The organism is Oceanobacillus jeddahensis, from assembly GCF_000750635.1.
Lineage (GTDB): Bacteria > Bacillota > Bacilli > Bacillales > Amphibacillaceae > Oceanobacillus > Oceanobacillus jeddahense.
Map to the genome: position 1 here is coordinate 1,326,447 of NZ_CCDM010000001.1, position 57,671 is coordinate 1,384,117.

Genomic DNA, 57,671 nt, shown 5'->3' on the forward strand with positions numbered 1-57,671 from the left:
CTTCAACAAATTTAGCTAACCATGTCAAAGAAGATTTTGTGAACAATGTAAATGATATTTTGGATTCCCTACTTCAAGAATCACAGGAATTAATAGGAAAACCAGTTGCTTTTATGGAAAAAGAAGATAAGATCAAAGCGATACATTATCTAGATAAAAAAGGTGCTTTCTTAATTAAAAAAGCTGGGGAAAAGATTGCTAAATTCTTTGATATATCTAAATATTCACTTTACAACATGTTGGAGCAGACAAAAAATAAAAAAAATGACAGCTGAGGAGGTGTAATGATGGATGATAATCTACTGAGTATTCAAAACCTTAGGGTATATTTTAAAGGAAAGGAAAACCTTATTAAAGCTGTAGATGGTATTGATTTAGAAATCAAGAAGCAAGAGATATTATGTATTGTTGGTGAATCGGGAAGTGGTAAAAGTGTTACTTCCCTATCTGTAATGGGTTTAGTGCCTACCCAAGGCTATATTGAAAGCGGTAACATAAAATTGATGGATCAAGATCTAACAACAATAGCAGAAAAAGAGTTATCAAATATAAGAGGAAATGAGATATCAATGATATTTCAAGAACCTATGACATCTTTGAATCCAGTGCTATCAATAGGAGATCAAATGTCTGAGGTTCTGTTACGACACAGGAAAATAACAAAAAAAGGTGCTTTAAAAAAGACTGTTGAAATGTTGGAATATATAGGGTTTTCAAGAACTGAAGAAATCTTAAAGTCATACCCCCATGAATTATCAGGAGGGATGAGACAAAGAATTATGATTGGAATGGCATTATTGTGTGAACCCAAGTTGATAATTGCCGATGAGCCGACAACAGCTTTAGATGTAACAATTCAAGCACAAGTGTTAGATTTAATGAAAAAAATGCGAAATGAATTTTCTACCTCTATCATGATGATTACGCATGATTTGGGAGTAGTTGCTGAAATGGCGGACCAGGTTGCTGTGATGTACGGTGGACAAATAGTTGAGAGAGTATGTGCTGACAAACTATTTGAAGATCCTAAACATCCTTATTCTAAAGCTCTCATAAAATCTGTACCTGTGATTGAATCGGAAAATCAAACTTTATATTCTATTCCTGGAACAGTTCCAAGTGCAGATAACTTTCCAAAAGGTTGTAGATTTGCTGATAGATGTGAACTTGCTCAAGCATCTTGTTTTGAAAAAATGCCAGATTTAAGAGAATTTGAAGAAGGACATTATATACGTTGTGATGTTGTTAATAACGTAAGGAGGGATATAGATGAAGGATCATTTGCTCGAAGTAAAGGAGGTTAAAAAATATTTTCCTATAAAAGGAAACTTTCTTAAAAAATCTAATAAATTTGTACACGCGGTAGAGAATGTTTCATTATATGTTGATGAAAATGAAACACTTGGAATAGTTGGGGAATCAGGATGCGGTAAATCCACTCTTGGTCGTATGATAATGAACATTTTAGAACCAACTGATGGAGAAATCATTTTTGAGGGTGTTCTCTTAAATTCGTTATCGCAAAAGCAACTTAGAAATATTAGAAAAAATTTTCAAATGATATTTCAAGATCCTTATGCATCTTTAAATCCTAAAATGAGAGTTATTGATATATTAAAGGAGCCATTAATTGTAAATAACATTTGTAATAATGAACAGGCTTATAAAGTATCTAAAGAACTTTTATTGAAAGTGGGACTAAGGGAAACAGATATGCACAAATATCCACATCAATTTTCTGGAGGACAAAGACAAAGAATTGGTATTGCTCGGGCTATAGCATTAAGTCCTAAATTAATTATAGCAGATGAAGCTGTATCTGCTTTAGATGTATCTATTCAATCGCAAATTATTAATCTACTCCTGGAATTAAAAGAAGAGTATAAGCTTTCTTATATTTTTATATCTCATGACCTATCAGTAGTAAAACATGTCAGTGATCGGGTTGCTGTTTTATATTTGGGAAATTTAGTTGAAATTGGAGATAAATCAATTATTTTTAATGAACCACTCCATCCTTATACGAAAGCTCTTCTTTCAGCTACTCCGACATTAGATAGAAAAAATAAAAAAGAAAGAATTATTTTGAAAGGTGAAGTGCCTAGTCCTTCAGATCCTCCCTCAGGTTGCCCGTTTCATACACGTTGTCCTTTAGCTATGGAAGTATGTAAAAAGGATAAACCTAAATTAAAGGAGCAAAGTGGAGGGCAATTGGTAGCTTGCCATCTATACACATAAAATGAAGAGGTGTTATTGTGACTGACAATTATCAGAACATAAATGTAATAGATCCATTGAGTAATTCAATATTTAACACAAGTTTGACTTGTACTAATAATAACTACCAAATTTCAAAAGTTCAGGAAAGCATAGATGAAAACACGAATTTATATGCGAGCCCAGGGTGGATTGATATTCATACGCATATATATGATGGCTTCACACAGCTAAGTGTCCCGCCTGATGAAATAGGATTAAAAAAAGGAGTTCATATATTGGCAGATGCAGGAAGTGCTGGCGAGGCAACAATAGATGGATTAAGAAAATACCTCCTACCTACTGCAAGGACAAATATAAAATCATGGCTAAATATTAGTTCCATAGGCTTGGTACATTTAAAAGAAGGATCTCATATTAATTATCTTAATCCAGAGTTGACGATAAAAGCGGTTGAAGCAAATAGAGATTTTATTTGCGGTATTAAGGTTAGAGCAAGTGGACATATTGTTGGTTCAATGGATTTACAGTCATTAAAACTTGCAAAATTAGTGGCGAGAGAAACTAATTTACCTTTAATGGTTCATATCGGGGAAACTCCCCCTTTAATAGAAGAAGTTCTTGATTTATTGAGTGAAGGAGACGTTATTACTCATTGTTATCATGGAAAACTTGGCAAACCATGGTTGAGTGATGGTAAACCAATAAACGCTTTAAAAAAAGCTTTAGAAAGAGGGGTGAAATTAGATATAGGACATGGCGCAGCAAGTTTTGATTTTGACGTTTGTAAGAAAGCAATTACTAGAGGTTATCTACCAAATACTATAAGTACAGATCTCCATATAAGAAATCTAAATGGCCCTGTTTTCGATTTAGCTACTACCATGAATAAATTACTTGCCTGCGGTATGAATTTAACAGAAGTTATACGATCTGTAACTTTACATGCTGCCAACATACTCAGGGAAGAAGATTGGTGCAATTTTAGTAAAAAAGCTGCAAACAATTTAACATTGTTTACTGTTGAAAGAATGGAGGAAGAAGAAATTTCTAAAGATGTAAACGGTAACAATATAAGTATTCATAAAAAGATTATTCCGAAAGCTGTCATTAATAAAGGAAAGTTAATTAACTTACATTAAGGGGTGTTCGTTATGAAGGTCAAAATATTTTTATTTACATCACTATGTTCAATGTTTTTAATATTATATGCGTGTGGATTAGAAGACCCAGATAATGAAAGTTCTGCTGATGAAGAAGCAGCATTAGTTGTTGCACAACAAGCAGATACAAGTACACTAGACCCTCAGAAACAAGGGAAAATGCCTGATATGAATATTTTAATTAATATGTTCGATACACTTGTTGGTATTGATAATAACAACAACCTAACACCTTCATTAGCTCTGGAATGGGAATCTATTAATGATACGACTTGGGAATTTCAACTTAGAGAAGATGTAGTATTTCATAACGGGGAAGAATTTAATGCTGAAACAGTAAAATATAGCATTGATAGATTGCTTGATCCTGAAACACAATCTCCAATAGTAGAATTAAACAATGTAGATTCAGTCGAAATTGTTGATGATTATACGGTTCAAATTCATACAGATGGACCAGATCCAATCTTACCAAATAAATTAACATTGTTTGGCGGTGTAATAGTACCCAAACAGTATATTGAAGAAAACGGTGAGGAACATTTTGCTGAAAATCCTATAGGAACAGGTCCGTTTAAATTTGTATCTTGGCAAAAAGATAGTGCAGTTAATATGGAGGCAAATGATGATTATTGGGATGGCGAACCTGATATCAAAGAATTAATATTTAGAACTATCCCAGATGAGTCTAATCTCGCATCAGCTCTTCAAACTGGTGAGATTGATATTGCTACAAACCTTAGTCCTGATTTGGTGACTCAAATAGAAGGTGAATCAGAAATAGAAATTATGGCTGAAGAAGGGATTAGAACCTTTTTCATAAGCCTTGATACAACAGATCCAGATAGTCCATTAGCAAAAAAAGAAGTTAGACAGGCTCTAAATTATGCAGTAGATGTGGATCTGTTAATTGATTCTGTATTGGGTGGACATGCAAATAGGGTAGCTACTATTCTTCCTGAGCAAAATTTTGGACATGATCCATCTATACAGCCCTATGAGTCTGATAAAGATAAAGCAAAAGAGCTATTAGCTGAAGCTGGTTATGAGGATGGAATTTCCATTGAACTTGAAGCAAGTAATTTAGATAGTGATATTGTTCAAGTACTTGCATCACAACTTAGTGAAGTAGGAGTAGATGTAACTATTAATCTAATGGATGCGCAAACGTTTATATCAAATATTCAAGCAGAAAAAGCGGCCCCAATGTATTTTCAAGGTAATACAGGCTGGACGCTAGATGGAATGAGCAATTTCCAGTCTTACGTAAAAAGTGATCGTCGTTACAACCGTTGGGAAAATGAAAAAGCAGATGAATTAGTAGATATTATAGAACAAACAATAGAACCTGAAGAACGCCAAGAAGCTTTCTCAGAGGCTCAGGAATTATTAAAAGAAGAAGCTCCATTTCTTTATTTATATCAAATAGAAAATCTATATGGAATTCGTGAAGGGGTTAATTGGGAGCCGAACTCAATCGGCGTATTAAAAATGTACAACGCAAGTAAATAACAGATTTAAGGAGGAGTGGGGCATGTTTTTGTATATAAGCCGTCGATTACTATATGCTATTTTCGTACTGTTCGGGGTAGCAACCGTTGTTTTCTTTATAGCACGGATCACTGGGGACCCCGTCTCAATAATGCTCCCCCCTGATGCAACACTTGAACAAGAAAATCAATTAAGAAGTTCGTTGGGATTGGATAAACCACTCATTCAACAGTATGTAATTTTTATGGGGAATTTACTACAATTAGACCTTGGTACTTCTTTAAGATATGGAGAATCAACATTAAGTCTAATAAGCGAAAGAATGCCTGCAACGATTCAATTAGGCGTGGCGGCTATGGTCTTTTCTTTGAGCATAGCTGTACCAGCAGGTATTATCACTGCCATAAAAAGAGGGAAATGGTTAGAAAAATTGGTTATGTCTACAGTTATATTTCTACAATCTGTACCAGTTTTTTGGGTAGGTATACTTCTTGTTTTAATTTTTTCAGTAACTCTTGGATGGCTGCCTACTGGGGGAGTGGGAACTGCATGGCACCTTATATTGCCAGCTATTGCACTTGGGACGCATTTATTAGCATTGGTAGCTAGATTGTTAAGAGCTTCTTTAGTTGAATCCTTAGAATCTGATTATATCAGAACTGCAAAGGCTAAGGGGCTTCTGCCGAAAAAAGTTGTTGGAAAGCACGCCATGCGTAATAGCTTATTACCAGTAGTTACTATTGTTGGTTTAGAAGTTGGTGCTCTGTTAGGAGGATCTGTCGTTACTGAAACAGTATTTGCATGGCCGGGTGTAGGGCAATTATTGATACTGGCAATTTATAATAGAGATTTTCCATTAGTTCAAGCAATCATCATTATATTAGCAGGGATATTTGTAGTTGTAAATTTACTGGTTGATATTTTATATGCTGTCATTGATCCCCGTATAAAATATAGCTAAAGGGAGGAAATCAAAATTGACTAAAAAAGAAAAACATCGTAGATACAAACTGTTATTCTTGAATCTCCCATTTATCACCTTAATAATATTCATAATTTTGGCTGTTTTCGGTGATTTGATCGCTCCTTTTGACCCTAACCAGCAGAATTTATTAGAAAGGTTTTCTCCCCCTGCCTGGATGGAGGGATCGTCTCAAAGTCATATTTTAGGGACAGATCACTTGGGAAGAGATTTATTAAGCAGAATAATTATTGGTAGCCAAGTGTCTATTGTAGTTGGTTTATGTGCCATGTTTATTTCAGGATTATTAGGCACTCTAATAGGGCTATTGTCAGGTTATTATAAAACGATTGATCAATTATTTATGAGAATTGCAGATATACAACTGGCATTTCCTACGATATTATTAGCTCTTGCTATTATTGCTGTGGTTGGAGGAAGTTTATCTAACTTAATTATTATTTTAGGAGTAACCGGTTGGGTGCCATATGCAAGAGTAGTACGGTCAGAGGTATATAGCTTAAGAACAAATGATTTTGTAACCGCAGCTAAAACAATAGGCGTCCGCGATAAAAGGATACTGTATAAACACATTTTGCCTAATATTCTTGCTCCAGTCACCACAATTGCTACATTTCAAGTGGCATCAGCAATTATAGCTGAATCTTCATTAAGTTTTTTAGGTTTAGGTGTACCTGTTAATACACCTAGCTGGGGAAACATACTAAGTGAAGGCCAAATTTATATGGAATCTTCTTGGTGGATTTCAGTATTTCCAGGTCTTTGTATCGTATTAGTAGTTTTATCAATTAATATATTGGGAGATAGATGGAGAGATATATTTAATCCTAAATCATCCACTAACTAAGGAGGAATAAAGTGACCTGGTCTTATGCAACTCATTATAAATGTGATGATTGTAAAAATATTTTTCCATTAAACAATACAAAAATGAATTTATGCCCGAATTGTAATGGATTAATGGAAGTGATATATGACTTAAATAAATTAAAGAAACAACGAGAACAAAAAGATTTTAAAACTAGAAAACGAAGTATATGGAGATGGCACGAATTTCTACCCTTAAAAAACGAAAGTAACATTGTTTCTCTAGGCGAAGGAGATACACCTTTAATTAAATCTAATTTTATAGCAAAGAAGTTAGGCCTTAAGAATTTATATTTAAAAAATGAGACGCTAATGCCTACAGGTAGTTTTAAAGATAGAGGCTTTAGCCTGGCAATTAGTTTTGCAAAAGAATTGGGAATATCTAAAGGGGTAACTTATAGTTCAGGAAATGCTGGTATGTCTTTTTCCACGTATGCTAATCGTACTAATATGAAATCACTAACTTTAATAGAATACCTAGCCAATCCGTTAAAAAAATCGTTAATAAAATTGTATGGTGGAAATGGAATCACATTAAATTACAATAGTATGAATGAAATAACATCTTTATTAGAGGAAATAAACACCAAACTTAATTTGTATCAATTTGTTAACTTTATCAACCCTATACGTCATGACGCTATGAAAACCTATGCTTATGAAATTAGTGAAGAATTAGATTGGAAAAATCCTGATTACATGATTCATCCAGTAGGTACTGGAGGAGGTCTATGGGGAGCTTGGAAAGGTTTTAATGAATTATATGAATTGGGTTGGATCCCTTCTCTACCTAAAATGGTAGCAGTTCAGCCGAGTGTTACAGGACCTTATGTTAAAGCTTTTAAAAGAGGCCACAATATTGTAACAAAAGTTGGGGATTCTACGAAAACCATTGCACAAAGCATATCTGCTGATGCTCCTATTAAAGACGGAAAAAGAATACTAAGCGCTTTATATAATTCTAATGGGATTGCCGAAGAAGTATCTGAAAATGAAATAAAGGTGGCAATTAAAGATTTAGGTAAAGAAGGAATGATTGCTGATCCTGCTTCTGCTGCTACAATTGCTGGATTAAAAAAACTTGTTGAGCATAATCAAATTTCATCAGAAGCATCCATTGTTTGTATTATAACAGGAACTGGATTAAAACAGCCGAAACTTATGGAAGAGCTAAATAGTAATTCCTTAAAAACAATTAACGCAGATATTAATGATTTTATTAAACTGTTAAAGGACGATCTATCATGAAACACAATATTGAAGAAGCGTTAAAAGAATGTATTTTACTTCCAAGTCAAAATCCACCAGGGCATGTAAATGAAGTAATTAGCTGGCTGAAAAGCTGGGCACAAGACTTTGATGCAAATATAGAAGTCCAAAAAGTAGAACCTTTTAAAAGTAATTTACTTATTTCTTTGGAATTCGGATCTGGACCTACTCTACTGTTTAATACACATATGGATGTGAATAATCCAGAGGGGCAGAGTTGGGATAGTGATCCATTTATTGCTAAAGTGAAAAATAATAAAATATATGGTCTGGGTTCTTGTGATGCAAAGGGGAGTTTAGTGTGTATGATGTTTGCAATGCAAAAGCTTGCCTTGAACCCGAATGCCTTGACGGGAAAAGTTATATTAACTGCTGTAATGGATGAGGAGGCTGGAGGGCATGGCTCATTCCATTTAGTGAAACAAAATATAAAAGCAGATGGTGCAGTAGTTGGAGAACCTACAAATTTAAATATTGCAGTCGCGCATAAAGGAACTTATATGAAGAAAATTCGGTTAAAAGGTGTACCTGCCCATTCTGCTAGTCCTGAAAATGGAGTTAATGCCATAATAAATACAGCTTATTTCATACTTAAAATTCAAGAGTTGAATAAAAAATTATCAGAATATAAACATCCTTTTCTTGGATCAGCGAATGCGAATGTAACTGTTATCAATGGAGGAACACGTCAAAATACAATCCCGGGATTTTGCGAAATTATATTTGACCGCAGATTAATACCAGGTGAAACACATGAAAAAGCAGATTTAGAATTACAGAAAATGATGGAAGAGTTGAAAGCTGAAGTAGTTAATTTTGAAATCGAATCTATTGAAACAATTGTTTCTACTATCCCATCAGAAACAGATATAAAAGAAAAAATTGTAGAGACGGCTTGTTATTCAAAAAAAAGCTTATCATCGTCCAATTATGAACCTACCGGATTTAGAGCTGGTTGTGATATGAGCAAACTCGTTAACTATGCAAACATACCAACAGTTATTATTGGTCCTGGTAGTTTAGAACAAGCTCACTCACCAAATGAATTTGTCGAAATAGATCAACTATATGGAGCTGTTTCTCTATATGAAAATATAGCAAGGGGTTTTCTCTCATGATAAAGAATATAGACGAACTCTTAAATGATTCGATAGCGAATAAATATTTTTCCGGAGTTTCGTATGCTATTGGAACATCAAATAAAATAATTGATAGCAATATTTTAGGAAATTTATATTGGGGTGGCCCTGAATTAGATCATTCTTCGTTATTTGATATTGCGTCTGTTACAAAACCTATTGCTATATTACCGCTTATGTTTACTTTGGAAGAGGGGATGATATCTTTAGACGATACAGTTGATTTCTTTTTAGAGAGTTATAAAGATACGAATAAAGCAAAAATTACACTTCGACAATTACTTACTCATACGAGTGGTATACCAGGGCAACAACCACTGTATAAAGATTGCAATACTGTTGGAGAATTTCATTTAAAATTAAAAAAATTAGCTTTAACTTGTAAGCCTGGATCAAAAGTACAATATTCATCGCAGGGGTTTATGATTTTAGGAGAAATTATTGAAAGTATAGAACAAAAAACATTAGATGTAGTATTAAAAGAACGTGTTTTTCTTCCTTTAAAAATGGAAAATACATTATTTAACCCTAACCATTCTTTTGCTAGCAATTGTGTTGCAACAGAAGATTGTAAATGGAGAGGAGAAATAGTACAGGGACAAGTGCATGATGAAAATGCAATTATTTTAGGTGGTGTTGCAGCACATGCAGGACTATTTAGTAACTCTAAGGATCTAATTAAGCTATTACAAACAATTTTACTTTCTCACAGGCAAGATCTGTCTTATTTTCTAAAGAAAAGCACAGTAAACTTAATGGGGAGGAACCATACACCACACTTGCAGTCGGGGCGAAGTCTGGGATGGCAATCCAAAGATCTGGTGAATTCACCAGCTGGTGATTACTTCAGTTTAAGTTCATATGGTCATACAGGGTTTACCGGTACAAGTATATGGATTGATCCGGAAAATGATATATTCGCAATTTTATTAACAAATCGTGTTCATCCTTCAAGAGAAAACACATCGATTATTCGAATTAGACAAATATTTCATAATTTAGCTTACCAAAAAATTAAAGAAAAGGATGTAATGTCATGAATGTAATATCAAAAAAGATAGAAAGTATCGGAATCTCTTTACCTGAAGCCCCACCTACAGCTGCAAAATATCTTCCTGCTGTAACTGTAAATAATTTAGTATATACTTCGGGCAATGACTGTCGAGTGGATGGTCAGCTAATGTTTAAGGGAAAGGTCGGTAAAGATTTAACAAAAGAAGAAGGAAAATTAGCCGCTAGGCAAACGATGTTAAATTTATTAAGTACATTGGAAAAGCATTTAGGTAGTCTTGATAAGATTGATAGAGTTGTGAAAATTTTGGGTTTTGTAAATAGTGCTGAAGATTTCAAAGAACAACCTTATGTGTTAGATGGAGCTTCAGAAATTCTAGAGGATATTTTCGATGAAAAAGGTTGGAGTGCTAGATCGGCGATTGGAACATCAGAGTTACCGTTTGGTACTCCTGTAGAGATTGAAATGATTGTAAAAATAAAGTAGACAAATATGGAGGAATTAATATGATTACGATTAGGGATGTGAAAGTTTATGCTACAGCCCCTGATAATGTTAATTTAACAGTTGTAAAAATTTTAACCTCTGAGCCTGAATTATATGGCTATGGATGTGCCACATTTACTCAAAGACATGTAGCAGTTATTTCAATTATTAAAAATTACTTGAAACAATTTTTGGTCGGAAAAGATGTATCTCAAATTGAAGACATTTGGAATTCAACGATGACAAGTGGCTACTGGAGAAATGGTCCAGAATTTAATAATGCTTTATCAGGAATTGATATGGCGTTATGGGATATAAAAGGGAAAATGGCGAAACTTCCTTTATTTCAACTACTGGGCGGCAAATGTAGGTTTGCCGTTCCATTATATTGTCACGCTGAAGGAGAAGATAATGAAAATTTAAGAGACAATATCAATAAGATGCTTGAAAAAGGCTTTAAACATATACGATGTAAAGTAACTAAAGGCTCAGACACCAATAAATCCATTGATTCACGCACATCACAAAGTAATTTTCATCCTAAATCTTATATGAAATCGACAATAAACATGTTTGAATATCTCAGATCTTATTTTGGAGAGGATATTGAATTAATACATGATGTACATGAAAGATTGGATCCAACAGATGCTGTAGGTTTTGCAAAGAAATTAGAGAGGTTTGACTTGTTCTATTTAGAAGATATTTTACCTCCGGAGCAAAAAGATTGGCTGTATAGAATTAGACAGACTACAACTACACCACTGGCAATGGGAGAATTATTTAATAATCCAAGTGAGTGGGTACCGTTAATTTCCAAAAGGCTGATAGATTTTATTAGAATACATATTACCCAAATCGGTGGTATAACTCCTGCCAAAAAAATAGTTTCTTTATGTGAAACTTTTGGTGTGAAGACAGCTTGGCATGGTCCCATAGATTTATCACCTATAGGACATGCTGCTAATATTCATCTAGATATTAGTAGTATTAATTTTGGTATACAAGAATGGCAAAAAATAAGTGAAAAAACACGAGAAATTTTTCCTGGTACACCAGAGGTGAAAAATGGTTTGGCCTATCCTAACAATAAGCCTGGATTAGGAATCGAATTCAATGAAAAATTGGCTGAGACATATCCAACTTCTGTATCAATAGCTAACTGGACATCAACTAGACTACAAGATGGTACTTCTATAAAGCCGTAATTATCCAGTGGAAATTTTGATTAATAATTCTTGAATTATTTATACTTCAAAGTGAAAATTAATATCGTTATTGCAGTGTATACCATCTGCCGCAATATCTGCGGCAGATGGTGATATGAGAGTATTGGAAGTTTATTGATAATACTGTAATAATAATACTACTACTCCCGTCTTTTCAACCTGCTTCCTTTGTTCCTATCCAATAAAGCTTTGCGAAGATTATTAGATTTCTGTCTGTTCTCCTGATCTGCTTCAGGATCAAGCGTGATTTTTGGATGCTTTCTTTCTTCCTGCTCCTCTATATTTACAGTTGATTTGACAGTGCAATCTTCTGGGAGCTCACTGGCTGGAACAAGAATTTCTCGGTTTTCAGTTTCAATTAAAATAACAGCTGATTCTCCCTCGAAACGATCAATAATTCCCCTCATTGTTATCCAACTCCTTTAAAAGTCGCAAAGTAAGCTTTCCGATTCTATATCCGCTATTCTACTTGGACCTAAACCATTCATTTCTTCAAGCTCATCAAAATTATCAAATGGACGTTCATCTATTATTTGATTTGCTCGTTCATCGCCAATATGAATAATTTTTGTTAGTTCTTCTTTGGAAGCATGATTAATGTCGATGCAGCTGGCTTCACTTGGTTCTTCATTATCTTCTTGAGAACTGTCTGAAGTATCTTGGTTTGTTTCTTCATCATCATCTGGTTTTGACACAGTAATATCTTCACTCATGTCTGTTTCAATCGAATAAGATTCTCCATCTGTTGCTATCACAATTGTGCCATCGACATCTGTTCCATACCATTCTATATTTTCGTCATCTAATAATTTAATGACCTCTGAACTTGGATGATCATAGGAATTGTCTTCACCTGCACTGTAGATAGCAATCTGTGGTTGAACAGCATCTAAAAAAGCAGGATCAGTCGAAGTATTGGAACCATGATGTCCTAAATGTAAAAAGGTGCTCTCGAGAGAAGAAGTTTCTATCATTTCTTGTTCTTCCTTCACTCCTGCATCTCCAGTCAAAACAAAAGAAACCTGATCATAAGCTAAACGGATACTAACTGATTCTTCATTTGCTTTCCCGGAAATTTCCTCAGGATACAATACTTCTAATTCAACTGGGCCTAATTCATATTCTTCCCCGGTCCGTGGTTCATGATAACCAATATCCTGTGATAAGATCTTTTTCATAGCTGTTTGGTATGTATTCGATGTACTTTCATTACCAGACATCCAAACTTCATCTACGGTAAAATGATCCAACACTTTGGAAAGCTGCCCAATATGATCGGCATCTGGATGACTGATAATAACCAAATCAATCGCTGTGATACCTTCAGCTTCTAAATAAGGAATTACTTCATTCCCTTGCCAGTCTCCTGTATCAAAGAGGATAACTGTTTCTTCACCTTCCTCTTCTACCGTAAATAAAGTGGAATCCCCTTGTCCAACATCGATAAAATGTGCTTTAAAATCACCGTCTACTGCATCAGATTGAGCAGTAGCATTAGGATCTGCGTTACAGCCTGTCAGTATAAATAACATGATTAAACTAAAATAAATCATTCGTTTCAAAACTTCATTCTCCTTGTTTCTATTATTATTTATTCACCATAATATAAAGCGCCTATCGCACCAGCGTGACTGCCTTTTTCTAAGAAAGTCAGGTTATAGTCCAACATACTTTCAAAAGAAGCGATAACCTGCTTTAAAAGTGGATTGCCAGTTAATGCGCCGCCGATCATAACAATTTCTTTTGTACCTAAAGATTTTGCTGCCGCACTTGCTAGTAATACGATGGTTTCACCAATCAGCTGTGTTAATGCTGCCAGCTGGTCTTCAGTAGATACAGACGGATGGAGTTGATCTTTTCCAAAATTCGCTGCTGTCAAAGAAGCTTCAATAGGGGAGTGATTATACTGGTAAATATCTGAAACCATCAAATCACTTTTTGCCCGGTCTCCTTTAGAAGCTAGATCAACTAACGTATGATAATTCGATGTATTGGCAATGATTGCCCCAAGACCAGTAAATAAGCCGCCTCCGACTCCTGTTCCAGATAAACGTTCTTTTTTATGAAAGAAAGAAGTACCAGTCCCGATATTTACTAAAAGATAATCTGTTTCAGGAAGTTTATTTTCTGTCATTAACAGGTATTTTGTTCCTTCTATGACGCATTCAAATTCCTTAAAGATAGAAATGGCCGCATTATTGTCTTTTAGTGCTTCTGCTCTCCCACCTGTCACTTGAAGAGATGCCTCCGGAGCAAGTGACTTTAACCATTGAATCACCTCATCTATTTGGTTAGAAGGATATGTTTTTAAACGAAGTCTTTTATTTTCCTCATACGCAATTTTTGTTAAAGAACCGCCCGCATCAATTCCAATTCGATTCATAAAAAAATGACCTCCTTTGATAAGTGGAATGGTAAAAGCTTTGTTATATTGTACCATTTCAAATACTAGAACGCTCGTTCTTATGCCGTGAGTTTTTTATTAAATATAGGAAATATGTATGAAAAAATGTTTCCATATCTTCAATAAAAAGAAATTGAAACTTTTAAAACACTCATTCGTAATAGTATAATAAGAGTAGGGAAATAAAAAATAGAATGCTTTTTGTTTTATTAAGTATTATTTTATCATGATAAATCACATAGAGGTGAGAGTATGAGAGCAATATTGCAATTTTTAATGCAAAGCTTTATTGGTGCTGTCAGTTTGACAGCTATATGGCTCATAAGCTTTTTTATATACGGACAGACTGTACTGTTAACAAGTCTTTTTGCTGCGATTGGCGGTGTATTGACTTATGTGGCTGCAAAACAAATCATGGATTATCGCTTTGTTAAAAGACAAGGACTATCCAAAAAAGAATATAAATTTATTGATACCAATTTAAAAGAAGCAAGAGGCAAAATAACACGCATGCAAAAGGCCTTATTCAAAGTCCGCTCTTTCCAGCATGCGCGAGAGAATTTAACGATTATAAGAACGGCACAAAAAATATATAACAACGCTAGAAAAGAACCAGCGCGATTTTATCAAGCAGAGAGTTTTTTCTATAATCACTTAGACTCGCTTGTTGAATTATCCGAACGCTATGCTTATCTTTCTAGTCAGCCTTCTCCGTCGATCGAAATGCAAAAATCGTTAAAAGAGACAAGGCAAACATTGAATGCCTTTAGCCGAACAATAAAAAAAGATTTGCAAGTAATGCTAAGGGATGATTTAGAAACGTTAGACTTTGAATTGGATGTAGCAAAGCAGACGCTACGAAGATCTAAAAAATAAGGAGGATGTTTACATGACTGCAAAAGACCATTCTAATGATTCGATAAATGATTTATTAAATGATCCATTTGGTGAACGAACAGAAGTTTCTACGGATACTTCAGACCAAAATATTGAAAGTGCGGAGACACCAAGGCTCGTTGATAAGCTTTCGAGCGACCATCGAAAAAAAGCGGAGCAATTAGCGGTACAAATCGATACAACCAATCAACAGTCTCTCGTGAAATATGGGGTAGAAGCACAAGCGAAATTGCATCAGTTTTCCCATGAAATGCTAGAGCATGTCCAAAAACAAGACGTGAGTCAAATCGGTTCTATTTTGAATGAATTGATGAAAAAGCTGGAGGATATTGATCCTTCTGAATTGCAGGAAGAGAAAACAGGCTTTTTATCACGCCTGTTTGGAAAGCTCTCTAAATCTGTGAATGAGGTTCTTTCGCGCTATCAAAAGACCAGTTCGCAGATTGACCGCATTAGTGTACGTTTAGATCGAAATAAAGATTTACTTTTATCAGACAATGAAATGCTCGATAAATTATTTTCAACCAACCGTGATTACTATGATGCCTTAAATATTTACATTGCGGCTGGGGAATTAAAGGCAGAGGAAATTAATAATGAGATTATCCCGCAGCTTCGCCAAAAAGCAGAAACAAGTGGAAGCCAGATGGATGTTCAGGAAGTAAATGATATGCTTCAATTTGTAGACCGTCTTGAGAAACGGACGCACGATCTCCGATTAAGCCGGCAAATTACGATGCAAAGTGCGCCGCAAATTCGCCTTATCCAAAATACGAATCAGGCACTAGTTGAAAAAATTCAATCCTCTGTTTTAACAGCTATTCCATTATGGAAAAATCAAGTAGCTATTGCGTTAACTCTACTAAGACAGCGGCATGCGATGGAAGCACAAAAGCAGGTATCACAAACGACGAATGATTTATTGCTTAAAAATGCAGATATGCTGAAAGAAAATACGGTGGAAACAGCAAAAGAAAATGAACGCGGTCTTGTGGATATTGATACGTTGAAACAGACACAGGAAAAATTAATGTCTACGATTGAAGAAACACTGCAAATTCAATCAGATGGGCGTAAGAAGCGTAATGATGCAGAAAAAGAGCTAATTAGTATGGAAGAAGAATTAAAAAATAAAATGCTCGAGTTTAAAGAATAAATAAGAAAAAACCAGGTGTATAGGATGCGCCTGGTTTTTTCTTATAGCACGGTACGATAGGAAGGAACTTCTTTGCTTCGCATCAAGCGCGGACAGCCGCTATCATGAAAATATTGCTTCCTATTATGAACATTCTCCATCGTACTGTTTATTTTAATTTAAAGAAAATCCTGACAAGAAACTAAGAGATCAATCTTTTTCCACTGGATTTCCTCATCAAATGACAGTTTGATTTCCGATTGACACCTTACAGTCAATCACTTACTATTATTACTATGTAGACCGATTGGTTTAATTTTGCTGTAAGCTATAAATTCTACATGGTAGCACAAGCTAGATGAAAGCTTTCTGAAAAGGTGGATGTTTCTGTTCAATGAGGAAGAATACGAAAGAGGAAATCATTCAAGCAACAGCTCTGTTAATACAGGAAAAAGGCTATGTTGGAACTGGACTGAAAGAAATTATAGAACAAAGCGGTGCGCCCCGTGGTTCCATTTATTATCATTTTCCAGATGGGAAAGAGCAAATAGCGCTGGAAGCAGTTAAGTGGACAAAAGAGGCAGTCATATTGTTTATTCAGGAAGAGCTTACCAAGCACGATGATGCTCTGACAGCAATTCAAGCATTTGTGTTAGACAGTGCGGATCGTTTTGAAGAAAACCGTTATTTTGTCGGGGTCCCTATTTCTGCACTTATTTTAGAAACCTCTTCAACGAGTGAAAAGTTGCGGAAATCTTGTGAAGAAGCTTTTGAAGCATGGTCTCAGGAATTTATGAAAAAACTTCAAGCAAACGGTTACGAGACAGAGACAGCACAAAAACTGGGTACTTTAATAAATACAATGATTCAAGGAGCACTAGTCACAGCTTTGGCAAGTAAACATGCCGCATCATTGCGAACCATTGCAGAGGTTCTGCCACTCATTTTCATTCAGCCAGAGCAGCAATAAAGTAACTGCGAGGTTGTTAACTATTACATCCATTTTAAGGAGGAATTTTTAATGCATCAAACACATGAAATTAAAGAAGCAAGTGAATTTATTCAAGGGAAAACAGATACGGTTCCAGAAATTGGTTTGATTCTCGGTTCCGGATTAGGCGGCTTGGCAGATGAGTTAGAAGACGCAGTTGTCATTCCGTATGAAGAAATTCCTTATTTCTCAAAATCAGCTGCTGTTGGACATGCTAACCAGCTTGTTATCGGGACGTTAAAAGGAAAACGTATTGTAGCTATGAAGGGACGTTATCATTATTATGAGGGATATTCACTGGATGAAGTAACTTTCCCGGTATGTGTGATTCAAGCTTTGGGCGCAGATAAACTAATTATTACCAATGCCTGCGGTGCAATAAATACAGGTTTTAACCCAGGAGATTTAATGCTGATTACCGATCATATTAACCTGACTGGAACCAATCCATTAATTGGACCAAATAATGATGATTTGGGAACACGTTTCCCAGATGCTTCGGAAGTGTATAATCGTGAGCTTCGTGATTTGGCAAAAGACATTGCGAAGGAGAACGATATTACTTTACGGGAAGGTGTATATAGCTGGTGGACTGGCCCCGTTTATGAAACACCAGCAGAAATTCGTATGATCCGGACTCTTGGAGGAGATGCAGTCGGCATGTCAACCGTCCCTGAAGCACTCGTTGCGGTACATGGCGGGTTAAAAGTACTTGGTGTTTCCTGTTTAACTAATATGGCATGCGGCATTTTGGATCAGCCGCTCAGTCATGATGAAGTAATTGAAGTTGCAGCACAATCACGCAGCAAGTTTGTGAATCTTATTGAAGAAGTAATTCATCAAATGTAAGTAAGTTATGACAAGGAGAATGTATGTAAAATCAAAATATAGAACTGGCAATAACAGATTAACTCTCATTTTAAGTAAAGTGGGGGTTAATCTCTATTATATAAAAGAAATAAATTCAATCATCTAACTAGACAAACAATAAAGAGGTGTATCGGTGAATATTTTATGGGGATTGGCAGGCTGTACTGTTATTATTCTAATCTCGTTCTTATTATCTGAAAAGAAAAAAAGAATTAATATTTATACTGTTTCCATAGGTTTTATTCTTCAGGTTATCTTTGGGTATCTTGTTTTACAATGGGATTTTGGGAAAAGGGCTCTTGTGAATATTTCTAATGCTGTTAATAATATTATCAATTACGGTCAGGAAGGTCTCAGCTTTGTTTTCGGTCCGCTTGCAGGAGACGGAGATATTGCTATTTTTGCAGTAAATGTGCTTGGTATGATTATTTTCTTAACCGTGTTAATCGCACTTTTATATCACTTTGGAATTATGCAGTATTTCGTCCGGTTTATCGGTGGATTTATTTCAAAAATTATGAAGACATCCTATTCCGAATCAGCAGTAGCGGCGGCAAATATTTTTGTAGGGAATACGCAATCGCCTCTGGTAATTAAACCATACATAGCAACCATGACGAGGTCTCAGTTATTTTCATTAATGGTTAGCGGGCTTGCTTCCGTGTCTGGAGCGGTAATGATTAGTTTAGCGGCGATGGGGATTCCTATGGAATATTTATTGTCAGCGGCGATTATGTCAGCCCCGGCAGGGATTATGATTGCAAAATTTATGATTCCTGAAACAAAAGAGCTGGATCCAAATGAGTGGAAAATCGCTCAGGAAACCAAGAAAGCCGATAATGAAAAGACAAATGTGATCGACGTTATTTTTACCAGCTCGCGTGAAGGGCTGCAATTTGCGATCAATGTAGGCCTGATGTTAATGGCTTTCATTGGTTTATTAGCTTTAATTAATGGGATTTTAGGATGGGGCGGATCACTCGCAGGGATTGAAAATTTATCATTGGAATTAATTTTTGGTTATTTATTAGCCCCAATTGCCTTTATTATCGGTATTCCATGGGATGAAGCGGTACTAGCCGGGAATCTCTTGGCACAAAAGTTTTTATTAAATGAATTTGTAGCATTTTCCCAGTTTTCTTCGATGATAGAATCATTTTCAGATAGATCCATTGCTATTTTAACATTTGCCCTAAGCGGTTTTGCCAATTTTGGTGCAGCTGGCAGTATTGTTGGAATGCTATCCAATGTAGCACCGCAGCGAAAGCATGAGATCCAGAAGCTCATGATGAAGGCGTTAATTGGAGCGACATTGGCCAATTTATTAAATGGCGCGATTGTAACCATGTTTTTATAATCAAAATATGCTATAGATTTTCTCAGATGAAAGGTGCATAATAGTACAATGTATGTTTATTGATTAGAAAGAAGGCTTAGCATGGAAGGAATGGAAAAAAGAAAAAAAGATTCGAATCAGATGCAATTTATTATCCTGTTAGTTGGAATTATATTTGTAGCTTTTAATCTGCGGCCGGCGATTACTTCTGTTGGGCCAATTATTGGTTTCATACGGGATGATATTGCGATTTCCAATGGTACAGCAGGGTTAATTACAAGTCTGCCGTTAATTGCATTTGCTGTTATTTCTCCACTTGTTCCAAACCTTGCCCGTACGTTTACAAAGGAGAAAGCATTAATTATTGGATTAAGTCTAATTATTATAGGTATACTTGTCCGTTCGATCGCTGTATTTATTTTGCTAATGTTAGGTACATTTATTGTAGGGGCAGGAATTGCTATTTGTAATGTTCTCTTACCAAGTATTCTGAAGGATCGTTTTCCTTTAAAGGTTGCATTCCTGACAAGTGTCTATACAACAGCGATGAATATTTTTGCCGCATCTGCCTCTGGATTGAGTCATCCTTTAGCTGTAAATCTCGGTTTAGGCTGGCAGTTGTCTTTACTTGTTTGGACAACACCGGCGATTCTCGGTATTATTGTCTGGGTTATTATTCAAAAGAAATATACAGAACGCCAAGAAAAGATTCAGTTGGCGTCAGGGGGCGTATTATCTGGCAATCGGATGTGGAAATCTTCCTTAGCATGGTTTGTGGCAATGAATATGGGGTTACAATCGATTATGTTCTATGTAACGATTTCCTGGTTACCAGAAATTTTGCATGACTATGGAATAAGTATGGAAACAGCAGGCTGGTTATTGTCCTTAACACAACTTGTCGGTTTACCTGCCAGCTTTTTCTTACCGATATTAGCAGGAAGAGTGAAGCAGCAGTCTATGATTGCATGTTCTGTTGGCTTATGTGCATTATTAGGCTATGGAGGGCTATTACTCGGCAGCTCCTGGCCTGTCTTATTGGTCAGCCTCATTTTTATTGGCACTGCATTAGGCGGGGGATTTTCCCTTGCATTAACGTTTATCGGGCTGCGTTCTAAAGATGCAGACCAGGCGACAGATCTTTCGGGCATGGCACAATCTCTCGGTTATTTATTAGCAGCTTTTGGTCCTTTTGCTATCGGTTCTATTTATGATTTAACATCCACATGGACAGTCCCTTTAATCGTATTGATGACCGTTGCTATGTGTATTATGTTTGTTGGTTATCAGGTAGGGAAAGATCGCTTTGTCTTTGATAATAATAAATAATTGGAAACCCTATTAAGATTTTAATGGCTTAATAGGGTTTTTGAATATAGAACCGCCCGTAAAACTCCCGCCTCAAAATAAAGGGCGAAAATAAATTAATTTAGGCGGGAGATAACGGGCGCTACCTCCCTGAATCACTAAGGCTAATTCAGTGGGAGAATGAAGGAAGCAGACTAAGTTCGCGTCGTCCTGGGGTTGGGGCTGCGATTACTCGCCCCACCGAAGAGCTTTTGCGATTACTCACCCCATCGAAAACCGTTGTCACAACGTCTGCACTAGCACATCCTGGGACTGCGGTTACTCGTCCCATCGTAAAGAGTTGTACGGGTGGTTCTCCATGATAAAGCTATTCTTCGAGTCTGATCCATGATTTCTTCAACTCAAATCATTCGTTTCTGTCCAAAAATAAGTGTACAATAGAAATACTGAAAGTTCAGAATTAAAAAGGCAGGTAATGAATGATGTATTCCATTCAATTATACGGTGATCGTGGTGTGCGAATTCAATTTGGTAATACCATTGACAGACAAGTAAATGAAAATGTTCATCGCTTCGGAAGCTTGTTAGAAACATATCCAATAAACGGAGTGGAAGAGTGGATTCCAGCGTATACTGCTATCACGATTTATTATAATCCAAGTGAGATCACATATAGAGAGCTTGAAAAACAGCTTACCCATTTACAAAAAATAATGGAAGAAGCGGAACCTCCCATTGCTAGAAAGATTATCATTCCAGTATGCTATGAAAAAGAATTTGCTTTAGACTTAGAGGATGTTGCGGCACATTCACATCTCTCCATCCAGGAAGTCATTCGATTGCATACAGAACCGCTTTATCATGTCTATATGATGGGCTTTATGCCTGGTTTTCCTTATTTAGGGGGCTTACCTGAAAAGCTCGCTACGCCTAGATTGGAGAACCCAAGAAAATTAGTGGAGCAGGGGGCAGTAGGTATTGCAGATAAGCAGACTGGTATTTATCCGCTGGCTTCACCGGGGGGATGGAGAATTATCGGGAAGACCCCTGTACATCTTTATGATGCTAAAAAAGAAAAGAAAATTCTTATAAAAGCTGGAGACACGCTCCAATTTGAACCGATTGATGTGAGCACCTATTTTGAAATAGAAGAAGCGATCCAAAATGGAGATTATCAGCCGGAAATAAGGGAAGAGAAGGGAGATAATCCATAATGAGTTTACAAGTAGATTTAAATTGCGATTTAGGAGAGAGTTTTGGCTCGTACCACATGGGACAGGACGATGCAGTCATGGATTGGATTACCTCTGCGAATATTGCTTGCGGCTACCATGCCGGCGATCATAATGTCATGAGAGAAACGGTCGGAAAAGCAGTGAAAAATAATGTTGCTGTTGGTGCGCACCCGGGATTTTTAGATTTGCAAGGTTTTGGCCGCCGCAGTATGCAGTTAACACCGGAAGAGGTTTTTAATTTAATTGTTTATCAGATTGGTGCAATGAATGGATTTGCCGCACTTTATGGAACACGAATCAGGCACGTGAAACCGCATGGTGCACTGTATACGATGGCGGCAACGGATAACGCTTTAGCGGCAGCGATTGCAGATGCTGTCTATCAAATAGATAAACGTATTATTTTATTTGGATTAGCCCATTCAGAGCTTGTAAAGGAAGGGCGCAGAAAAGGGCTTCAAGTTGCAGAAGAAGTGTTTGCAGATCGAACGTATCAGCCGGATGGAACATTGACACCAAGGACAGCGCCAGATGCATTGATTCATGATGTGGATACGAGTATTCACCGTGTTATCCAGATGGTGAAAGAACAAAAAGTAGAGGCAACAGATGGAACGGATATACCGATTCAGGCGGATACCATTTGTGTTCATGGAGACGGTGCTCAGGCAGCTGCTTTTGTGGAAAATCTGGCAAAAGCATTAGTAAGGGAAGGTATTCAGATACAGCCGGCAGGTGATCCGCGTTGAAAGAAATCTTTGAAGTTATCAAACCGGGATTATCGACGAGCATTCAGGATTTAGGACGCGCCGGCTATCAAAAATACGGGATTCCGACATCGGGCGCAATGGATGCCTTTGCCCATCGTATTGCTAATTTACTAGCAGGGAATCAGGAGGAAGAAGCAACACTGGAAATAATGCTGATGGGTCCCCAGCTGAAAATTTTACAGGATGCAGTCATTGCAATTGGCGGTGCAGATTTATCAGCAACAATAGATGAGACACCTCTCCAACCATGGAAGTCCTATCGTGTTTATTCAGGACAGATATTATCATTTGGCAAGCCAATCTATGGAACATATGCTTATCTGGCTGTTAAAGGAGCTTTTTTAATAGAAGAAGTCATGGAAAGCAAATCAACCTATGTACCAGCGGGGATTGGAGGATTTGAAGGGAGAATTTTGCAGAAAGGAGACCGGTTAATTGCCGGAGATACAGATTTGACATCTGTCCGGGCAGGAAGGTATTTAAAGGCAGTTGATACGCCAAATTATGAACAGCACCGTCCGATTCGAGTTATTGCTGGTCCAGATTTAGCTGCTTTTTCTAATGAAACCTATCAGCAATTTTATCAGGAAAGCTATCGGATTACGGAGCAATCCAACCGGATGGGCTATCGTTTAGAAGGAAAAGCATTACCTCATGCAGAGGAGGCTGATATTATATCAGATGCTGTGCTTCCGGGGACAATTCAAGTTCCTGCAAATGGACAGCCGATTGTACTCTTATCCGACCGGCAGACAACGGGGGGCTATGCACGGATTGCTACTGTTATTACTGCAGACATTCCTTTTCTTGTACAAAAAAGAATCGGTTCAGAAGTGCAATTTTTATCTATTTCTTTAGAAAGAGCACAGGCAGATTATTTGCAGCAGCAGCGATATTTACAGTTGCTGCGGACAGGATTAAATCATTAATTTTTTTGTTAACTCAACTTTAGCACCTGATAATAAGCATATATATCTTGCCATTCCAGGATTATCGTGTTCTTCATTATTGTGCTTGCTTTTGGTTACATATCCAGCCATTTTGGAATAGGTGATTGTGCATAGCCCCGCTCCGGCCCATCACTCCGCTTTCCATGGGGACGGCTTCAGCTAACTTGAAAAGAAGACCGCTTTTCAAGTGGATCTTCAGCTCGCCTGCGATGCACAAATGATTTCGATGGGACGAGTAATCGCAGTCCCAGGAGTCACGGGTTTAGCCTACAAACCACTTGTCGACGTGGTTGGGCTCCGCTTAATTAGGATTCTACAGCGAATGAAAGAGATAACATCCTGTTGGGTTGGACGAAATAGTATCTCTATCGCTTGATGTAACAATTATTCCGTTATTTCAAATGGTTGGTTTAGCAGTTCGAATCATGATGGCATGGATAGTTAACATTAGGAATAGTTTTAGCTTTCATGGATAGAAAGTAATCTTAGCGGAGGCGGACCGTTTTGACTCCTGAGGGATCAGCACCATCTGAAGATCCACTTTTGCCAAGCGATCTTCTTGGCAAAAGTTAGCTGAAGAGCGTGCCCCTAGGCAGACTAAAGTCGCAACGTCCTGTTGCAACGTCTGCACTAGTACGTCCTGTACGTCGGAAAGCAAAACGGTCCGTCGCAGCGGTATTTTACACTACACCTGTTATTCTTTTTATTGAAGGAACAATCAACCCCTGATTCTATAGAAATGAAGTTACTTAATAAGGTGCGAAAGTTGAGTTTGTTAAGCTGTAACCATAAAACTTTAGTGAATTTTCACGACGAGAGGTTTTCATGATAAAGTAAAAGGAACTAAATAACATAGGAGATAGTCAATAATGAGTAAACAATACATCAGTCCAGCGTTAGTCATCTGTATCATCGGTTTTACAATCATTCATTTTATCACATATTTTTTCCATGTTGAGCTGCTGTTAACGCTGCTGATATTTTTTGGATTTGGAATTATTTTATTTGGGGCCATTTATTACGGTCCGCTGCATTTAAAGATGCCGCTAGGTTTGTTTTTAACAGGTGTCATTATTTTTCTCTCTGTAGATACTTCTTTTTTAGCAGGAATGCGGGAAGGTCTTTTACAAATGCGGAATATGGTGGGATTATTAGTTGTGATACCTATGGTCAGCTGGGTACTCCGGGAAGAAGCTTTTTTAGAATCTGCTATCAGCTATGCACATGATTTTGTAGATACGAGCAAGAAATTTTATTTTGGGATGGTTTCTTTTACACAAATTATTGCGTATTTCCTCTTATTTGGTGCGATTCCTATGATATACCAATTTGTATCGATGATTTTAAAGGATGAAAAAGGAGAGGCATGGGAGAGGTATAAAGGAACAGCAATATTGCGCGGCTTTGCATTATCTGTTCTTTGGGTAGTCAGTATTCCGAGTTTTGCCTATGTTGTAGAAGCAATGGATGCTTCCTTATGGAAATCCATTGTGCAAGGGCTGGGCGTTGCTGTTTTAGGAACAATTGTAGCTATTTTATTCTTTCCGCTGGAAAACAGGAAATATCAAGTTAATTTTACAAGAGGCCTCCAGCATGAGATTGATGAGATTATGCGGCATACGAAAAATAAACAAGAAACGAAGCGGATTGTTCGGGAGTTTATTCTATTATTTGTCTCGCTTTTCGGTTCTATCTTTATTTTGAGTGCATGGATTAATATGGAATTGCTCGTTTTGATACCTCTGGTTATCTTAATGTGGATTCTCTGTTATTATATTGTGAAAAGACGTCTGTATAAATTGACACAGATTGCCTCACTTTATATCAAAGAGGAGATGGCAAGTAAGTCTTATCAGCTTTGTGTCATGATCGGTGCAGGTATGCTGATTGCTGGATTGACCAAAACAGGCTTTGCCGGCTGGGTAGTAAATAGTCTCTACGCGTTAGAAGCAGTCGCTCCCTTTATCAATTTATTATATCTTCTGCCATTTATGGTGATTATATTAGGGTTTGCCGGTCTTGGACCGCTGACCGTAATGGTCCTCGTAGCTGGTATTCTCCAGAGTATTCAACTGCCGTATGCCCCAGAGCTGATTGTTCTGGCAGTAACTTTGGGAAGCTCGTTATCGATTTTGTTATCACCTGTAATTATGCCGCTAATCGTTTTAAGTGATTCCAATGGTTTAAGCAGCTTTAAAAATGGTTTTCAGTTTAATGGAGTGTTTGCTGTAGTGCTATATGTTCTGGTGATGACCTATATTCAAGTAATGGCGTATGTTACGGGATAAATATATGGGGTGGCAGAAATGGTTTGAAAAAGATATAAAAGGTCCTTTTATAGTGGAGAACGCTCTCCCACTGAATTAGTCTAAGTAATACAAGGAGTCAGCGTCCGTTATCTCCCGCCTGGATAAATTTATTTTCTTTATTCAGAGGCAGGAGTTTTACGGGCGTTTCTTCATGATAAAAGGGCTTTTCTGTCTAATAAAGCAAATAATTCCTGCTTGACATTCATTTTGGTAGAACATAAAATAAATCATGAAAGCGTTTACCTAATTAAGTTTGATCATAGCCTTGAAAGATCCAATAGAAATAGGTGTACTTTAAGGGAAGATTACTAGAATACTTTAGCTTTTAACAACATTTTTATATCCTTTCAAAATAAAAAGGAGGGAAATTGATGCGGGATGCTGTGATTGTTGAAGCAGTACGTACACCAATTGGAAAGCGAAACGGGTTTCTAAGTGAGATAAGAGCAGAGGAGTTAGCTGCGGCACCTTTACAGGAATTAGTACATCGGACCAATTTGGATGCAGCTCTCATTGATGATGTTATTATGGGATGTGTTACACAAACTGGAGAGCAGGCAGTTGATATTGCAAGGCAGGCAGCACTTATTGCGGGTTATCCGGCAAGTGTTCCTGGAACGGCCATTGACCGTCAATGTGGATCAAGCCAGCAGGCCATTCATTTTGCTGCACAAGCAATCATGAGCGGAGATATGGATATTGTTGTTGCAGCTGGTGTGGAAAGTATGTCGCGTGTACCAATGGGGAGCAATCATCAAGGGGTAAAATGAAATCGTGTTTTACAAGACAAATATGATATGGTTCATCAAGGAATCGCCGCAGCTCACATTGCGGAAAAATGGGATATTTCTCGCCAAAAAATGAATGATTATTCATTCAAAAGTCATAAACGTGCCTTGAAAGCACAGGAAAATGGCTTTTTTCGTCAACAAATGATGCCGATTTTCGTCAAAAGGGCAGATGGGACTACGGCTCAATTTTATCAAGATGAAGGACCAAGAAACGATACTTCAATGGAGAAACTGGATGCATTACCTGATCTATTTACAAAAGAGAGCGGAATTACAGCAGGGAATGCCAGTCAAATGAGTGATGGAGCAGCAGCGTTACTTATTATGTCTGCGGATAAAGCAAAGGAACTTGGACTTGTTCCACGTTTTCGGATTTTGGCACGCAGTGTGATTGGCTCTGACCCGACAGAGATGTTAACCGGTCCGATAGAAGCTACCCGGCGTGTTTTGAACAAGGCTGGTCTCTCCATGGAAGACATCGATGTTTTTGAGGTGAATGAAGCCTTTGCGTCGATTCCTTTAATGTGGATGAAGGAGCTCGGAGCAGATGAAGAAAAAGTTAATATCGACGGGGGAGCTATCGCGTTGGGGCATCCTTTGGGTGCAAGCGGAGCCAGATTAATGGTAACGATGATGCATACCATGGAACGCCTCGAAGCCCGTTTCGGTCTGCAGACAATGTGTGAAGGGTTAGGGATGGCTAACAGCACGATTATTGAACGATGGACAGGGGAATAGAGAGGAGCATGAACATGATGCAAACACAATTAAATTTAACAACCATGGTGAAACATGCAGAAAAATATTTTGCGGATAAAACCGTCATTTCACGTACACTGGGCGGAGTTCAAACGATTTCGTACAGAAAAATAACCGAACGAATCCGCAGGCTGGCAGGTGTTTTAAAAGGTTTAGGTGTAGAAAAAGGAGATAAAGTCGGCACGATAGCCTGGAATCATCACCGTCACCTGGAGGCTTATTTTGCTATCCCGACAATAGGGGCAGTATTGCATACGATTAATATCCGTGTTTCACCGGATGATTTAGCTTATATTATCAATCATGCAGAAGATAAAGTATTACTGGTAGATGAAGATTTATTTCCATTAATTGAGCGTGTAAAAGATCAGATTGCTGATGTCGAAAAAATAATTGTGATGACGGATAAAGAAACGTTGCCTGAAACCAGCTTATTCAATATTGCTTCCTATGAATCATTGCTTGAAGAAGCAGATCCACATACAGAGCTCGATGAAGCAATCGATGAAAATACAATGGCCGGCTTATGCTATACCTCTGGAACAACCGGAAGACCAAAGGGAGTTGCTTATTCACACCGCGGGATTTATTTACATAGTTTAGCCCTTGGGTTAAAGGACACAGTTGGATTATCAGAGGAAGATATTGCGATGCCTATCGTTCCTATGTTTCATGTGAATGCCTGGGGAATGCCATTTGCTGCTTTATGGTTTGGAACAACACAGGTATTGCCGGGACCAATGCCGACACCGCAGATTTTAGCTGAATTAATTGAAACGCATCAGGTTACGATGGCAGCAGGAGTACCGACGATTTGGCTTGGTTTTCTGCAGGCTTTGGAGCAAGGAAATTATGATACAAGTAGCCTGCGCTATATTCTTTGCGGTGGGTCAGCCGCTCCAAAAGAGATGATTCGCACCTTCGAATCAACATATCATATTCCTTTTATTCATGCATATGGTATGACAGAAACGTCCCCGATCGTGACGTTAGCCCGTTTAAAAAGCTATCAGCAGGAGCTGGATGAGGAAGAACGGTTAGAATTACGTTCCCGTCAAGGTATGGTCGTACCTGGAATTGAGATTAAAGGAATCAATGAGAACGGGGATATTGCCCATGATGAGGAAACAATTGGTGAACTCCTTGTTAAAGGCCCATGGATTGCAGATGCGTATTATAAAAATGATCGTAGTGATGAATCTTTTCGGGATGGCTGGCTACACACAGGAGATGTAGTCAATATTGATGAAGAAGGGTCCGTTAAAATCGTTGACCGTACCAAGGATATGATTAAAAGCGGTGGGGAGTGGATTTCCTCTGTCGATATAGAAAATGCATTAATGGCGCATGAGGCCATTTTTGAAGCATCTGTTATCGCTGTTCCTGATCCAAAGTGGCAGGAGCGGCCTGTAGCATGTGTCGTATTAAAAGAGAAGGAAACATTAACAGAAGAAGAAGTGAAACAATTTTTAGCACCGCAATTTGCAAAGTACTGGATTCCGGATCGCATCTTGTTTATGGATGAAATTCCAAAAACATCAGTCGGGAAATTTTTAAAACGTGCGCTGCGGGATCAGGTGAAGGAAATGCTTTCTATACCTGATCCATCGTGACAATATAACAATTCTTCTTGATAGTAAGCGTCCATGTATTCCACGCTTTGAAAAGGAAGCGAGAGGTGTGGACGCTGCTGTGTTTTCTTATTTAAAAGGAGCTGGTCAAATGCAACTGACAGAAATAAAGAAAAGGATGGAGCTGCCTGTTATCATGGCTCCGATGTTTTTAATTTCCAATCCCAATATGGTTGTCGGAGCATGTGAAGCCGGGATTATTGGAACATTTCCGGCTTTGAATGCACGCAGCACAGATATTTTAGACAGCTGGATGGCAGAAATTAATGCGCGATTAACAGAAAAGAAAGAAGCAGATCCTCATGCTAACATCGCTCCGTGGGGAGTGAATTTTATTAGCCATTCCTCCAATAAGCGGTTTTACGAAGATTTGGAGTTAATTGAGAAACATCAGCCGCCGCTGGTGATTACATCATTAGGAGATCCGTCTCCTGTGGTAAAAATAGTCCATAACTATGGCGGACTTGTTTTATCCGATGTGGTGGATGTGAAATTTGCTAAAAAAGCACTGGAAAAGGGCAGTGACGGTTTAATTTTAGTAGCAAGCGGGGCTGGAGGACATGCGGGAATGTTAAATCCATTTGCTTTTATGGATGAAGTACGCAGCTTTTTTGATGGACCAATTGCGTTGGCAGGGACGATTACAAAGGGAGAACAGATATTGGCAGCCGAAATGTTAGGAGCTGATTTTGCCTATATCGGCACCCATTTTATTGCAACAGCGGAAAGTGGAGCAAGTACGGCCTATCAGGAATCGATTATTCAATCTGCAGCTGCTGATATTATCTATACACCTGCTTTTAGCGGCATACCTGCTAATTACCTGATTCCGAGTATTGTCAAAGCTGGTCTTGACCCAACGAATTTGCCGGAAAAAGCAGGGCTTGATTTTGAAAAGTTGTCAAGTTCATCTGCCAAAGCATGGAAAGACATTTGGGGTGCCGGCCAAGGTGTCGGCGGAACAACGAGAATACAGACAGTGCAGGAAGCTGTTGATGAATTAAAAGCAGCATATAATCAAGCGAAAAATGTACATCAGCTAACCTGATATAATACAATAAATGGGGAGAGAGAATCATGTCGATTCCGATAAAATATGAAAAGAGGGATTCCATTGCTTTTATAGCGATGAATCGTCCGGGAAAACGCAATGCTCTGTCGATTGACATGGCGAATGATTTTGTAGATGCGTTGAAGGATGCAGAAAAAGACCCGGAAGTGAAGGCTGTTATTATTAGCGGAGAGGGGAAGATATTTTCTGCAGGCGGCGATTTGGAAGTACTTCATACCTTGGATAATAGTGCGAAAATAATGGAATATATGAAACAGGCATTAGCGGTTATTCAAACGATACGGGAGCTTGATAAATATGTGATCAGCGCAGTACATGGATTTGCCGCAGGAGCAGGATTCAGTATTGCTGTGGCAGCAGACTTTGTGGTAGCCAAAAAAGATGCTGCTTTCGTCTGCAGTTTTACCAATGTTGGGATTATCCCGGACTTAGGGCTGTTGAAGGAATTAACAGATAATCTGCCTAATGCGGTCGTGAAAGAATGGATTTCTTCTGGAAGGCGAATTGCAGCGGAAGAAGCGTATCATCGTGGTATGGTCAATCACGTCACAGAGGAAGATGTTGTGGAAGCGGCGATTCATTATGCTGCCTTCATTATAGATGGACCGCCGCTTGCCAATACATTTGTCAAGCATATGGTTAACCATGCAGATGAGTGGAGCAACGGGACAAATGATTTACAGGAAACAGCAGTTCAGACCTTATTGCTGCAATCGGAGGATAACAAAGAAGGAATTCAGGCATTTTTTGAGAAAAGAAAACCTGATTTTAAAGGAAGATGATTGCTAAGAAAGAAGTGACGCCTATGTTAGATAAGTTAGGAATGAAACGTATAACATTATCATTGCCGTTTCGTCTAAATCATGTCAATTGCTTTATCGCGGAGGAAGCGGACGGCTATAAGATTTTAGATACGGGATTGCATAATGAAGGTACGGCGAAAGTATGGGAAAAAGAATTGGCAGGAAAGCGGGTTACAGATATTATTGTGTCCCATTATCATCCGGATCATTTCGGCTATGCTGGAAAACTGCAGGAAAAGACGAATGCGCGTGTCTGGATGCCTGAAATTGATTTACAGGCGGCCCTCCAGGCTTGGGAGAAGCCTTTTTTAGAAAAATTAAAGGCAAACTATCATCGGGCGGGTATTCCAGAGAATATAAGCGGGGCTTTGGCGGAGAACACGGCCGCATTTGCACCGCTGGTGACTCCTTATCCAAAAGTAGAAAACATCTTAAAGGAAGGCGAAACGCTGCAGTTTGGGAAGTATGCCTATGAGATTATACATACACCGGGCCATTCTGACGGCCTGGTCACTTTTTATAATCGGGAAAATAATGTTCTTTTGTCAACAGATCATATCCTTCCAAAGATTACACCAAATATTTCGTATTGGTTTCATGGAGATTCTAACCCTCTGGAAAATTATCTTCATTCCTTAAAGAAGATAAAGAAATTGGATGTGGAATGGGTGATCCCGTCCCATGGCGATCCATTTCAGAATGCATCCAAGCGGATCTCGGAAATAGAAGCACATCATGCAGAACGGTTAAGCAGCCTGAAAGAAATGTTAAAAACCGGATTAACTGTCTATGAGACGATGGAAAAACTTTTTCCGAAGAAGCTGGCTGTTCATGATACCCGGTTTGCGGTAGGGGAAACGCTTGCTCATTTAGAATATTTACGGCTGGCCGGTGAGTGCGGGCGTGAATTAGTGGACGGTATTTATATTTATCACGTGATTAGTTAACAGGAACGGGCAGTGTTTTTGATGATTGCTTTTCTCTAGATTCCTTTCACTTTCTTTTCAACAATCAATTGTTATATGATGATAGAAAAGGTTGGAAAGGAAGGTTGTCAGATATGAGTAAACACTTGCAGGATACAGTAACATTGAATAATGGTGTAGATATGCCCAAATTCGGACTTGGTGTCTATAAAGTAGAAGAAGGGCAAACGGCAGTAGATGCTGTGAGAATTGCTTTAGAGCATGGTTACCGCAGTATTGATACAGCTTCATTTTATCAAAATGAGGTTAGTGTCGGGCAAGGAATGAAGGAGTCTGGCGTACCAAGAAAGGATATTTTTCTAACATCAAAGGTTTGGAATGATGAGCAAGGCTATCAATCTACCTTAGAAGCATTTGAAAGAAGTCTTGAGAAATTAGATACCGATTATTTGGATCTGTATTTGATTCATTGGCCGGTACAAGAAACATTTATTGATACGTGGAAGGCATTAGAGAAGCTTTATCATGATGGTCGTGTCCGTGCCATCGGAGTCAGTAATTTTCATATTCAGCATTTAGAGCGATTACTTCCTGAAGCGGAGATTATACCAGCGATTAATCAAGTTGAATTCCATCCACATTTAACACAAGAAGGATTACGTGCATTTTGTGAAAAGCAAGGAATTCATTTAGAAGCTTGGTCCCCTTTAAAACGTGGTGAGCTGCTAGATCATCCAACCCTTGTATCGATTGCGGAAAAATACGGTAAGAATGTCGCGCAGGTTATTCTCCGATGGGATATCCAGCATGATGTGGTGACGATTCCGAAATCAATTACGCCGGAACGTATCGTTGCCAATGCAGAAATTTTTGATTTTGAATTAACAGATGAAGAAATGAAGCAAATTGACGGAATGAATGAAAATAGCCGGTCTGGTTCTAATCCGGACGATTTTTAATAAGAACGTTGCTTTCTACTATAATTATTTCTTCGTCAGCTGAAAGAATTTTAAAAGGAAAAGTGCTCAGGGCAGAATATTTCTGTTGCTGAGCACTTTTCAATAGTTATTTATTCCAAATAAAGACGCTGTTTAGCCGTTGCCTTGATTAAGGCTTTATCACGGAGAAACGCCCGTAAAACTCCCGCTGAATGAAGTTTCGTTTTATAGAAATTTTCGTTTGGAGATTTACTTGTTAAAACATCAGGAAGATTTTGAAGCTGAATTTCTTCAATCTATTCAGCTCCTTCATCAAGAAATGGCCCTTTATATTAATCGCTACCGGAAAGATATAAATCTTTCAGATGAAGCGTTTAATCACACGCTTATTCTTCCGGCAGTAGTCCTAGATGTTGTAATCCGTACAAAATACCATCATCATTTACGTCTTTGGTGACAAATGCGGCGACGTCCTTTACTTCAGGTAATGCATTTCCCATAGCAACCCCGTTAGGAACTAATTGAAGCATTTCGATATCATTTAATGCATCGCCGAATGCGTACTGTCTTTCTGCAGGAAAATCAAGATATTCGAGCAGCTTTTTGATACCAATTGCTTTAGAGATTCCTTTTGGAAGGATGTCTAAAGATTTAGGATGCCAGCGGATAAAATCGAATTCCGAAAAGGTTTCCCGGTAAATCTCATCTTCACCTTCTGTGTTAAAGAGAAGCCCCTGGTAGATTTCATTGTACTTTTCAAAATCCTGCTCTTGTGTCGGGAAAACACCTAACTTTAATGTTGAAATACTTTCCTCTATATATGGATGATCATTTGGTACATTGGTGGTCATCTTTTTATCATTCATATAAACAACTGGATGATTTTTATTTAAAGCAAATGTTGTTAATTTATTCAAGGATTCTTGATTTAATGTATTTGCAAAAATCACTTCTCCACGGAATACAACATATTGTCCGTTGTAGCATATGTAAGTGTCAATTCCTAATTCTTTTCGTAAATCTTCAAATAAAAATTTAGCGCGGCCTGTGGAGATTGCAACTTCATGGCCAAGTTCTTTTAATTTAAAAATCGCCTTTTTCGCAGATTCCGGAAGTGTTCTTTCTTCTTCAGTCAACAGGGTTCCATCGATATCGAAAAATATAATACTTCTATCTGTTACCATCTAATCCCTCATTTCTCCTTTATCATCCTTTTCTATTATGATGGAACTGCTTGTCAGATTCAACTGCTGATCTTTAGGAAAGTAAATTTGTTATTCTTCACAAACGTATTTAAATCGCTTACAATCAAGTTAGATTATAGATGGGGAGTTAATTGTATGAAACGCTTATTATTACTTATTGTAATATGCATTCCTTTGTTCTTGGCAGGCTGTTTAAGTCCGAGCAGTGCCCGGATAGTGAATGATATGTATGAGGCTGCGCTTATGGAAGAGGAGGAGAATGTAGCTTCTTATTTTTCAGAAGAATATATAGAAGCTCATTCGATAGATGAATTAACGAATGAACTAGCAGAAGATGTCCGGGCTATGTATGGAGTGAAAATGATGAATATTACACTTATTCGCGATAGGGAGTTAAAGGACGATTACATCGAATCGATTGGATTATCGAATGATCAGGATTTATATGTTGTTACGGCCCAAACAGATGAAAGAGAAGTGATGGTTTGGATCGTTGAACGTGGGAATACCCAGTATTCGATTATTTATGGAGAACGATATGATTTTGATACATACAATGACATAGTACTTGAATGAAAACATGATAACTTACCATGTTTTTTCTCATGATTGATTTGTCATCTCATCGTAACTTCTTTTGATGTCTTTAAACAGACACGCTTTATTTTTACTTCAAAAAAATTCCATAGAGCATGTTTTAACTTTCTACTGCATAGGATATAGAAATCGTTGCAAGATGGAGGGAGCCTGCGATGGATATTTTAAATAAAGTAAAAAACGATAGAGAAGCAGAAAAGCAGCTAGGATGGGAAGGAACATTTGCGGAATACTTAGAGCTCGTAAAAGAGAACCCGACAATCGCACAGACTGCTCATTCTCGTGTATATAATATGATTAAGAGTGCGGGGGTTAAAGAGAAAGATAATCGAAAAATGTATCAGTTTTTTGGGTCAGCTATTTTCGGGCTGGAATCAGCTATTGAAAGTTTAGTAGAAGAGTATTTTCATCCAGCAGCAAGAAGATTAGACGTGAGAAAACGTATTTTACTATTAATGGGGCCAGTCAGCGGAGGTAAATCTACTATTGTCAGCTTGCTGAAGCGCGGATTGGAGCAATATTCACGTACAGACGAAGGGGCTGTGTATGCGATCAAGAACTGTCCAATGCATGAAGACCCCCTACACCTCATACCACAACACTTGCGTGAAGACTTCTATGAAGAATATGGTATTCGAATTGAAGGAAGCTTATCTCCATTGAATACCATGCGTTTAGAAAAAGAATATGGCGGCAGGATTGAAGATGTCAAAGTACAGCGAATCTTTTTCTCGGAAGATAAAAGGGTAGGGATTGGGACGTTTAGTCCTTCCGATCCAAAATCACAGGATATTGCTGATTTAACGGGAAGTATTGATTTTTCCACGATTGCCGAATTTGGCTCCGAATCTGATCCGCGCGCTTATCGCTTTGACGGCGAATTAAATAAAGCTAACCGTGGAATGATGGAGTTCCAGGAGATTTTGAAAAGTGATGAAAAATTCTTATGGCATCTGCTTTCACTGACGCAGGAAGGGAATTTTAAAGCGGGAAGATTTGCGCTTATAAGCGCCGATGAGCTTATAATTGCTCACACGAACGAATCAGAGTATAAATCATTTATTTCCAATAAAAAGAATGAAGCACTTCATTCCAGGATGATTGTGATGCCGATTCCTTATAATTTGAAGGTCAGTGAAGAGGAACGAATTTATAAAAAAATGATCCAGGAAAGTGATATTGCCGACGTGCATGTGGCTCCGCATGCTTTGCGGGCAGCTGCGATATTCTCTATTTTGACACGATTAAAAGAATCGAAAAAACAGACTGTAGATGTTGTTAAAAAAATGCGCCTTTATGATGGAGAAAGTGTAGAAGGATATAATCAAATTGATGTAGAAGATCTTTTAAATGAGTACACGGATGAAGGGATGGCGGGAATCGATCCAAGGTATGTGATCAACCGGATTTCCTCAACGATTATCCGTAAAGAAGTTCCTTCCATCAATGCGTTGGATGTATTGCGTTCGTTAAAAGAAGGATTAAATCAGCATCCATCGATTTCTAAGGATGACTTGGAGAAATATTTAAATTATATTTCGATTGCCCGGAAAGAATATGATGAGATTGCGAAAAAAGAAGTACAGAAAGCGTTTGTTTATTCTTATGAAGAATCCGCGAAAACCTTAATGGATAACTATCTGGATAATGTGGAAGCCTATTGTAATCAGAATAAATTGCGTGATCCGCTGACTGGAGAGGAAATGAATCCGGATGAAAAGCTGATGCGTTCGATTGAGGAACAGATTGGCATTTCGGAAAATGCGAAAAAAGGCTTCCGGGAAGAAATTTTAATTCGTTTATCTGCTTATGCACGTAAAGGGAAACGATTTGATTATCAATCGCATGAGCGTCTGCGTGAAGCGATTCAAAAGAAATTATTTGCGGATTTAAAAGATGTGGTTAAAATTACAACGTCTTCAAAAACGCCGAATGAATCGCAGCTGAAGAAAATTAACGAGGTAATTGCCCGCCTGATTGATGAGCATGGCTATAATTCTGTGTCTGCAAATGAACTTTTGCGTTATGTTGGCAGTTTATTAAACCGATAAAGCAATCTCTTGTTTGATCCATCTTAGAAAAAATGAAAAGTGGTATCCATATGAATCCGGATGCCACTTTTCGTTTTATCTTCATTCGTGAAAGGGCTTTCCTGAAAACCTCAATTTCTTTAAATCCGTTTGCAATAACCTGTTCCCTCTTGCATACAATAGATAAAGCATGTTTCTAAAACTGTTTGTACAATAAAGTGAAACTTCAGTCAGTTAAGGGTGCTTTCATCTTTATAACTGATTCCGGGTTTCATTGCGATAAACTGATGATTGGAAACAATTAAGATATAAGGAGAGGATTCAAGTGTCCAATGAGCAAGAGCATAATTTCGTCGTCTCCCAAGAAAACTGGTCTCTCCACCGAAAAGGCTATCAGGATCAACAACGTCATAATGAGAAAATTAAAGATGCGATTAAGAAGAACCTGCCTGACCTTGTCAGTGAAGAAAATATCATCATGTCCAATGGAAAGGATATGGTGAAAATTCCAATTCGTTCACTGGATGAATATAAAATCAGATATAACTATGAAAAATCAAAGCATGTCGGGCAAGGAAACGGAGATTCAGAGGTAGGAGACGTGGTTGCACGCGCGCCTGGCAGTGGCGACGGACAACAGGGCGGAAATGGGAAAAAAGCTGGAGATAAGCCGGGTCAGGATTATTATGAATCAGAAGTATCCATTGCAGAGATAGAAGAGGCATTATTCCGGGAACTGGAGCTTCCGAATTTACAAGAAAAAGAAAAATCAGAGATTATTACAGAAAAAGTCGAATTTAATGATGTACGTAAAAAAGGATTAATGGGAAATGTAGATAAGAAACGGACGATATTAACAGCATTAAAACGGAATGCCCGGGAAGGAAAGGCACAAATCACACCGATTTATAATGATGATTTACGCTTCAAAACATGGAATGAAGTCATTCGTCATGATTCCAAAGCGGTTGTCCTGGCGATGATGGACACAAGTGCATCGATGGGCGCGTTTGAAAAGTATATTGCCCGCAGTTTCTTCTTCTGGATGAATCGATTTTTGAAAACCAAATATGAAAGTGTTGAATTTGAATTTATTGCGCATCATACAGAGGCGAAAGTGGTAACAGAAGAGTCCTTTTTCTCAAAAGGAGAGAGTGGAGGAACGATTTGTTCATCTGCTTACTATAAAGCTTTAGAAGTCATTGAAGAAAAATATAATCCGTCCCGCTATAATATTTATCCTTTTCATTTTTCAGACGGAGAGAATATTAGCTCGGATAACAAGACATGCATTGAATTAGTCCACCAGCTGATGGAAAAATCAAATATGTTTGGTTATGGGGAAGTAAATGGCTATAATCGTTATTCCACGTTAATGAATGCCTATAAAACAATTGAACATCCGAAGTTTAAGCATTATGTATTAAAAGAAAAAGCAGATGTTTATCATGCGATGAAAAGCTTTTTTCAAAAGACAGCAGAACGTGTATAGAAAATAAAAATAACAGCTCAAAGAAATAAGAATACAAATCTTTGAGCTGTTTTTATAGGGAGGAAAAGATTCTATGTTGTCAGGTTAATCAAATTTAATACAGCTGCTTATGAACCTGGCGGCCGTATTTACTTGGCAACATTGGGTCAAGAATTCGTCCAGGCGACATAGACTAATTGTAGAGGATGATCAAAAACGCACCAAAGGATAAGATGGTGAATCTGTACGTTGGCTAGTTTTTGAACACGTACTTGCAGTTGATTAAAGGAGGAATCTACTTGAGCGAAACAAAGGAATTAACAAGAGCTATCGAGGAAATCACAGAGGTAGCTAAAGGGTTTGGTCTGGATTTTTATCCGATGCGCTATGAGGTATGTCCAGCGGATATTATTTATACATTTGGTGCTTATGGTATGCCTACACGTTTTACTCACTGGAGTTTTGGGAAGCAATTTCATAAGATGAAACTGCAATATGATTTAGGCTTGAGTCAAATATATGAACTGGTCATTAATTCCGATCCTTGTTATGCTTTTTTGTTAAATACAAATAGTCTGATTCAAAATAAGTTGATTATTGCCCATGTTTTGGCACATTGTGATTTCTTTAAAAATAATATTCGTTTTGCGAACACACGTAAAGACATGGTGGAAAGTATGACAGCAACAGCGGAGCGGATAGCCCACTATGAAATGGTGTATGGCAAAGAAGAGGTAGAGAGCTTTTTAGATGCCATTTTATCGATTCAGGAGCATATTGACCCCTCCATTGTCCGGTTTAACCTACCAGAGAAAGCAGCGGAAGATGTGGAAGAGGAGGAAAGTTATAAGAAACGCGGAGAATATGATGATCTATGGAGTTTAGATCAACGGGAGAAACGTTCGCAGACGAGAAAACCAAAGAGACAAAAGAAAATACCTCCTTCTCCAGAAAAGGATTTATTATTATTTATTGAAGAATACAGTAGAGAGCTGGAGGACTGGCAGCGGGATGTATTAACAATGATGCGCGAGGAAATGCTGTATTTTTGGCCGCAATTAGAGACGAAGGTAATGAATGAAGGATGGGCCTCTTATTGGCATCAGCGGATTATGCGTGAGCTGGATTTAACCTCCTCCGAAACATTGGAGTATGCAAAATTAAATGCTGGCGTCGTGCAGCCATCGCGGACCTCTATTAACCCATATTACTTAGGAATAAAAATTTTTGAAGATATAGAAGAACGTTATAATAACCCAACCGAAGAAATGATACGGAACGGGTGTGAACCCAATAAAGGGAGAGATAAAATTTTTGAAGTAAGAGAAATGGAATCGGATATTTCTTTTATCCGCAACTATTTAACAAAGGAATTAGTTGCAAAAGAGGATATGTATCTTTTTGAGAAGAAAGGAAGAGATTATCGGATTACAGAGAAAGACTACTTGCAAATTCGTGATCAGCTTGTTACCCAGCGTGTAAATGGCGGTTTTCCGTATATTACGGTGGAAAACGGCGATTATCTGCGTAATGGTGAGCTGTATCTCCAGCACGGTTTTGAAGGAATTGAGCTGGATATTAAATATTTGGAGCATGTCCTGCCTTATATTTATCAGTTGTGGGGAAGGACTGTCCATATGGAAACCGTTATTGAAGGGAAAGAAACACTGTACAGCTATGATGGGAAAGAGATGCATAAGCAGCGGATTTGAATCCTTACTACAGGAAGCTGACCGGACATCTGGTCAGCTTCCTGTTTATCTTTGTATAGGACATTGAAAAACCTCCTCTAATCGAATTCTAATTTTGTGTAAGGAAGTACTTGGAAATATGAATGCTTTTGTGTATAATTATGTTAATTTTCACATAAAAGAGGAGGAGAAGCAATGCAAGAGAGTCCATTTAATCCATTTCCCGTATTAGAAACGGAGCGGCTGCTTTTAAGAGAGATGAAGAAAGAAGATTTGCAGGACGTCTACAGCTATGCTTCCAATCCGGAACTGACAACGTTTTTGATGTGGGAGCACCATAAAACCATAAAGGATTCAGAAGCATTTATCGACTTGTTAATTAACCAGTATCAAAAAGGAACAGGGGGAGCCTGGGCAATTGTCTGGAAGGAGAATAACAGCGTGATAGGAACCATGGATCTGGGGTGGAAGCCAAAACAATATTCTGCTGAACTGGCCTATGCCCTATCCCTCGACTATTGGCACAAAGGAATCGGGACAGAAGCGGCAAGGGCTGTTCTTTGTTTTGGATTTGAGACATTAAAATTAGAACGGATTTATGCGAGGTGCCATCCCGATAATATTGCTTCTTACAAATTAATGGAAAAATTGGGAATGACTTATGAAGGAACGTTAAGGAAATCCATGCAGCGTAAGGGAAAACAGGAGGATGCAAAGATATATTCTATATTAAAGGATGAATTTAAACAGTAACTATTCAGTTATTAGAAAAACTCGTATTCACTCGTCTTTAAGTGAATACGAGTTTTTCTTAGACTGTCCTAACGTGTAAAAAGAGAAGGAAACGATCGCCTGGCTGGTCAGCCTTCAATCGTTTTCTTCCTCTTCTTTTGCTTTATTCTTTTTATACAATAATTTAAATTCAAAAAGGACAACACATAAAATCACACTGAACCCAAATGAAATAAAGACACTGACGGTTGGTATAGCGTCAATAAACAAGATGATTGGTATAAATAGGATGACCACGATGACAGCCCCAAAATAATTTTTAAGTCTTTCAGTCATAAAAATGCTCCAATCAAGATAGAATTATCATTCCGCAGCCAGAGGTAAAACCTTGGCTGAATAAATATCTCTTTTATTCCTTCTCTTCTTCCTGCTCCTGTTTCTCTTTTTTATAGAAATAGCTATACAGCGACTTCAATGTTTCTGCCGTCAATTCAATATTATTTTCATAAGCATATTTCACAGCATAGCCCATCGCCAGCGTCATTCCCCCTGCTACACTGCCGCCAATAACAGAACCTGCGCCGGGAACAAATTTAGATACCTGACGAAAAATAGTTCTGCCGATATTGCCGGTAATGGTGGCAATCGTCAGTTCTTTCGCTTTCTTTTTGGATAACGGTTTTTCATATAATGTTGCCAGCTTAACCATGAGTCCAACTTGGATTCCGGTTAACGGAATAAAGTCAGAGCCAGGCAAAGGTGTCGCCCCCACAGCGGTTGCTGATCCGGAGGCTGCTAAAATCCATTTGTTCGCTGTCGAAGATTTTTCCTTAATCAGCCTTGCAAATTGAATTTCCTTTTCTTTTTTTTTCAGGATTTCTAAGATCTCACTTCGTAATCTATCAATATTTTCGCCGGTTCTGGAAGAGATCGGAATTACAGGATACCTGTTTGATGTATGCTGCTTCACATAGTGAACAAGCGCCGGAATATCATCAGCTGCATCAATTTTATTTAAAACAAACACAATCTTTTTATTTTCTTTTTTGATGGTTTCAAATGATTTTCTTTCTCCTTCTGAAAAAACCGTGCCAGCTGCATTCAGGAAAAATAAAATGACATCTGCCTGGCGGTAAAAGTGGAAGGTTTCTTCCGAATTTGTATGATTAATATCATCAAGCCCAGGCGTGTCTGCAAAAATAATTTTGTCGCGATAAATATATTTATCAATGCCGACTGTTTCTCCCGGACGGGCACCGACCTTGGCAACATCATCCCCGATGAGCTGATTAATAGTAGATGATTTTCCGGTATTAATATCGCCGATCATTGCAAAAATAATATCTTTATCCAGCTGTTTATTAATTTTTTTGGTTTCCTCATTATATGCTTTATCGAAATCTTTTTCATTAAATGCTGACATTAGCAACACTCCTTCCTGTTACTATTCCCCTTTGATTATTATCATACACTATTATTTGTTAAACCATATAGTGAAACTTCATTTTTAGCGATTTTTCATCCTCGGAGAACGGGACTGAGGTTTTGCTTCCTGCATGGTTAGTTAAACCAATCAGCCAATTATATTGCGATAAATATTACAGGCAAAAAAACAGCAAGACAAGCATATACATATTACTATATCTGAAAATTTAAATCCTTTTGAAGTTATTCTAATTTCTTGATATAATCACTAACATATAGTACGAGGTACTAATATGAGGAGGAATTCGATGGAAAAGTCAGATTTAATTGCACCGGAGTTGTATAATATTACTTCTGAATTTGAAAAATATGCAACAGATGAGGGAAGAAAAGCGATCATTTTAGAAGAACAAAATGGAGATACAAAAGAAGTAACTTATACCGATCTGATCAGGAATGCAAATAAGGTTGGTAACATCTTGTTAAATCATGGTTTGAAAAGCGGAGACAAAATCATGATTATGCTGCCGCGCTGTATTGAAGCGTACGAATTATATATTGCTGCTTTAAAAGCAGGAATTATTATTATTCCAAGTTCAGAAATGCTGCGTACAAAAGATTTGCAATTCCGTATCTCACACGGGGAAATTAATGCGGTTGTTGCTACAGAAGCATGCGTGGAAGAGTTTAAAAAGGTTGTTGAATATGAACAACTGACCAAGTTCAGTATCGGAACAGAGATAGAAGGCTGGGTATCCATTGACAAAGCAAAAGAACAAGCTTCTGATCAGTTAGAGACGTTAGAAACATCCAGAGATGATATTGCATTTTTATCTTATACATCTGGAACAACAGGCAATCCAAAGGCTGTTATTCACACGCACGGCTGGGGTTTTACACATATGTCTACAGCACCGCGCTATTGGCTCAGTATTGAAGATGGGGATACGGTTTGGGCGACTGCTGCACCTGGATGGCAAAAATGGGTATGGAGTCCATTTTTATCGATTATGGGAACAGGAGCAACGGCGTTAGTCTATGAAGGCAGGTTTGATGCATCGAAATATTTGGAACTGCTGGAAAAACATCAGGTTAATGTGCTTTGCTGTACGCCGACAGAGTACCGCTTAATGGCAAAGCTCTCTAACTTGGATGATTATCATTTAGATGCTTTGCATAGTGCTGTTTCTGCCGGAGAGCCTTTGAACCGTGAAGTCATTGATAAATTCAGACATCATTTTGATGTGACAGTCCGGGACGGCTACGGACAGACAGAAAATACATTACTATTGGGTTTCTTAAAGGGCGTGGATGTTCGTCCGGGAGCAATGGGCAAACCGACTCCGGGGAACGATGTTGTTGTTATTGACGAAAACGGGGAGTTAACAGAACCCGGTGAAGTAGGAGATATTGCGATTCCGCTCGATACGCCTTCCTTATTTAAAGGATACTATAAAGACGAAGAAAGAACAGTAAAAACACATCGCGGGACTTATTATGTTACCGGGGATCAGGCAAGTATGGATGAAGACGGCTATTTTTGGTTTGAAGGCAGAAGTGATGATATTATTATCAGCTCCGGTTATACGATTGGACCTTTTGAAGTGGAGGATACGCTCGTAAAGCATCCTGATGTCAAAGAATGTGCAGTGGTCGCCAGCCCAGATCCTGTACGGGGAAATGTAGTGAAGGCATTTGTGATTTTACAAGATAATGTTATTGGAAACGATGAAGTGGTCGAAATGCTGCAAAGTTATGTGAAGCATGAAATTGCACCGTATAAATATCCACGTAAGATTGAGTTTGTTTCAGAATTGCCAAAGACAGCTTCCGGGAAAATTCGCCGTGTGGAGTTAAGACAAAAAGAGTATAATAATTAATCGTTTTAAGTGAGGGAAAAGAATGAAAGTAATCGACACACATTGTGATGCGCTGCTTAAATTACAGGCAGCCCGTTTCGAAAAAAGAAAGCTTGATTTTCGGGATGCACCGGAGATAGAAACGAATCTGAAGCGGCTGGAAGCGGGAAATGTAGGTGTACAGTTCTTTGCCATTTTTGTGAATCCGGAAAAAGTAACAACAACAGACCAATGGAAACATGCGCAAGATCAAGCTGCTATCTTTCATGAAGAAATTGTAGAAAAGAATGAGAAGGTAAAGTTTATTCAAAACTGGAAAGATATTCACAGACTTGCTCCGGATGAAATTGGTGCGGTATTAACGTTAGAAGGGGCAGAGCCCATTGGCAATGACTTGGAAAAGCTTCAGACACTTTATCAGATGGGAGTGAAATCCTTTGGGCTGACATGGAATCCTGCCAATTTATGTGCAGATGGTGCTGAAGAGCCGCGGGCAGCCGGACTGACCAAGCTGGGCAGGGAAGTGGTCCAATTGAATAATGCCAATGAAGTTTTGACGGATGTATCTCATCTTTCTGTCAACGCCTTCTGGGATGTGATGGAGCTGGCGGATTATCCAATAGCCTCCCATTCGAACGTGCGAGCCATTTGTGATCATCCGAGAAATTTATACGATGATCAATTGAAAGCCTTAATCGATAAGAAAGCGCCTATTCATTTCGCACTCTATCCTGTTTTCTTAAAAAAAGGAGCACAAGCAGCAACAGTTGCTGATCTATGTGAACATATTGATCATGTTTGTGCACTTGGCGGAGAAAAGAATATCGGCTTTGGATCGGATTTTGACGGGATAAGCTGTCATATTGATAATATTCCGGATACATCCGGCTATGCGTATTTATTGAATGAGTTACAAAAACATTATTCGGAAGAACAGGTTAGAGGCTTTGCTTATCAAAACGTTATGAATTTGCTCCCGGGTTAAGCCGGAATATCTAATTTAATAAAATAGAAAAGAGCCGGAATATTCGGGGTGTCCGATATATTCCGGCTCTTTCTGTCACTGCTTTAAAATTTCTGCCCATAATACTTATCAAGCGAGAAGCCTCTCCCAAGAATTTCGGAAGCACTGATAAATATAGTGAAAGCTTCCGGCGTTTCTTCCTGCAATAATTTTTTTAGTTTTACTGCTTCTGTTTGTTCGGCCACAACGAGTATCATGGTCTTATCCATTTTCGTATAGCCGCCGACAGACCGGATTTTAGTCAGTCCGCGGTCAATCCCGTCCTGGATAAGTTGTTGAACTTTTTCTTCCTCATCGGTAATAATCATCACCAGTTTTGTTGCAGAAGTACGTAATTGAACAATATCGATTGCTTTACCGCTGATATAGATTGCCATTAATGCAAATAGTGTCAATTCAAGGCTGAATACAAAAATGGAAGTGATCACGACGAGCCCATCTACGATAAATTGTGAGTAACCACTGGAAATACCGGTGAATTTCTTCACAATTTGGGCAATAGCTGCTGTACCTCCAGTAGAGCCATTTCCTTTGTAAACAATTCCTAACCCTGCTCCAAGAATGAGACCTCCATAAAGGGCACTCAAAAATGGGTTAGTCACCGTAATAGGAATATCCGTAGACAGGAAAATGACGAAGGGAACCCAAAAAGTTCCGACCAGTGTTTTTACACTAAAATCCTTACCTAAAGCGATCCATCCGATAATAAAAATAGGTATATTAATAATAAATTGACTAAGAGCTGGGTTGATCGTGTAGAGTTCATACAAAATGGTACTGATTCCGGACAAACCTCCAGCGGCTAATCGTGCTGGCAGAAAGAAAATATTATAGGCTAAACCGACAATCGTTGCTCCAATAATAATATAGGCATATTCTTTAAATACATTTGATTGTTTTGTATTGACCATGTGCGTAATGTTCCTTTCCCGACAATGATAATTAAAGCAGGTGTTCAAAATAGTTTCCGCAGTTTGTAATAAAATAAGTCATGTAATATCCGCTCTTAAATTAGAAGCAAGAACGTCATGATTCCACTGCTATCATTAGGATCCTTTTGAACATCTTTTTAAACCTATATTAATGTATCACTGTTGGGAATAAGAGTAAACAGCACACCTTTAAAGCGGTAAAGCGACAGAGTCTGCTTCTGTGAGAGGCTTAACCATCCGTTGGACAAATTTTTCTAACAAAGTCGGCAAAAGAGAGCCGATCAGAGGAGCACTCATTTTTCCAGTCAATCCTTTTAATTCAAGTTCTAATAAACAAGTCAATGTGGAGGAACGGGAAGAAAGCCCGGAAAGCTCAAAACAGCCACTTCCTAAACATCGGTTTTCAGAATCACGCACCCGGAATTGAACAGTGGATGGGGAGGTTATTTCTATGATTTTAACATATAGCTTCAGGTCCTTCGTGATTGTGCCTGCTTTTCCATGAAGTTCCCAAATCGAGTCCGTTGCAGAAACGTTCCTATGTGTTTGATACCCGGGCACCTGCTTCGCCCAATTCGACCAATCTTCTAAATAATTCCATACATCGGATTGAGGCAGGTTAATATTCATACGGTAATCTGCTTTTAACATCAAGTGTTCCTCCTTAAAAATTCTTTCAGCTTTTTTTTAATCACCTTGATATACATATGTGCGGTTTCCAGTACTTATGCTAAAACTTCTTGTATAGTTTATAACCTTTTGCACAAGATAATAGCGAGCAAGTATTAGACTTGCTTTTGAATAAAAGAGGAGGGTCTCTGGTGGCTGACAAACGAAGAAATGCGTTGTTAGTACCGCAAGCAGAACGTGCAGTAAATCAGATGAAAGAGGAAATCGCTGATGAAATGCATGTGAATTTAGGAGCTGATACAACTGCCCGTGAAAATGGTGCAGTCGGTGGTGAGATGGTTAAACGAATGATTCAAATGGCTGAGGGCAGCATAGCGAATCAGAAAAAATAACCTGACTTTCAGCTTAAAAAATTACCCGCTCTAATGTTCTAAATAGAAAATCCTGTAGAGAGAAATTCCTTTTTTTCTACAGGGTTTTCTTATTTTTGATATAACTTAATTTTCACGTATTAAAAAGAAACTTCATTTCTATAGAAATAGGAGTTGATTGTTCCTTCGATAACAAAATAGAAGGTGTAGTGTAAAATGCCGCTGCGGCGGAGTGGTTGGACGGAGCGGAAGCTATACACTATCATTCGTTCAAAAAAAGCTGATTTAACTAAAAAGCAAGCACAATAATGAAGAATACGATAATCCTGAAACAGCAAAATATATATGCTTATTCTCAAGCGCAAAAGCTGAGTATATAAGAAAAACAGAAAATAAACGCGGATTATTATCGGAGGTGTCGAAGCTTGTGATAAAATGTGTGAAAGGGAGGGAATGATTATGAAACGTATCCAATTAGGTAACAGTGAATTATCAGTGCCCATTATTTCTTTAGGATGTATGGTCATGCAGCAGAGCTCGAAAGAAGATGCGAATAAAGTAATTCATAACGCATTGGAGCATGACGTTGACTTCTTTGACCATGCGGATATTTATGGAAAAGGAGAATCCGAATCGGTATTTGCAGAGGCCATTGATATGAATCCATCAATCCGTGAAAAGATGATTATTCAGTCAAAAGCAGGGATCCGCAATGGATTTTATGATTCTTCCAAAGAATATTTAATTTCATCTGTTGAGAACAGTTTGAAGCGTTTGAAAACAGACTACTTAGATGTATTTTTGATTCACCGTCCGGATGCATTGATGGAACCGGAAGAAGTGGCAGAAGCTTTTTCTGAGCTGGAAAAAAGCGGGAAAGTTCGACATTTCGGAGTAAGTAATTTCCGCCCGCGCCAAATTGAATTACTGAAAAAATATGTTGAACAGGACCTAGTAGCCAACCAATTGCAATTAAGTGTTACGAACTCTGGTATGATTGATCAAGGCTTATATGCAAATACGGCATTTGATCAAGCAAAAGATTTAGATGGCGGTGTTATTGATTATAGTCAGATGAACAATATGACGATTCAAGCCTGGTCACCGCTCCGTTATGGTTTCTTTGGTGGATTTATTATGGACCGGGATGCTTATCCGGAATTAAATCGAAAATTAGATGAACTTGGCGAAAAATATGGCGTAGCACGTGAAACAATTGCGATCGCGTGGATTTTACGTCATCCAGCTGCGATTCAAACAATTATTGGCACCATGACACCGAAACGTCTGTCCGAAATGGTAAAAGCAGCGGATATTACGTTGACAAGAGAAGAATGGTATCAATTGTGGCAGTCTGCAGGAAATAAATTATTATAAAGCGAAAATGAGTTTCTTTTACTAAACGAATACCTTCTGACATGAATAAAAAAACCAAGCCCGGATACCTGGCTTGGTTTTTAATGATTAATGTTTTACTGGACTTTCTTTTTCAATATTTTGCATCCAGTTAAATGGATCTTCAATATGGCCATATTGGATACCTGTAATCGTATCATAGACTTTTTTCGAAATCTCACCTGTTTCTCCGTCGTTGATGATCATTTGCTTATCTTCCCATTTCAATTCACCGATCGGAGAAATAACTGCCGCTGTACCAGAACCGAATGCTTCTTCTAGTTCTCCGTTCTGATAAGCTTCATACAATTCTTCGATAGAAATACGTTTTTCAATTACCGGGATTCCCCAATGATTTAACAATTCAATGACACTGGATCGTGTAATGCCGGAAAGAATGCTGCCATTTAGTTTTGGTGTAATTACTTGGCCATTGATTTTGAAGAAGACATTCATACTTCCCACTTCTTCAATGTATTTCTTTTCAACGCCGTCCAACCAAAGTACTTGCGTATAACCAGTTTTTGCAACCATTTCCTGTGCTTTTAAGCTTGCAGCATAGTTGCCTCCAGTTTTTGCTTCTCCCATACCGCCTTTGACAGTACGGACATATTCATTTTCTACGGCAATTTTAACCGGGTTAATACCTTCTTTATAATAAGCACCCACTGGTGATAAAATCACGATAAATTTGTAGTTGGTAGAAGCTGATACGCCAATGTACGTTTCTGTAGAAATAATAAATGGGCGAATGTATAGCGATGTACCTTCTGTATGAGGGACCCAATCACGTTCAATTGAAACCAGTTGTTTAATTGCTTTTAAAGCAAATTCTTCGTCAATCGGAGGGATACACAAACGATCATTAGATCTGTTTAAACGTTCCATGTTTTTCTCTGGACGAAATAACTCAATGCTTCCATTATCCGTACGATAGGCTTTTAAACCTTCAAAAACAGACTGTGCATAGTGGAATACCATTGCAGAAGGTTCAATTTGTAGTGGTTGATATGGTACAATGCTCGCATTATGCCACCCTAACGGTTCTGAATAATCCATCACAAACATATGATCTGTGAAAACTTTCCCAAAACTTAATTGATCATCCTGTGGCTTTTCTTTTTTTGTCTCACATCGTTGTACGCGAATAGTTTGTTCTTCCATATCAAAAGTCTCCTTGCCATTGATTAAATTTCTATATATCATAAGACATATGAAAGATTTTATCAAGACTAAATTTTAAATTAATTTATTAAATTAAGATTACAGGTACGATTAAAATGGAAAAGTGAGGAAATAAATAATGAAAAAAATGGTTTTATTTGATCTGGACGATACGCTGCTTTGGGATAAAAAAAGTGTGCAGGATGCATTCACGTTAACATGTCAGCTTGCAGAAAAGGAGGAGGAGATTTCTCCGGAAGTATTAGAAAAGAATGTTCGTCATAGGGCGAGAGAATTATATGCTTCTTATCCGACTTATACATATACACAAAAAATTGGAATCAATCCATTTGAAGGGTTGTGGGCAACATTTGATGATCCAGGAGAGGAATTCCGCAAGCTTCGGGAAATTGCTCCAGTCTACCAGGAAACAGCTTGGCTGGAGGGATTAAAAGATACCGGTGTTGATAATCTAGAACTCGCAAAAAAGCTCGCTAAGGCTTTTCGGGAGTATCGAATCGAGAGCCCTTATTTATTTGAAGATGCACTTTCTGTTCTCGCAGAACTTGGAAAGAGATACCGGCTTGCATTGCTTACCAATGGGGCACCGAGCCTTCAAAATCTGAAATTAGAAATTTCACCTGAATTAGTCCCTTATTTTGAGAAAATATTTATTTCCGGAGATATAGGAACGGGAAAACCAGATCTGGAAATATTTAACTACTGTTTGCAAACTTTAAATATCCGCGCTGAGGATGCGATTATGGTTGGGGATAATTTAAATACAGATATTATCGGAGCAAATCAGACGGGAATTGACTCTGTTTGGTTAAATCGATTTAACGCAGAAAATAAGAGTACTATTGAGCCAAGCTATGAAATTAAAACACTGAAAGAATTAAAGCATATTTTGCAATCTTAAATTTATCATAAAAAACCGTTTGAACGAACTTGTCATAAAGTTGCGTTCAAACGGTTTTTCGCATATTACTATAGGTCGATTGCAGTGACAGATTTAATCTCGTCTAATAATGCAATTTCTGATAGTGCTTTGTCTTCTAAATGCCGATCAATGGTTAAGAGCATAATCGCGTCCCCGCCTATATCCGAACGATCTACCTGCATGGTCGCAATATTAATATGATGCTCTGCAAAAGCACTCCCCATACGGCCGATAACACCAGGCTGGTCAATATGCTGAATAACAACCATATGTCCTTCCGGGGTAGCATCCACTTGATAGCCATCTACACGGACCAGACGTGGCCCTAAGCCATTTAGTAGTGTTCCAGCAACTTTTCTGCTTCCAGAAGGGCCGGTTACCTCTATCGTAATCAAGTTTGTAAATCCTTTTTGTGAGGAAGTTTTACTTTCACTAACAGTAATCCCTTTACGATCCGCTAAATATAATGCATTAACATCATTGACACGGCTGCCAAGGAAACGTTTCAGAATTCCTTTCACTGCATTACGGGTGACAGGTCCCGTTTCGATGTCGCTTAATTCGCCAGAATATGTGATGCGAATGTCATTGATGGCTTCGTTTGCTAAATCGATAATGAAAGTTCCCAGTTTTTCAGCTAAATAAAAATAAGGTTCGATTTGGTGCATGGCTTCACTTGGAATAGAAGGCATGTTCACTGGGTGGCGAACAGCTTTTCCCTCTAAAAAGCGAATCACATCATGACTGACATCAATAGCTACAATTTCCTGCGCTTCGATTGTACTTGCTCCTAAATGTGGTGTTGCAACAACTTCTGGTAAGCTAAGTAATTTATGCTCTGTAAAAGGTTCTTGTTCAAATACATCCAATGCAGCACCAGCAACTTTTCCAGAAACAATTGCGTCATATAAAGCATCTTCATCAATAATACCACCACGGGCACAGTTAACAATTTGTACGCCATCTTTCATTAATTCAAAGGCCTCCGCATTAATTAAATGCTTTGTTTCTTTCAATAGCGGTGTATGAACAGTGATAAAATCTCCTGCTTGGAGAACTTCTTCTAACGTACCTTTCTTTATCCCCATCTGCTCAGCTTTTTCATCGGTTAGGAATGGATCATAAGCAACAACGTTCATTCGTTGACCTTTAGCACGCATTGCTACTTCAGCTCCAATTCTTCCCAGTCCCACAACGCCTAATGTTTTCTGCTTTAATTCCACACCAACAAAGCGTTTGCGATCCCATTTCTTTTGCTTTAAAGCATGGAAGGCTTGAGGAATGTTTCTGGATAAGGACATAATCATTGCAATGGTATGCTCTGCAGCGGAATTGGTATTTCCATTTGGCGCATTTACCACAATAATTCCATTTTCTGTTGCCGCTTCTAAGTCAATGTTATCTACTCCCACACCAGCACGACCGACTATTTTTAAGCGAGATGCTTTTTCCAGTAAAGGGCGTGTTACTTGCGTTTGACTGCGGACTAATAAAGCATCGAACTGGTCGATATTTTCTAAAAGCACAGCTTCATCCCAGCCTGGGTTTTTAACGATCTCAATATTCTCGATTTCTCTTAATGGTTTAATTCCTTCGTCACTTAATGGGTCACTAATTAGTACACGATATGTCATGAGTTACTTTTCCTCCTGTTGCAGATAAATTTCTTGAGCAGCTTGAACGCCTTTACCGAGCGGAATTGCTTTTCCAATTTTTACAAGTCCAATTTCGATTAAACTGATCGTCTGTAATACATCAGCAGGAGAGCAATATCCCATATGCCCAATTCGGAAAACAGACCCTTTCATATGTTGTTGTCCACCTGCTAACGTCAGGTTGAACTGTTCTTTTACAACAGAACGCAGCGCTTCGGCATCAAAGTCAACTGGACGAACAGCGGTTACGGTTGGAGAAGCATCCTCTTCTGATGTTAATAATGGAATATCCAATGCTTTAAAAGCAGCTCTTGTCATGTCACGCATGACGATATGGCGATGGTACACATTATCCAAACCTTCTTCTTCTAATAAGTTCAGAACTTGCTCCAATCCAAATAATAGAGAAAGGGCCGGCGTATATGGTGTAGATACTTTTTCTAAGTTTTTCCGGTAAACGCGCATATCTAAATAAAATCGTGGCTGTGGATTTTCTTCAATCACTTTCCAAGCGCGTTCGCTTGCTGCAATAAACATTAAACCAGCCGGAAGCATAAATGCTTTTTGCGAACCTGTTACATAAATGTCTATGCCCCACTCATCCATGTTAGCTTCCACACCGCCAAGGCAGGATACACCATCGACAACGAAAAGTGCATTAGAAGACTCATGTACCGTTTTGGCGAGAAGCTGTATCGGATTTAAGACACCTGTTGAAGTCTCACAATATGTAGCAAAAACTACCTTGATCTCAGGGTGCTCTTGTAAATAAGCCTGAACAATTTGAGGATCAATCGTGTCTCCCCACTCGACATCAATTCGATGCAGTTTTAATTGAAAAGCTTCACATATTTTTGCGAAACGATCACCAAATGCTCCACTGACGATGACAAGCACATCGTCTCCTGGATGTGCAGCATTGCTGACAGCCATTTCTAACCCTGCTGTCCCACTCCCGGCAACAGGAATAACATCCTGTTTTGTTCCAAATACGGATTTTAGCTTTGGAAGAATCCGTTCTAATAATTCTTTCGTCTCTTTTCCGCGATGACCGATCATTGTTTGGTTCATTGCGCGTTGAACACTTGGAGGAATAGGACTTGGTCCAGGTATTCTTAGAATGTGCTGATCTTTTAGCATGATTTGAAAGCTCCTTTGAATTGAATTTAACAAATGAATATAAATAAAAAATACCCAAAATGGCATTATTTAATAAAATAGTAACTTTTCATAAAAACCTTAATTTATATTCTTATCATAAAACGATGCAATCTATTGGCAAACAATAATTCGTTTTTTCTAAGTTTTAAAGGTTTGGAATTAATTAAAGACGTATGTTTAGATAGTGTTTTGTTATTAACATACGGGTATTTTAACATAAATCCGTTTAAAAAGGGGAATTCAAATGAAAAGTATTTCTTACCAATATAGCAACATCCATTGTATTGTCAATATTAAGTTACATATTGAACAAGAGAACAACGTATGCACAATGAATACAGACGGAAAAAAGGACTCCATAAAAACTGAGTTATTTCAATAAAGGAAGCGGTTTCTGTGAAATTTTAAAAAAGAAAAAACAAAAAATAAATTGAACTATGCGAAAATTATACCTATAATAGTGCGAAAAGGAAGGTGTAAAAAATGGGGAAAGATTTAAGAACAAAAAGTAAAGCATTTGACGGTGCTATGCGTGCTCCAAACCGGGCAATGCTGCGTGCAGTCGGTGTTACCGATGAAGATTTTAAAAAGCCGATGGTCGGTGTGGCCAGCACATGGGCAGAGGTAACGCCATGTAATATACATTTGAATGACTTAGCATTAGTTGCGAAAAAAGGAGTACGCAAGGTTGACGGTGTACCGTTAATTTTTAACACGATTACGGTATCCGACGGGATCTCCATGGGTACGCAGGGAATGCGCTACTCTCTACCGAGTAGAGATCTGATCGCTGATTCCATTGAATCCGTTGTCGGTGCGGAGAACTTGGACGGGCTTGTTGCAATCGGTGCTTGTGATAAAAATATTCCTGGCTGTATGATTGCCATAGCTAATGCCGAAGTTCCATCCATCTTTGTATATGGCGGTACTATTGCGCCAGGAAACTTGGATGGAAAAGATATTGACCTTGTTTCTGTATTTGAGGGTGTCGGGCAAAATAATGCAGGGAAAATTGATGATAAGCAATTGAACCGCATTGAATGTCATGCCTGCCCGGGAGCAGGAGCATGCGGAGGCATGTATACAGCTAATACAATGGCATCCGCGGCAGAAGCAATGGGCTTAAGTTTGCCGGGAAGCTCTTCTAACCCTGCTGAATCACAAGAAAAGCTGAAAGATGTGGAAGCTGCCGGAGAAGCGATCAGAACATTATTGGAAAAGGGCATTTATCCGAAAGATATTATGACCAAAGAAGCCTTTGAGAATGCAATTACTGTCGTGATGGCATTGGGCGGGTCTACAAATGCTATTCTTCACCTGTTGGCTGTTGCTCACGCAGCACAAGTAGACTTAACTATTGACGACTTTAACCGTCTTCAGGCAAAAGTTCCGCATTTAGCTGACTTGAAGCCGAGTGGTCAATTTGTATTCCAGGACCTTCACAATGTAGGCGGTGTGCAAGCAGTGATGAAAATGCTTTATGAAAATGGCTATCTTCACGGAGATTGCATGACAGTAACCGGAAAAACACTCAAAGAGAATTTAGAAGATGCTCCATCGTTAAAAGAAGGGCAAAAAGTAATCATGCCTTTAGACGAGCCAAAAAGAGAAGATGGCCCGTTGATCGTGTTAAAAGGGAATCTTTCCCCAACAGGCGCAGTAGCAAAGGTATCTGGTGTGAAAGTAACAAGACATACAGGTCCGGCGCGTGTATTTGATACAGAAGCAGAAGCAACAAAAGCCGTTATGAATAATGAAATCAAAGACGGCGATGTACTTATTATCCGTTACGTAGGTCCAAAAGGAGCTCCGGGTATGCCGGAAATGCTCTCTATTTCCAGTATTCTGGTAGGAAAAGGAATGGGAGAATCTGTAGCATTGCTGACAGATGGACGTTTTTCGGGCGGTACACATGGCTTAGTCGTAGGACATATCTCGCCTGAAGCACAATCCGGCGGACCAATTGCGCTGCTGGAAGAAGGAGACAGTGTTACCATTGATTCGTCCACAAAAGAAATCTTTGTCGATCTTTCCGATGAAGAATTGGACGAGCGCCGTAAAGCATGGAAAGCACCAGAATTATATAAAAAAGGTATTTTAGGCAAATACGCACATAATGTAAGATGCTCTTCCGGCGGTGCTGTAACAGACTACTTGAATCGTGATTAACAAGTAGATCTATCATAAAAAGAATGTTAAGCTCAATCGGGTAAGAAACTTTTTTGTGAATAGGAATATAATTTTCCTGGTTGTCACAATTAAGTTATCAAACCTGATTGAGGTTTTTTAATAAACTCAACTATCGCACCTAAGAATATGCATATATATCTTGTTGTTTCAGGGTTATCAAGTTCTTCTTTATTGTGCTTGCTTTTTAGTTAAATCAGCTTTTTTTGAACGAATGATAGTGCATAGCTTCCGCTCCGTCCAACCACTCCGCTTTCCATGGGGACGGCTTCAGCTAACTTGGAAAGAAACCCGATGTTTTTGACACGCATTTTGATCTTAAAATGCTGGATACGTTTTATGGTTTCAGACTACTTAAAACAGACTGATCCAGATTTCAAGTAAAAAACAGATTGTAATCTAATTTTAATAAAAAAACCAAGTGTAATGCACGTCAACATTGTAAACGCATACATAAAATCAGACTAAATAGAATTATTAAAAAAATTACAAAATACTATTGACTATCATACTGAAACGAGATATGATTGTTCGCAATATAAGATATTTCTTAACAAAACAACTTTTTAAATTTCAAGAAGTTATTACTTCACCAATATAATAATACGTTGACGGGAACAAAGGAAAAGACAAATAGCTTTTACAGAGATCTAGGGTGGCTGGAAGCCTAGAATTGCTACTTTTTCCGACATCGTCCCTGAGTGTCACATGGAAAGGAAACATTCCAATTATATGTGACCAGGTGCATAGAAAAAAGTGTACCTGTTATCAAATATAGCTCTCGCAGCTATGGAGGCAAAGTTTGAAAGAGCTTTGTGAAACTGGGTGGTACCGTGAAAAGCAGATCCTTTTCGCCCCATACATGATAAGTTAGCATGTACATGGGGTGAAGAGGGTCTTTTTTATTTTCTGACTGTAAGAAGGATAAGAGAACACCCAGAATCATATTATGGAAAATAGTTTGTTTAGTTAAAAGGTTCAGTTTTTTCGCAAATAGCAAAAAATATCTGTTTTCTATTTGCATAATTACAACAGGAGATTCACCGAAATAATACGGTGATGATCAAGTTTTCTAAAGAAAAAGGAGGGGCATTGTTGTGAAAGTTAATGCAAAACAAGAGGTGGAAGTGAAGAGTAATTTGGTCACAGGATCTGATTTGTTGGTTCAGGCATTGGAAAAAGCAAGTGTTGAAGTTGTATTTGGTTACCCGGGGGGTGCTGTTTTACCAATTTATGACGCACTGCATCGCAACGACACAAACTTTAAGCATGTACTTTCGCGACATGAGCAGGGCTCCATACATGCAGCGGAAGGATATGCAAGAGTTTCAGGGAAACCAGGTGTTGTTATCGCTACTTCAGGTCCAGGAGCAACGAACTTAATTACAGGGATTACAGATGCCATGATGGATTCGATTCCGTTAGTCGTATTTACAGGGCAGGTTGCTAAGCAGGTTATTGGAACAGATGCATTTCAGGAAGCTGATGTGATGGGAATTACAACACCGGTTACGAAATATAATTATCAAGTAAATGATATTGCGGATTTACCGAGAATTGTAAATGAGGCATTTCACGTTGCGACGACAGGAAGACCGGGACCGGTAGTTATTGACATTCCAAAAAGTATTTCTGAAACAATAACGATTAATGACTACGAGGATGATTTTTATTTACCGGGGTATCAGCCGACGGTTTATCCAAACCCGATGCAAATCTCAAAAGTAACCGATGAGCTGAGTAAAGCGGAAAAGCCGGTTATACTTGCTGGAGCAGGTATCCTGTTCGCAGAAGCAACAGAAGAATTGAAGCAATTCGTTAATCAGTGGGAGATTCCAGTTGTAACAACATTACTGGGACTTGGAAGCTATCCTGGTGATGATAATTTAGCCCTTGGTATGGGTGGAATGCACGGCACTTACGCAGCAAATAGAGCTATTTATGAAAGTGATTTGCTTATCAATATTGGAGCACGGTTTGATGACCGTTTAACTGGAAACTTACAACACTTTGCTCCAAATGCCAAAGTAGCTCATATCGATATTGATCCAGCTGAAATAGGCAAGAACGTAGAAACAGCCATTCCGATTGTAGCAGATGCAAAGCAGGCACTAAACGTACTGCTGCAGGAGGAAGTGAATCGTGGCGATTATACGGAATGGTTAGATAAAATTAAGAAGAACCAAAAAGAGTATCCACTTTGGTATAACCGTGGAGAT

The 57,671-nt window shown here is 38.3% G+C and carries 52 protein-coding genes and 1 pseudogene (2 of these 53 cut by a window edge); 41 read left to right on the plus strand and 12 right to left on the minus strand.

What is annotated here, in order from left to right:
* The 12 genes in view from BN986_RS05795 to BN986_RS05850 are tightly spaced (at most 22 nt apart) and all read left to right on the plus strand, a layout consistent with a single transcriptional unit that may run on beyond the window.
* Positions 1–275 carry the 3' portion of a helix-turn-helix transcriptional regulator gene (locus BN986_RS05795; protein ID WP_316244919.1) on the plus strand. It extends 409 nt beyond the left edge of the window, so only the last 275 of its 684 coding nucleotides appear in the window; its start codon lies off the left edge, out of view; it ends in the stop codon at positions 273–275.
* Positions 276–287: 12 nt separating this feature from the next.
* On the plus strand, positions 288–1,304 hold the full coding sequence (locus BN986_RS05800; protein WP_040978703.1) for an ABC transporter ATP-binding protein: 1,017 nt from the start codon (positions 288–290) through the stop codon (positions 1,302–1,304).
* Complete coding sequence (locus BN986_RS05805; protein ID WP_040978704.1) at positions 1,270–2,238, plus strand: ABC transporter ATP-binding protein; 969 nt, start codon at positions 1,270–1,272, stop codon at positions 2,236–2,238. Before BN986_RS05800 ends, BN986_RS05805 begins: the two co-directional genes overlap by 35 nt.
* A gap of 17 nt (positions 2,239–2,255) precedes the next feature.
* Positions 2,256–3,359 (plus strand): amidohydrolase/deacetylase family metallohydrolase, encoded by a 1,104-nt coding sequence (locus tag BN986_RS05810; protein ID WP_052400659.1) that lies wholly within the window; start codon positions 2,256–2,258, stop codon positions 3,357–3,359.
* Between the two features lie 12 nt (positions 3,360–3,371).
* Positions 3,372–4,892, plus strand: coding sequence for an ABC transporter substrate-binding protein (locus BN986_RS05815; RefSeq protein WP_040978705.1), 1,521 nt, complete (start codon positions 3,372–3,374; stop codon positions 4,890–4,892).
* Between the two features lie 22 nt (positions 4,893–4,914).
* Positions 4,915–5,832 (plus strand): ABC transporter permease, encoded by a 918-nt coding sequence (locus BN986_RS05820; protein ID WP_040978706.1) that lies wholly within the window; start codon positions 4,915–4,917, stop codon positions 5,830–5,832.
* A 16-nt stretch (positions 5,833–5,848) separates the two neighbouring features.
* The gene (locus tag BN986_RS05825) at positions 5,849–6,700 is read left to right on the plus strand and encodes an ABC transporter permease (RefSeq protein ID WP_148417071.1); all 852 of its coding nucleotides are present in this window, start codon (positions 5,849–5,851) and stop codon (positions 6,698–6,700) included.
* An 11-nt stretch (positions 6,701–6,711) separates the two neighbouring features.
* Positions 6,712–7,968 (plus strand): threonine synthase, encoded by a 1,257-nt coding sequence (locus BN986_RS05830; protein ID WP_052400660.1) that lies wholly within the window; start codon positions 6,712–6,714, stop codon positions 7,966–7,968.
* Entirely contained in the window at positions 7,965–9,107 is a 1,143-nt protein-coding gene (locus BN986_RS05835; protein ID WP_040978707.1) for a M20 family metallopeptidase, read from the plus strand. The genes BN986_RS05830 and BN986_RS05835 overlap by 4 nt, the downstream gene beginning before the upstream one ends.
* Positions 9,104–10,168, plus strand: coding sequence for a serine hydrolase domain-containing protein (locus BN986_RS05840; RefSeq protein WP_040978708.1), 1,065 nt, complete (start codon positions 9,104–9,106; stop codon positions 10,166–10,168). The genes BN986_RS05835 and BN986_RS05840 overlap by 4 nt, the downstream gene beginning before the upstream one ends.
* Positions 10,165–10,626 carry a RidA family protein gene (locus BN986_RS05845; protein WP_040978709.1) on the plus strand — a complete coding sequence of 154 codons (462 nt, stop codon included), beginning with the start codon at positions 10,165–10,167 and terminating at the stop codon, positions 10,624–10,626. Before BN986_RS05840 ends, BN986_RS05845 begins: the two co-directional genes overlap by 4 nt.
* Positions 10,627–10,646: 20 nt before the next feature.
* On the plus strand, positions 10,647–11,834 hold the full coding sequence (locus BN986_RS05850) for an enolase C-terminal domain-like protein (RefSeq protein ID WP_074435617.1): 1,188 nt from the start codon (positions 10,647–10,649) through the stop codon (positions 11,832–11,834).
* Positions 11,835–11,995: 161 nt separating this feature from the next.
* On the opposite strand, the gene BN986_RS05855 is transcribed toward BN986_RS05850, so the two are convergent.
* From BN986_RS05855 to coaW, 3 genes are read right to left on the minus strand one after another with little or no spacing between them, the layout of a single operon-like run.
* Positions 11,996–12,262 carry a DUF3006 domain-containing protein gene (locus BN986_RS05855; RefSeq protein WP_040978711.1) on the minus strand — a complete coding sequence of 89 codons (267 nt, stop codon included), beginning with the start codon at positions 12,260–12,262 and terminating at the stop codon, positions 11,996–11,998.
* Positions 12,263–12,277: 15 nt separating this feature from the next.
* On the minus strand, positions 12,278–13,408 hold the full coding sequence (locus tag BN986_RS05860) for an MBL fold metallo-hydrolase (RefSeq protein ID WP_148417089.1): 1,131 nt from the start codon (positions 13,406–13,408) through the stop codon (positions 12,278–12,280).
* 38 nt (positions 13,409–13,446) lie between these two features.
* Positions 13,447–14,238, minus strand: coding sequence for a type II pantothenate kinase (coaW, locus tag BN986_RS05865; protein ID WP_040978713.1), 792 nt, complete (start codon positions 14,236–14,238; stop codon positions 13,447–13,449).
* A 273-nt stretch (positions 14,239–14,511) separates the two neighbouring features.
* Between coaW and BN986_RS05870 the strand changes: the two genes are divergently transcribed.
* The 9 genes from BN986_RS05870 to BN986_RS05910 all read left to right on the plus strand — a co-directional run bounded on the left by BN986_RS05870 (position 14,512) and on the right by BN986_RS05910 (position 23,730).
* Positions 14,512–15,135 (plus strand): 5-bromo-4-chloroindolyl phosphate hydrolysis family protein, encoded by a 624-nt coding sequence (locus tag BN986_RS05870; RefSeq protein ID WP_052400661.1) that lies wholly within the window; start codon positions 14,512–14,514, stop codon positions 15,133–15,135.
* Between the two features lie 13 nt (positions 15,136–15,148).
* Positions 15,149–16,312, plus strand: a complete 1,164-nt coding sequence (locus tag BN986_RS05875; RefSeq protein ID WP_040978714.1) for a toxic anion resistance protein — start codon at positions 15,149–15,151, stop codon at positions 16,310–16,312.
* A gap of 373 nt (positions 16,313–16,685) precedes the next feature.
* Positions 16,686–17,261 (plus strand): TetR/AcrR family transcriptional regulator, encoded by a 576-nt coding sequence (locus tag BN986_RS05880; protein WP_040978715.1) that lies wholly within the window; start codon positions 16,686–16,688, stop codon positions 17,259–17,261.
* Between the two features lie 51 nt (positions 17,262–17,312).
* Entirely contained in the window at positions 17,313–18,131 is an 819-nt protein-coding gene (locus tag BN986_RS05885; protein ID WP_040978716.1) for a purine-nucleoside phosphorylase, read from the plus strand.
* A 154-nt stretch (positions 18,132–18,285) separates the two neighbouring features.
* Positions 18,286–19,509: a NupC/NupG family nucleoside CNT transporter gene (locus BN986_RS05890; RefSeq protein WP_040978717.1), complete on the plus strand. Its 1,224-nt coding sequence runs from the start codon at positions 18,286–18,288 to the stop codon at positions 19,507–19,509.
* 81 nt (positions 19,510–19,590) lie between these two features.
* The gene (locus BN986_RS05895; protein ID WP_040978718.1) at positions 19,591–20,817 is read left to right on the plus strand and encodes a CynX/NimT family MFS transporter; all 1,227 of its coding nucleotides are present in this window, start codon (positions 19,591–19,593) and stop codon (positions 20,815–20,817) included.
* A gap of 458 nt (positions 20,818–21,275) precedes the next feature.
* Entirely contained in the window at positions 21,276–22,010 is a 735-nt protein-coding gene (gene pxpB, locus BN986_RS05900) for a 5-oxoprolinase subunit PxpB (protein ID WP_244444949.1), read from the plus strand.
* Positions 22,010–22,780: a LamB/YcsF family protein gene (locus tag BN986_RS05905; RefSeq protein WP_040978720.1), complete on the plus strand. Its 771-nt coding sequence runs from the start codon at positions 22,010–22,012 to the stop codon at positions 22,778–22,780. Before pxpB ends, BN986_RS05905 begins: the two co-directional genes overlap by 1 nt.
* Positions 22,777–23,730 carry a 5-oxoprolinase subunit C family protein gene (locus BN986_RS05910; RefSeq protein WP_040978721.1) on the plus strand — a complete coding sequence of 318 codons (954 nt, stop codon included), beginning with the start codon at positions 22,777–22,779 and terminating at the stop codon, positions 23,728–23,730. Before BN986_RS05905 ends, BN986_RS05910 begins: the two co-directional genes overlap by 4 nt.
* On the opposite strand, the gene BN986_RS27870 is transcribed toward BN986_RS05910, so the two are convergent.
* Entirely contained in the window at positions 23,719–23,841 is a 123-nt protein-coding gene (locus BN986_RS27870) for a hypothetical protein (protein ID WP_262362449.1), read from the minus strand. The genes BN986_RS05910 and BN986_RS27870 overlap by 12 nt on opposite strands.
* Positions 23,842–24,098: 257 nt before the next feature.
* Here BN986_RS27870 and BN986_RS27875 point away from each other — a divergent pair, with 257 nt between their 5' ends.
* From BN986_RS27875 to BN986_RS05945, 8 genes and pseudogenes are all read left to right on the plus strand, one after another.
* Positions 24,099–24,227 carry a hypothetical protein gene (locus BN986_RS27875; protein ID WP_262362450.1) on the plus strand — a complete coding sequence of 43 codons (129 nt, stop codon included), beginning with the start codon at positions 24,099–24,101 and terminating at the stop codon, positions 24,225–24,227.
* 393 nt (positions 24,228–24,620) lie between these two features.
* Complete coding sequence (locus BN986_RS05915; protein WP_040978722.1) at positions 24,621–26,039, plus strand: hypothetical protein; 1,419 nt, start codon at positions 24,621–24,623, stop codon at positions 26,037–26,039.
* A 392-nt stretch (positions 26,040–26,431) separates the two neighbouring features.
* Positions 26,432–27,589: pseudogene (locus BN986_RS05920) on the plus strand (thiolase family protein).
* Between the two features lie 14 nt (positions 27,590–27,603).
* The gene (locus BN986_RS05925; protein ID WP_040978723.1) at positions 27,604–29,223 is read left to right on the plus strand and encodes a long-chain fatty acid--CoA ligase; all 1,620 of its coding nucleotides are present in this window, start codon (positions 27,604–27,606) and stop codon (positions 29,221–29,223) included.
* A gap of 109 nt (positions 29,224–29,332) precedes the next feature.
* The gene (locus tag BN986_RS05930; protein ID WP_040979234.1) at positions 29,333–30,289 is read left to right on the plus strand and encodes an NAD(P)H-dependent flavin oxidoreductase; all 957 of its coding nucleotides are present in this window, start codon (positions 29,333–29,335) and stop codon (positions 30,287–30,289) included.
* A gap of 29 nt (positions 30,290–30,318) precedes the next feature.
* Positions 30,319–31,095 (plus strand): enoyl-CoA hydratase/isomerase family protein, encoded by a 777-nt coding sequence (locus tag BN986_RS05935; RefSeq protein ID WP_040978724.1) that lies wholly within the window; start codon positions 30,319–30,321, stop codon positions 31,093–31,095.
* Positions 31,096–31,118: 23 nt separating this feature from the next.
* Positions 31,119–32,063 (plus strand): MBL fold metallo-hydrolase, encoded by a 945-nt coding sequence (locus tag BN986_RS05940; protein WP_040979235.1) that lies wholly within the window; start codon positions 31,119–31,121, stop codon positions 32,061–32,063.
* Between the two features lie 113 nt (positions 32,064–32,176).
* Positions 32,177–33,001, plus strand: a complete 825-nt coding sequence (locus tag BN986_RS05945) for an aldo/keto reductase (protein WP_040978725.1) — start codon at positions 32,177–32,179, stop codon at positions 32,999–33,001.
* Positions 33,002–33,366: 365 nt separating this feature from the next.
* Here the strand turns inward: BN986_RS05945 and BN986_RS05950 are convergent, their stop codons facing one another.
* The gene (locus BN986_RS05950; protein WP_040978726.1) at positions 33,367–34,164 is read right to left on the minus strand and encodes a Cof-type HAD-IIB family hydrolase; all 798 of its coding nucleotides are present in this window, start codon (positions 34,162–34,164) and stop codon (positions 33,367–33,369) included.
* Between the two features lie 156 nt (positions 34,165–34,320).
* On the opposite strand from BN986_RS05950, the gene BN986_RS05955 reads away from it, so the two are divergent.
* The 5 genes from BN986_RS05955 to BN986_RS05975 all read left to right on the plus strand — a co-directional run bounded on the left by BN986_RS05955 (position 34,321) and on the right by BN986_RS05975 (position 40,727).
* Entirely contained in the window at positions 34,321–34,761 is a 441-nt protein-coding gene (locus BN986_RS05955) for a hypothetical protein (protein WP_040978727.1), read from the plus strand.
* A gap of 176 nt (positions 34,762–34,937) precedes the next feature.
* Positions 34,938–36,833 carry a PrkA family serine protein kinase gene (locus tag BN986_RS05960; RefSeq protein ID WP_040978728.1) on the plus strand — a complete coding sequence of 632 codons (1,896 nt, stop codon included), beginning with the start codon at positions 34,938–34,940 and terminating at the stop codon, positions 36,831–36,833.
* 304 nt (positions 36,834–37,137) lie between these two features.
* Complete coding sequence (gene yhbH, locus BN986_RS05965; RefSeq protein WP_040978729.1) at positions 37,138–38,304, plus strand: sporulation protein YhbH; 1,167 nt, start codon at positions 37,138–37,140, stop codon at positions 38,302–38,304.
* Between the two features lie 272 nt (positions 38,305–38,576).
* Positions 38,577–39,995: a SpoVR family protein gene (locus BN986_RS05970; protein ID WP_040979236.1), complete on the plus strand. Its 1,419-nt coding sequence runs from the start codon at positions 38,577–38,579 to the stop codon at positions 39,993–39,995.
* 174 nt (positions 39,996–40,169) lie between these two features.
* Positions 40,170–40,727: a GNAT family N-acetyltransferase gene (locus BN986_RS05975; RefSeq protein ID WP_040978730.1), complete on the plus strand. Its 558-nt coding sequence runs from the start codon at positions 40,170–40,172 to the stop codon at positions 40,725–40,727.
* Positions 40,728–40,841: 114 nt separating this feature from the next.
* Here BN986_RS05975 and BN986_RS05980 read toward each other — a convergent pair whose 3' ends face one another.
* Positions 40,842–41,042, minus strand: a complete 201-nt coding sequence (locus BN986_RS05980; RefSeq protein WP_040978731.1) for a hypothetical protein — start codon at positions 41,040–41,042, stop codon at positions 40,842–40,844.
* A 73-nt stretch (positions 41,043–41,115) separates the two neighbouring features.
* Complete coding sequence (locus BN986_RS05985; RefSeq protein WP_040978732.1) at positions 41,116–42,129, minus strand: YcjF family protein; 1,014 nt, start codon at positions 42,127–42,129, stop codon at positions 41,116–41,118.
* 310 nt (positions 42,130–42,439) lie between these two features.
* On the opposite strand from BN986_RS05985, the gene mbcS reads away from it, so the two are divergent.
* On the plus strand, positions 42,440–44,011 hold the full coding sequence (gene mbcS / locus BN986_RS05990; protein ID WP_040978733.1) for an acyl-CoA synthetase MbcS: 1,572 nt from the start codon (positions 42,440–42,442) through the stop codon (positions 44,009–44,011).
* Between the two features lie 22 nt (positions 44,012–44,033).
* Complete coding sequence (locus BN986_RS05995; RefSeq protein WP_040978734.1) at positions 44,034–44,975, plus strand: dipeptidase; 942 nt, start codon at positions 44,034–44,036, stop codon at positions 44,973–44,975.
* Positions 44,976–45,058: 83 nt separating this feature from the next.
* On the opposite strand, the gene BN986_RS06000 is transcribed toward BN986_RS05995, so the two are convergent.
* Together BN986_RS06000 and BN986_RS06005 are read right to left on the minus strand one after the other, a co-directional pair.
* Complete coding sequence (locus BN986_RS06000; RefSeq protein WP_040978735.1) at positions 45,059–45,925, minus strand: YitT family protein; 867 nt, start codon at positions 45,923–45,925, stop codon at positions 45,059–45,061.
* 210 nt (positions 45,926–46,135) lie between these two features.
* Positions 46,136–46,597: an SRPBCC family protein gene (locus tag BN986_RS06005; RefSeq protein ID WP_040978736.1), complete on the minus strand. Its 462-nt coding sequence runs from the start codon at positions 46,595–46,597 to the stop codon at positions 46,136–46,138.
* A gap of 170 nt (positions 46,598–46,767) precedes the next feature.
* Here BN986_RS06005 and BN986_RS06010 point away from each other — a divergent pair, with 170 nt between their 5' ends.
* Positions 46,768–46,968 carry an alpha/beta-type small acid-soluble spore protein gene (locus tag BN986_RS06010; RefSeq protein WP_040978737.1) on the plus strand — a complete coding sequence of 67 codons (201 nt, stop codon included), beginning with the start codon at positions 46,768–46,770 and terminating at the stop codon, positions 46,966–46,968.
* 438 nt (positions 46,969–47,406) lie between these two features.
* Positions 47,407–48,324, plus strand: a complete 918-nt coding sequence (locus tag BN986_RS06015) for an aldo/keto reductase (protein ID WP_040978738.1) — start codon at positions 47,407–47,409, stop codon at positions 48,322–48,324.
* A gap of 87 nt (positions 48,325–48,411) precedes the next feature.
* Here the strand turns inward: BN986_RS06015 and BN986_RS06020 are convergent, their stop codons facing one another.
* A complete protein-coding gene (locus BN986_RS06020; protein ID WP_040978739.1) occupies positions 48,412–49,506 on the minus strand; it encodes a branched-chain amino acid aminotransferase in 1,095 nt (364 codons plus the stop codon).
* Between the two features lie 139 nt (positions 49,507–49,645).
* Between BN986_RS06020 and BN986_RS06025 the strand changes: the two genes are divergently transcribed.
* Positions 49,646–50,428 carry an HAD family hydrolase gene (locus BN986_RS06025; protein WP_040978740.1) on the plus strand — a complete coding sequence of 261 codons (783 nt, stop codon included), beginning with the start codon at positions 49,646–49,648 and terminating at the stop codon, positions 50,426–50,428.
* A 68-nt stretch (positions 50,429–50,496) separates the two neighbouring features.
* On the opposite strand, the gene serA is transcribed toward BN986_RS06025, so the two are convergent.
* Complete coding sequence (gene serA / locus BN986_RS06030; RefSeq protein ID WP_040978741.1) at positions 50,497–52,083, minus strand: phosphoglycerate dehydrogenase; 1,587 nt, start codon at positions 52,081–52,083, stop codon at positions 50,497–50,499.
* 3 nt (positions 52,084–52,086) lie between these two features.
* Complete coding sequence (locus BN986_RS06035; protein WP_040978742.1) at positions 52,087–53,244, minus strand: pyridoxal-phosphate-dependent aminotransferase family protein; 1,158 nt, start codon at positions 53,242–53,244, stop codon at positions 52,087–52,089.
* 504 nt (positions 53,245–53,748) lie between these two features.
* Between BN986_RS06035 and ilvD the strand changes: the two genes are divergently transcribed.
* Both ilvD and ilvB read left to right on the plus strand, forming a co-directional pair.
* The gene (gene ilvD, locus BN986_RS06040) at positions 53,749–55,434 is read left to right on the plus strand and encodes a dihydroxy-acid dehydratase (protein WP_040978743.1); all 1,686 of its coding nucleotides are present in this window, start codon (positions 53,749–53,751) and stop codon (positions 55,432–55,434) included.
* A gap of 1,115 nt (positions 55,435–56,549) precedes the next feature.
* Positions 56,550–57,671: the 5' portion of an acetolactate synthase large subunit gene (ilvB, locus tag BN986_RS06045; RefSeq protein WP_040978744.1), read on the plus strand. It continues 600 nt past the right edge of the window; 1,122 of the gene's 1,722 nt are visible here — the first part of the coding sequence; its start codon is at positions 56,550–56,552; its stop codon lies off the right edge, out of view.

Bases quoted from the DNA above. Each gene is read 5' to 3' on its own strand.
- BN986_RS05800 (WP_040978703.1), top strand. From the start codon at position 288: ATGGATGATAATCTACTGAGTATTCAAAACCTTAGGGTATATTTTAAA.
- BN986_RS05805 (WP_040978704.1), top strand. From the start codon at position 1,270: ATGAAGGATCATTTGCTCGAAGTAAAGGAGGTTAAAAAATATTTTCCT.
- BN986_RS05815 (WP_040978705.1), top strand. From the start codon at position 3,372: ATGAAGGTCAAAATATTTTTATTTACATCACTATGTTCAATGTTTTTA.
- BN986_RS05820 (WP_040978706.1), top strand. From the start codon at position 4,915: ATGTTTTTGTATATAAGCCGTCGATTACTATATGCTATTTTCGTACTG.
- BN986_RS05835 (WP_040978707.1), top strand. From the start codon at position 7,965: ATGAAACACAATATTGAAGAAGCGTTAAAAGAATGTATTTTACTTCCA.
- BN986_RS05840 (WP_040978708.1), top strand. From the start codon at position 9,104: ATGATAAAGAATATAGACGAACTCTTAAATGATTCGATAGCGAATAAA.
- BN986_RS05845 (WP_040978709.1), top strand. From the start codon at position 10,165: ATGAATGTAATATCAAAAAAGATAGAAAGTATCGGAATCTCTTTACCT.
- BN986_RS05850 (WP_074435617.1), top strand. From the start codon at position 10,647: ATGATTACGATTAGGGATGTGAAAGTTTATGCTACAGCCCCTGATAAT.
- BN986_RS05855 (WP_040978711.1), bottom strand. From the start codon at position 12,262: ATGAGGGGAATTATTGATCGTTTCGAGGGAGAATCAGCTGTTATTTTA.
- BN986_RS05860 (WP_148417089.1), bottom strand. From the start codon at position 13,408: ATGATTTATTTTAGTTTAATCATGTTATTTATACTGACAGGCTGTAAC.
- coaW (WP_040978713.1), bottom strand. From the start codon at position 14,238: ATGAATCGAATTGGAATTGATGCGGGCGGTTCTTTAACAAAAATTGCG.
- BN986_RS05870 (WP_052400661.1), top strand. From the start codon at position 14,512: ATGAGAGCAATATTGCAATTTTTAATGCAAAGCTTTATTGGTGCTGTC.
- BN986_RS05875 (WP_040978714.1), top strand. From the start codon at position 15,149: ATGACTGCAAAAGACCATTCTAATGATTCGATAAATGATTTATTAAAT.
- BN986_RS05880 (WP_040978715.1), top strand. From the start codon at position 16,686: ATGAGGAAGAATACGAAAGAGGAAATCATTCAAGCAACAGCTCTGTTA.
- BN986_RS05885 (WP_040978716.1), top strand. From the start codon at position 17,313: ATGCATCAAACACATGAAATTAAAGAAGCAAGTGAATTTATTCAAGGG.
- BN986_RS05895 (WP_040978718.1), top strand. From the start codon at position 19,591: ATGGAAGGAATGGAAAAAAGAAAAAAAGATTCGAATCAGATGCAATTT.
- pxpB (WP_244444949.1), top strand. From the start codon at position 21,276: ATGATGTATTCCATTCAATTATACGGTGATCGTGGTGTGCGAATTCAA.
- BN986_RS05905 (WP_040978720.1), top strand. From the start codon at position 22,010: ATGAGTTTACAAGTAGATTTAAATTGCGATTTAGGAGAGAGTTTTGGC.
- BN986_RS27870 (WP_262362449.1), bottom strand. From the start codon at position 23,841: ATGGCTGGATATGTAACCAAAAGCAAGCACAATAATGAAGAACACGAT.
- BN986_RS05915 (WP_040978722.1), top strand. From the start codon at position 24,621: ATGAGTAAACAATACATCAGTCCAGCGTTAGTCATCTGTATCATCGGT.
- BN986_RS05925 (WP_040978723.1), top strand. From the start codon at position 27,604: ATGATGCAAACACAATTAAATTTAACAACCATGGTGAAACATGCAGAA.
- BN986_RS05930 (WP_040979234.1), top strand. From the start codon at position 29,333: ATGCAACTGACAGAAATAAAGAAAAGGATGGAGCTGCCTGTTATCATG.
- BN986_RS05935 (WP_040978724.1), top strand. From the start codon at position 30,319: ATGTCGATTCCGATAAAATATGAAAAGAGGGATTCCATTGCTTTTATA.
- BN986_RS05940 (WP_040979235.1), top strand. From the start codon at position 31,119: ATGTTAGATAAGTTAGGAATGAAACGTATAACATTATCATTGCCGTTT.
- BN986_RS05945 (WP_040978725.1), top strand. From the start codon at position 32,177: ATGAGTAAACACTTGCAGGATACAGTAACATTGAATAATGGTGTAGAT.
- BN986_RS05950 (WP_040978726.1), bottom strand. From the start codon at position 34,164: ATGGTAACAGATAGAAGTATTATATTTTTCGATATCGATGGAACCCTG.
- BN986_RS05955 (WP_040978727.1), top strand. From the start codon at position 34,321: ATGAAACGCTTATTATTACTTATTGTAATATGCATTCCTTTGTTCTTG.
- BN986_RS05960 (WP_040978728.1), top strand. From the start codon at position 34,938: ATGGATATTTTAAATAAAGTAAAAAACGATAGAGAAGCAGAAAAGCAG.
- BN986_RS05975 (WP_040978730.1), top strand. From the start codon at position 40,170: ATGCAAGAGAGTCCATTTAATCCATTTCCCGTATTAGAAACGGAGCGG.
- BN986_RS05980 (WP_040978731.1), bottom strand. From the start codon at position 41,042: ATGACTGAAAGACTTAAAAATTATTTTGGGGCTGTCATCGTGGTCATC.
- BN986_RS05985 (WP_040978732.1), bottom strand. From the start codon at position 42,129: ATGTCAGCATTTAATGAAAAAGATTTCGATAAAGCATATAATGAGGAA.
- mbcS (WP_040978733.1), top strand. From the start codon at position 42,440: ATGGAAAAGTCAGATTTAATTGCACCGGAGTTGTATAATATTACTTCT.
- BN986_RS05995 (WP_040978734.1), top strand. From the start codon at position 44,034: ATGAAAGTAATCGACACACATTGTGATGCGCTGCTTAAATTACAGGCA.
- BN986_RS06000 (WP_040978735.1), bottom strand. From the start codon at position 45,925: ATGGTCAATACAAAACAATCAAATGTATTTAAAGAATATGCCTATATT.
- BN986_RS06005 (WP_040978736.1), bottom strand. From the start codon at position 46,597: ATGTTAAAAGCAGATTACCGTATGAATATTAACCTGCCTCAATCCGAT.
- BN986_RS06015 (WP_040978738.1), top strand. From the start codon at position 47,407: ATGAAACGTATCCAATTAGGTAACAGTGAATTATCAGTGCCCATTATT.
- BN986_RS06020 (WP_040978739.1), bottom strand. From the start codon at position 49,506: ATGGAAGAACAAACTATTCGCGTACAACGATGTGAGACAAAAAAAGAA.
- BN986_RS06025 (WP_040978740.1), top strand. From the start codon at position 49,646: ATGAAAAAAATGGTTTTATTTGATCTGGACGATACGCTGCTTTGGGAT.
- serA (WP_040978741.1), bottom strand. From the start codon at position 52,083: ATGACATATCGTGTACTAATTAGTGACCCATTAAGTGACGAAGGAATT.
- BN986_RS06035 (WP_040978742.1), bottom strand. From the start codon at position 53,244: ATGCTAAAAGATCAGCACATTCTAAGAATACCTGGACCAAGTCCTATT.
- ilvD (WP_040978743.1), top strand. From the start codon at position 53,749: ATGGGGAAAGATTTAAGAACAAAAAGTAAAGCATTTGACGGTGCTATG.